Consider the following 50,287-nt stretch of genomic DNA (forward strand, 5'->3'; position numbering starts at 1 on the left):
AGTAAAATAATAGCCTTGTTGTATAACCTGCTCAAAACCCTGAAATTGCAAAAACACAAATAAAGCTCCTAGAGCCAAAGTTCCTAAAAGCAATCCTGTAACAGCGCTTCTATTGTCTTTTTTAATTGCTTTTTTTGCTAGATGAAAAGTTACACTACAGGCAATAATAACCGCCGTACTCCAATAAAATGCCGATGGCAGCTGAAAATCTTTCAACCAGTCTGCTCTTGATTTACTTACTACAAATGCACTTGTAAGTCCTGCAAACATCATGGTCATGCTTACCATTGCGAAAAGCAGAATCAGTTTTGCTGATTTTGATTTTCTTACTTGTTCTTCATTTGCTTTTAATGTCATTTCCATAACTATCTTAAAAATTTATCTACAATATACACAATCTGCAAAAGCGAAATATATGATACACTAACAAGCATCAAAGTTCGCGCTGCTTTTGCGGTTCTTAATTTATACAAACGAACTGCGTAAAAAAGCATCCAAATCCCTAGCAGAAATACTACTACTGCCGCAAGGGGAGAAATATACAATTGCCCAGTAAAGCCTAACATTGGCAATAAAGACGCTATCAGAAGCCAAATGGTGTATAAAATGACCTGCAATGCCGTCTTCCTGTCCTTTCTACCTGTTGGCAACATAAAGATTCCTGCTTTCTCATAGTCTTCATACAAAAACCAGCCTATTGACCAAAAGTGAGGAAACTGCCAGAAAAACTGAATCAAAAATAATGTTCCTGCTTCGATACCGAATTCTCCTGTAGCAGCAACCCATCCTAACATAAATGGAATTGCACCAGGAAAAGCGCCCACAAAAACAGATAATGATGTTACCGTTTTTAACGGTGTATAAACACTTGTGTAAAGAAAAATCGAAATTGCGGCAAACATAGCCGACTTAGCGTTTATCGTATAAAGCAAAGCAATACCAATAACTGTAAGCAGGCTGGCTACAAACAAAGCCATTTTTGGAGACATTCGGCCAGAAGGAACAGGACGATTTTTAGTACGGTCCATCAAGGCATCGATATCTTTTTCGATAACCTGATTAAAAGCATTTGACGCCCCAACCATACAATAACCTCCAATTGACAAAACCAGAAGAACACTCCACTTAAAGGGCTGTTCGTCATTAACCCCCAACAAGTACCCAGCTATAGAAGAAAAGAGAACACTAATAGCCAAACCAGCCTTAGTAATCTCTTTGAAATCTAGAAATATTGATTTTATTGAAAATGTATTTTTTGCAGCGTTCAATACCGTTGTATTTTGTATATTTTTTTTGAGTGCTGCAAATGTACAAATTAGATTGTAGAATTTAGACCTTTAAAAATGGTTTTTTTTCGATAAAACCTGCATAAAATAAGAACTTTGAAATCTTTAACACTATTGTTTCGAAAAATCTTATTAAATATTAATAGTCAAAATACCAATTGAAAATATCAGAACGAAGTCCGATACTGAACCAAGAAGTGTTTTGCTTAAAAGTTGCCGCAGTTTCTTGAGTAGGGTCAAAATTTCTATAAATAAAACTTCCGAACAGCTTTAAGTTGGTCATTGGATTTATTAGATAGCCTCCCTGAATATCTGCAATGAAAACGTTTGTTTTGTTTCCCTGTCCTATTTTAACTCCTGTATCATACGGACGGTTTTCATCATAACTTTTATAAATATTTCCTCCATAATTAAAAGAATTCTGCGCAGTATCAAAATCCAAACCTCTAGTACCAACAGTAACTTTTGCATCGGCAAACAAACGGCCTTTGTGGTAACGTGCAATTGCAATAAGCTCTTTAAAGTTGCCTCCCCACTGGTGCCCAACACTTTGATTATTGTGTCCGTAATTGGTAATAACAGCACTGTGCGAGTATACGTAAGGACGTACGCGGTTTAATTCGACCTGCAGCAACAGGTCTTTTACATTGAAAGCATTGAAATATTTTGCTCCCAATTGGAATCCGAATTTATTCTTCCAGCTTTTATTGCCAGCACCTACATCAGAAACAGAAAACTCATCAATTAGAAACTGAGTATAAAGGTTGATGCTGTTATTCCACTTATATTTTCCTGTTAGTCCCAAAAGCGCATTACCGCTTTTAGACGAAGAACCAAACTCAACAGCACGGTAAAAAATTATTGGATTTACAAAGTTCACATCAAAGCCACGGTTATTTGAATTGGTCCAAACTACAGATTCAAAAAAACCTAAATTAAGCCTGTTCGATACATTCCAGCTCAAATAGTGGTTTGCCATAAATTTAGTAGCATAGGTTCTATCTTCTGTTACATCTGGACGCACATCTTTTAGCCACATATAAGTATTGGTATATTTGATTTTCCAAAACTTTGTATTAAGCTTAAAATAGGGATACGGACTTGCTCCGTCTCCTTCTAGAAGAGACCGATAACCGTCTCCAATAAAATTTCGTCCGTAACCTAGCTGCAAATCAAAAATTTTACCTGGCGCAAAAGTGATGTTTGCATCTGCCAAAGGAAAATCGTATGCATCTGTTTTAAACCTTTTTGCAATTCCGATTCCCGGAACTATAGCAGGATTTCCTCCAGAAGGTCTTATCGATTCTGCATAATCATTAAAATAACCCGCAAATCTGCCTTGGCTTTCAAAAAAAGTGGTGGTGAAATTGATTTCTTTTCCTAGTCCCCCTCTAAAATTTAGGGCTCGTGTATTCACGTAAGTGTAAGATGCATCAAGATCTGAGGCTTTACCCATCTGTAAATCCACAATCGGATTTAGAGAAAACCAATAATCTTCTCCCTGAATCTGCACCATATTTTCGTTCCACCATTTTCGGCCAAGCCAGCTCGAAATATTTTTCTGCAAAGACTGATTTACGGCCTTCAAATTATAATATTTCGAAACCTCTGCATAGGTATAAGGTTTTGAAGCTGTGTGATTATTGCTTCCCACCTGATTCATTGCACCGTCAAACTGAGCATAATAACTGTGCGAAAAAGGGATGTTTAAATGACTTTCAAATTCTGGATTATTGTATTTTTTATAGACAAGACTGTCTAATTCTGTCATTGGTTTCTCAAGCGGTTTTAAAATCTGAGAAGCCGCCAATGCCTCATCTGCAAGCTGCTGAGAGCTTTTTAACGGAATGTCAATAGAAATAGTGTATTTTGAATAAGTCGGTCTCCCGTTGTAAGTCGAAGGTTTTATTTTTGGAAAACTGCCAAAAACGCGTTTGGCTTCATCAGACAATTCATCATGTACCGCCGAAACATAAATTACCTTAAACTCGCCCTCGGCATTTACTTCAAAGAGAACTTGAACAACTCCTTTATAATTGTTTTGTTTTAGGTTTTCAGGCACTTTAAAACTGGCAAACACAAGATCCTGCACTTCTGTATAGAAACATTTCTGAAGATCTTTTGCCTGTAGGTTTTCGCATTTTGGAAAAACAGGAAACATTTCTGAAGCAAAACCAGGCTGAATTGACGAGCTGCTATTTTCCTGAGAAAGTGCAATTAAGAACGAAAAAGTAAAAACAAAAGATAAAAAAAACTTATTCACTAAAATTTGGGTATTTATTTAATATTGATTTGAGGAAATTTCTCCATCTGCAATTGCTTTTGCGGCAGAAGTTCCGATACGCTTGACACCTAAACGAATCATTTCTGCTGCATCTTCATAGGAACGAACGCCTCCTGCTGCTTTTACTGGCAGTGGAGAAGCATTTTCCAGCATCATAATTATGACCGGAAAAGTGGCTCCGTTTGGAAGATTATTTTCTGTATTGTAAAAACCTGTTGATGATTTAACAAAAACAGAACCGTAATCGTCTTCCTCAAAATGCGAAACGACTACATTTTTTATCAATGCCGAGAGTTGTATTATTTCTTTATCGGTCAAAGCTGCAGTTTCAATAATCCATTTTACGGTCTTATTGTTTGCTAGACCAATCTGCGTACCGATTAAAACTTCTTGTTTGACCAGCTCAGAATCGCCATTTTTAAACGCTTCGTAATTGCATACAAAATCCAAATCATCTGCTCCGTTTTCTATTGCTTCGGTGGCTTCTTTGATTTTGATTTCTAAAGCCGAATCTCCTTTCGGAAAATCAATAACAGTTCCGACCAAAAGTGCGGAACTCGCTTTTGCAATCATTTCTTTAGCCATCGAAACATATTCTGGGCGAATCATGATTAGCTTAAAACCTTCTTGAATAGCTTCTTCAACAGAATTTTCTACCACAATACGATTTTCTTCCTCCGAAAGACCAGCTTGCGAGGCAGTTTTTAAGTAAGTAGAATCCAGATATTGCTTTACATTCATGGTTTTAATCTGCTTATGGAATTTTGACAAAAATACATTTAAAATTCAGAAAAACACACACTTACCAAAACTTGATTTTCTTGTAATAAAAAACCCACCGAAGTGGGATTTATTATATTCTGTCGATCTGCTTCTTGAATGCGATGGCAGAAAAAACTGCTGCTATTGCACCAAGCGCATTTGCCAGTACATCTGTTACATCTGATGCCCGTGAAACGGTAAAAATACTCTGCAGGATTTCGATTGTTATTCCGAAGAAAACAGAAAAGATAAACGAAACCAAATAAGCTTTGTAGTCGTCTGCCTCTTTTCCTTTAAGTTCTTTCTTGAAAAATAAAATCCATGAAATAGTAAATCCGAAATGAAAACAGAAATGTACAATTTTGTCAATACTGGGAAAATTTACCGCAGGAATGTTACTTGAATCTGTAAGACAAAAATAAGTAATGATTCCTGAGCAGATAATCGCCCAGATTAATAACAATTGTTTAGGCACCGATTAGTTCTTTATAAGCTTGGTCAGACAATAAGGCATCTATTTCTGAAGCATCAGAAATTTTCACTTTAATCATCCATCCTGCACCGTAAGGATCAGAATTTACAGTTTCAGGCGCACTTTCAAGTCCTTCATTAAATTCGATAATTTCACCTGATAATGGCAAAAATAAATCCGAAACTGTTTTTACAGCTTCTACCGTACCAAAAACCTCATCTTTTGCAAGTGTTTGATCTAAAGTTTCTACTTCAACATACACGATATCTCCTAACTCTTTTTGTGCAAAATGAGTAATTCCTACAGTTGCAATGTCTCCATCGATGCTAACCCATTCGTGATCTTTTGTGTACTTTAAATTTGCTGGTATACTCATAATAGTATGTTTGAAAATTGATTATTTAAAATTTATGCCACAAATGTAATAATCTTCTAATAAATTCTAGTTTAGAAACTAAAATTTAATTTCCGAAATTATAACGAAGCGTGAAGCCTGATCTGATATTCGTCAACGGAAAAGAAGTCGAAATAACTGCTTTTGAAAACGAATGATCGTAATAAAATATTGCGGTCAGATTTTTACTGAAAGAATAATCGGCAGTCACTTTTAAAGTCCAGATATTCTGTCCTGCCGCCAGCTGATTATTGTCGTAATCTAAATAACGCACCAAGGTTTCATTATTTCTAAATGAAAAATCTGCCTTGATATTGATGTCGCTTTTTATTATTCCAGTCGGATTATCTGCGAGTCTAGATGAGAAAATGACATCTTTAAATCGGTATCCTAAACCTACCACATATTCCATCCCTTTTACTTCTGTAAGCAGATTGTTGTCAAAACTCATAGATAAGGCACGGTCTTTCTTAATTTCAGTAAGCAGTCGAAGTGAACTTTTCAACTCAAAATCAACACGGATAAGCGGACTAAACTGCTCCACCAAATTGACATTTGACATTACCGTTTTGTTATAGAAATTGGTATTTACATCTTGTCCGTTTGGTGTCTCAAAATAATCAAAGTTAGATCTAAATTGATTAATCGTATAAGAAGACCTGTAATTATGCTGTAAAGAAAATCGTTTAAATTTATCCTTAAAGTATTTGTAGCGCATCAAACCGTTATACTTAACTGTCCAGTTCGGAATCGGGAAACTCCTAAAAATATCTGTCGACGCGCTAGAAGCATTTGAGCCTGTATAGGCAGCCAAAAACGAAGGCAATAAAACAGCTTGATTGCTTTTTGTAAAACCTATCGGATAACCAACATTAGAAACATATATTTTGTAATTCGGATCTGTTTCTGCCGGAATAGGATTATCAGCATCTCCATATCTCGGGATTGGCCCTCCTCCATAATGCGCTTCTGCCAGACGATTTGCAATAATCAAACGGTTATTTCTAAAATCGTCAAAAGCTGCAGATTGTGTCTCTGTACTGGTCGAAAAAGCTGTTTTAATCATTACGGTTGAAATAGAAAACATTCCATATGTATATGGCGACAACGGTGTATAATCTAATACACCCGTTTGTGGATTTTCGATAACACTATACTGCTCCGAGGTATTATCAGAATACGAACGATCCATTGCCAAATCTATTTTTAAATCTGGGAATAAGTCTACATTGGCAGTAATCTTTAAAAGTTTGTTTCTTACCTGCGTAAAGTTTTGGTTAAAATCCTGATAATCTGTAAGCCATCCATTTTTTGCCGCTTCATAACGAATATCATCCTGACTTCCGAATACAAACCCTAAACTTGGCTTAGAAGTTCCAAAGAAACCAACACCTGGCGTATAACCTGGCAAGACAGTTCCGTTGTTTTCGGTATAATTAACTTGAACGGTTTTAAGACTCGTGAGTACACCGATTAAACCGTCATAAAACGGACTGCTGCTTACGGTTGGTTTTGCATTGTTTACTACTTTTTCACCCGGTTTAGGTGGTCCTGCAGGCTTTGCTTTGGCCATTTTTTTAGCTCCAGGCACCAAACCTAAATATTTATACAGCGTATTCATATTCAAAGTAGTGGTAAAAACATTCGAATTGGCATTCTGAATCGTGTTTCCTAAATTCCAAACTTTTCCGTTTTCTTCAAACTCAGAAAATGCAGTCGAAGCTCTCTGCCAGTTGTAATCTGCCGTATAAGAATAATTAGCTTTTACAAAACCAAAAATCGGAATTTTATTAATCGGAATATCATAATTCAACACCAATTGCTGCGTGTGCTGATTTGGCGTACCAATATCAAAATAGTCATCCCAGATATTAAAATTCTCTTTAGGAGTATTATCATCATTAAGGAAGTTCCTAACAATATTGTTGGACGCGGCTGTATAATTTAGTTTTAAAGACTTTGTCAGGTTAAAACCAAAACCGTATTGGTAATTAAAAGCAAAATTTCTTCTATAAAGCGGGTCAATTTCCAGCCCAGGAACATCATCAACCTGTCTGTATTGCTGACGGTTGCTTTGTCTTAAGATATTTGAGTTGAATGAAATATTAGAAGGCAAATAATTGAAATTAAAATCGCTCAAAATTTTCCAATATTCACTGGCTTTCATGAATTTGGTTTTCTTAAAAGGCGTCACTTCTTTCGCCTGGAAAGTATAAGCATAATTTACAGCGGTATTAGATTGCTCGTCCTCATAATCTTCAACTTCATAATCGTGTCTTTCAACCTGATTGTAGGATTGTGAGAAAGTAAAGTTCTCTACATCATAAATATGAGGTTTCTGCTCAGGTGCTCTGTCTTTTCGCACCCCAATAAAATTAATGCTTTTACGCTTAGTATAATCTACGGCGCGAGTTCTGATGTTTTCTTTTTCTCTTTCGTTTGTAGTTTCTTTTAGCAACTGATCCAATTTAATATCCTGATTAAAAGGATCGTATTCTGGAGTAATTACTTCTTCGCCGATTGCATAATTAAAAGGCAGGTTGATTCCCCATTTTACAGGCATCAATTTTCCTAGATTAAAGTTGGTTACAATATTATATTGCTGAATATCTTCACGATCTCTTTCATTGGCTCCTTGTTCTAGCGAACCAAATCCGATTGTGCTCTTTTTACCTGAAGCCGAAAGTGTTGCAAAATCAGCCATATTGGTGTCAATATTCAATAAAGCGGCCATACCTCCTTTATTTTCCATGTCGGCAAGACGAAGTTCGTTAAACCAAACTTCTCCTTTAATATCTTTATGATCTGCCGCATTTTTTACTCCGACCATTAAATTTCGTACCAAACCAAAATTTGGATTTCCTTTAATACCTAGTCTTAACCTGCTATTACCATCACGCATTGAAATATCTCCTTCGATACTCGAATCATTATCTGGATAATAAATTCCGTTTACATCACGCAGATTCGAATTGGGATCGATACTCATCGCTTTGATTTTCATCCTTGTCAATAAATCTAAGGCCAGATCAATATTGTTGTCGTCCATCCAAACCTGATCTGGACTAATGGTGCATGAACCACCAGTTCGGGTTACTTTTAAAGGAATCTCGACTTGATAGAAATTTTGTGTGAAGTCATTACCAAAACGAATAAATCCAATCATTTCATCATCTGCCAGTGTGCTTTCATTTGGAAGTGATTCTGCGTGAAGGAACATTTTTAGTTTCTTGTATTGGCGCATATCAACACTTACATTCTTGAATACAGCTCTCGAATCTTGATACTGCAAACCTGAACCTCCAATACGAAGCGCCAAAGATTGCTCGTTCTGGTTGATGATAGTGTTGTTATTATAAAGTTGCTCTCTTTGCACTCCTGGAGGCATAACATAATTTACAGGACATTTTGTACCATTTTCCTGAATGTTAACTGCGGCTACATCAAATTCTACACCATCATCGTCTGGAGTCGGATCGTTTGCATCTAAAGTACCCGTGTATCTTCTCCACTCCCCACGAACCAAATCTAAAGCTCCAAAACGAACTGTTACTTGGTCATTAAATCCGGTCATGAACATACGCATGAAACGAATAGATCTAAAATCGGTTATATTTCCGATCGTATTTTGTGGCTGCGAAACCGGAATTTTAAACTGGATCCATCTTGCATTGGTGGTGCTTCCGTTTGGAAGATCGACAGTCGTTGGACGAACATCTGTAACATATTTATCACCTACATCCATTCCTGGTTTGATATCAATACTGTACTCATAGTAAGCATTGATTGTGTTCATTGTGTTATCTCGGTTAATATCCTCTACATCAGGCAAAGTAGTCGAACCTCGATTCGGATCATCAACACTTACGGCTGAGTTTCCTTCTACCCCATTGTATTTTTTATAACGGTTTAAGACACCTCCGTCTGTATTGAGATAATAGGTGTAATCGTCTGCCGCTGGATCGGCCTCATTTGCATAATTGGTATAAACAGCACCTTCTCGTGAGTTTGGAAGCCCATCTAGACCAACGTCTTGGTTTCTGCGATTTTCTGGATTTGTATCAAAAGCATAAATAAGCGACTGAGAAGCTGGAACATCTCCCCAAATCGGTTGCGGATTTACCATTATCTGATCTGGCCCCAAACCATTTTCGTACTGCTTTCTTCCGTCTTTTAAAACGTCTTCTGATACCTCTCCTAAATTGAAATAAATTTTACCAGTGTTGTTCGTTGCTGCTTGACCATTTCCAACATACGGGTCAAGTACCCAAAACTGAATGTACTCAACATTTCCCTGCTCAAAGTTGGTCGAATTTAAAGCACGCATGATTCCGCCGAAATTGCTCGCTGGATCACTGCTGCCAAAAGTTGGGTTATTATTATAAGGCCCCCTGTCTGAAGGATAATAAGTAAGATCCAAAGTATTGATAACCTGTATTTGTCCTTGGGCAATATCTGTATTCGGATAAAGTTCACGGCTGTAAACTCTTCTGGTACTGTTTAATGAAAGATCATCGTTTGAAATTCCTGAAGGCTTAGATGCATAGAAAACTGGATCAATAGTGTACCAAGCTAGTTTCGCACGTTTGTAACCGTATTCTAAAGTATTAGAATTAGCATTAAAAGTGTTGTCGTTTATTGAATTTATAAATGGCGTTGAAGATAAACTCCAAGCATAAGCAGATCTCATGTCTATTGTAGTCTGAGAACCTTCGAAGTCATCTACATAAATGGTAGCTTCTCCTTCAAAATCACTTGCTTTTGGTGCATCTGGTTTTAAGAAAGCAACCTCTCCCCTAATAGAAAGGTTCGAAGGAACATCTGTATCAACGTTTGGCAATTTGTTTGCTAATCTGGTTAAAAAAGGAACTTCTGTAGAATAGTTTCCGTTAAATCCAAAGATGGTATTGTTAACAGATTCCTGCCCATAACTTGATTTTTGGGTAAAAGGACGTTCCGTCATTTTCAAATATGTTCCTCCTAATACAAATTTATCCGAAATTTTATGTTCGACATTAACTCCCATAAATCTTCTGGTTTGCTGGCCGAAAATGGAATTATTTTCTAATGAAACCTCAATGGGAGTATTTGACGCCTGAAGAGAAGGATCTAGAATCTGGACTCTTCCTAATTGATAATCTACGCTGTAATCTATTCCTTCAACCAATCTTCTTCCTGCGGCCATAACCACAACAGATCCCTGCGGAACATTGAAAGCTCCAATCGGAATACCATTACTTCCTGAAGATTTGTATTTTCCTCTTAATAAGAACTTATTTTTATCACTGTCCTGCAAAGCTCCCGCCTGTGTGTTTCGGTACATATTCCTAAACACATATTTTCGCTGATTCGGGTTATAAGTAGTCGGGTCATTGTAATTCTCTCCGTTGCCATTATTTAATTTTCTAAATAAAAGCTCTCCGAAAGGCTCTTTTGTGGTAAAAATAATTCGGGCATTTTGAACGTCAACCGTAACTCCGGGAACGTAATCAAAAAAACCATCTCCACCGGTCTGTGGGTCGTTGTTATAATTTAGACGATCCAAATTGAATACATTCAATAATGGAGTTTCCTCAACTCTATCTTGAGGAGCCGGATTCGCTGGAAAAGGGCTTCCGATAACTGGCGAAATGTAATTTATTGGAGAAGGATCTGTATAAAGAATGTTTAGTCTGAAATCTTCCTGTTTGATTTGATAAGCTTGCGGAATCTGATAAACGTTTTTCATCATCAGGTTCCAAACCGGATTTTGAACGTTTGTCAAATTGCTCTTAAGCATTTTCAATACCAAACTTTGCGTAATAATAGCCTGATTTGCATTGTTGTTTCCCGTTACGACTGTTGCATCAACACCGTCACTTCCAAATTCTCCAACCTGATACACCTTGTCCCCAACTGTATATTCAAAAGCAACTGCCAAGATTTCATCATTTGCCAAACGCTGCTGCAACGAAATATATCCTAACTGTGGATTGAAAGTGTACTCGGTATTGACTGTTAATTTTCTGGCATTTTCGAGCACAGAGTAATCTCTTGCCTCGCTGACATTTGTATTGTTGAATCCAGACTTTGCAGTTACAATTTCTCGGATGTTAGTATTTAAGAAAGATCCTGGCTGGCCAATTGTCGCTGGATTATATTTATTGTTGGAGTTGTCGGTTGGAGAATCTATTGGTTGGCCATTAAAGAAACCTGCTGTAGAACTGATAACCACCAATTCATCGTCGGGAACATTCGTAAGCTGACCTTCTCCCAAATCCTGAAGCGCGATAATATTTCTTAAGTTATTATTGTTTGCCGCAATCCTATTCTGTTTGTTTGTAACCCATACTTCCAGACGTGTAATCTGTACACGGCTTTTTATTAAAGGATAATTTTCTAATGAAGCATCGTAGCGGTCTCTAAAATATTGAGATAAAAAGAAATGACGGTCATTATCATAATCTAATGCAAAAAGGTCAAAATTCTGAACCGTTCCGCCACCTTCTGCGACTATGCTTTTGGTTTGTGACTTCTGTTCCGAGAATACACCCGTCACAGTAGTTCGTCCGAACTGGAGTTGTGTTTTAACTCCAAAAAGACTTTGAGCACCACGAATTAATGTACTATTTAGTGGCATGCTCACATTACCTACCTCGACTTTCTGAATAATATCATCTTCTGAAGGGGTATAAGCCAATTTGAATAAATTCTGAAAAGCAAAAGTAGACTGGGTGTCGTAATTGGCATTTACTTCCAATCGCGTTCCCACTTTTCCCATAAGGCTCATACTGATTCTTTGGTCAAAGTCAAATGTTAGACTGGATCTGTTTCTAGGCGAAAAAGCCGGATTGTCCTGCTTTGTGTAACGCAACCCTAAGTCCATTTCTACTGACCCTGTGGGTTTTACATCAATAGTATTGCTCCCAAAAATAGTTTCAAAAAGACTGGAATTAATGTAATATCTAGGCAGCAAATCTTTCTTTGCCGCTTCGCTTCCTTGTTTTTTTCCGGTAATAGCATCGGCTTTTTTTCTGAAATAATCTCTTCTGGATTCTTTCAAAACCAAATCTTCGTATTCCTTTGGAGTTAAGATTAACGGGTAGTTGGCATTAAAACCATCAACAGTATTAGAATAGATGTAACGATCTGTTATTGGGTCGTATCTGTAAGCCTTAACTACGCTTGGAGGGTCCTCAATATCAATTTTCCCTACAGAAAACTGAGTCTTAGTTGTATCTTGAGCTGCGGGTGAGACCTGCGCATGCAAAAAATTACCGCACAATAAAATCAGCAACAAAATACAAATTTTACGCATAGAATTCTTTAATATAAAATGATTTTACAGGCTCTTTAAAGCTTTTTTGATAATAGTTTCGACAGTAGCTTCTGGATCTTCCCTAACAATTCGTTCTACCACTTTTTCAGAAGCTTTACGCACAAATCCTAGAACTTCTAGAGCAGATAACGCTTCATCTTTATTTCTATTGTTCTGAACCGCTAAAACTTCGTCTAAATCGTATAATTTAACAACTTTTTCTTTTAAATCCAAGATCACTCTTTGTGCTGTTTTGTTTCCAATTCCTTTTATAGACTGGATAACAGCGACATCCCCAGAAGCAATTGCATTAATAATATGCTTTGGCTCTATTGACGAAAGCATGGTTCTAGCTATACCAGCCCCGATTCCTGAAACTGATAATAACATTCTGAAAATTTCTCGTTCTGACTTTTCGGCAAAACCATACAAAGTATGCGCATCTTCTTTTATTTGAAGATGCGTATACAATTTTATGTAATCAGAATTTGGAATCAATGAGAAAGTATGAAGTGAAATATTCACCTGATAACCAACACCTCCACAATCAATTACAACTTCTGTTGGATTTTTTTCAACTAACTTTCCCTGCAAATGCGCTATCATAAGTATAATTTATCAGTTCCAAATATATAACAAAAATGTAATAATATTACGTCAATATTATTAACTGTTGCAGATTGATTTATTGAGCTTGTTTATTTTTTTTATTCTCTTTTTCCTGAGCGTCAATAACGGCAATTGCTGCCATATTAACCATCTCCTCTACGCTTGCTCCGAGTTGGAAAATGTGAACTGGTTTGCTCATTCCCATCATAATAGGTCCGATAGAATTTACTTTATACAACTCTTTAAGAAGCTTATAAGTAATATTCGCAGCTTCTAGATTTGAAAATATCAAAGTATTCACCTTTTTGCCTGCCAATTTAGAAAATGGAAATTTTTCCTGAAGCATTTCTGAATTTAGGGCAAAGTCAGCCTGAATTTCACCATCTACGACCATATCCGGATGATTTTTATGCAAATACGCTACCGCTTCTCTAACTTTGGCTGCATTTTGATGCGTTGATGAACCAAAGTTTGAGTACGAAACCATAGCGATTACTGGCTCGATTCCGAACATTTTAGCTGTTTTTGCCGTCATAAGTGCAATATTCACTAAATCTTCTGAAGACGGATTAATATTTATAGCTGTATCAGACAAGAACATCGGTCCACGTGAAGTGAGCATCATATTGGCAGTTGCAACCAATGAAGCTCCAGATGCTTTAGGAATCAGTTGAAGCATTGGCTTTACAACACTCGGATAACTTCTTGAATGACCTGTTACCAAAGCATCTGCTTCTCCTTCATTTACCATCATAGCTGCAAAGTAATTTCGTTCGCGCATGAATTTTTCAGCATCAAGCTTAGAAACTCCCCTGCGTTCTCTTGACTCCCAGAATGACTGAGCAAAACGGTTCCGTCTCGCTTCTTCCTCGTTTGTTTTCGGATCAATTATCTCCAAAACAGCATCAAAACCTAATTCTGTTTTTAATTCTAAGATAGTTTCTTTGTTTCCTAATAAAATTGGAAGACCAATTCCGTCTTCATAAACGATCTGCGCCGCTTTTAAAACATTCAACTGATCAGCCTCAGCAAAAACAACTTTTTTAGGGTCTAATTTAGCTCGGTTTGTAATCAAACGCACCATTTTATTATCGTTACCCATGCGTTCGCGAAGTGCATCTTCATAGGCTGTCCAGTCGGTAATAGGATTTTTTGCAACACCAGATTCCATTGCTGCTTTTGCAACTGCAGGTGCGACAACGGTAATCAATCGAGGATCGAACGGCTTAGGAATTATATATTCTTGCCCAAAACCAAGTTTTGTCGCTCCATAAGCTACGTTAACCTGTTCCGGAACGGGTTCTTTTGCCAAAATAGCTAATGCTTTTACAGCAGCCATTTTCATTTCTTCGTTAATTTTTCTAGCACGAACATCTAATGCTCCTCTAAAAATATAAGGGAAGCCTAAAACATTATTTACTTGATTAGGAAAATCTGAGCGTCCCGTAGCCATAATAACATCTTTACGAGTTTCAACAGCTAGATTATAATCGATTTCTGGATTAGGATTTGCCATCGCAAAAACAATCGGACTTTTCGCCATTGTAAGCAACATCTCTGGTGAAAGAATATTTCCAGAAGACAATCCGATAAAGACATCTGCACCTTTTACGGCTTCTGCCAATTCGATTTTTTCTCCATTAACTGCATATTTCAGTTGCAGTTCTGATAGCGAGGGATTATCTTTTGTTAAAAGCCCTTTACTGTTAAACATTAAGATGTTTTCAACTTTTACTCCTAAGGAGACATACAAATCTGTACAGGCTATTGCAGCAGATCCTGCTCCCGACACTACCATTTTTACATCTTCAGCTTTTTTTCCTGCCAATTCAAGCGCATTGATTAAGGCAGCTGAAGAAATAATTGCCGTTCCGTGCTGATCATCGTGCATTACGGGAATATCCAACTCTTCGATTAACCTTCTTTCGATTTCAAAAGATTCTGGTGCTTTAATGTCTTCAAGGTTAATACCTCCAAAGGTTGGAGCAATATTTTTTACAGTCTGAATAAATTCTTCAACATTTTTTGTATCTACTTCGATGTCAAAAACATCGATATCAGAGAATATTTTAAACAATAGACCTTTTCCTTCCATTACAGGTTTTCCTGCTTCTGGACCAATATCACCAAGACCTAATACGGCTGTACCATTTGAAATTACGGCAACTAAATTACCTTTTGCTGTATATTTATAGACGTCTTCGATGTTTTCTGCAATTGCTAAACAAGGTTCTGCAACTCCCGGCGAATAAGCCAGCGATAAGTCTCTCTGAGTTGCATATTTTTTTGTTGGAACTACCTGAATTTTTCCTGGAGTTGGCTCTGCGTGGTACAGTAATGCCTCTCTTTTTTTACTCTCTTTGTTCATTATTTTAGCTTTTATTCTAGCTTACAAAGATATAAGTCTTCGTTTAAAATGGCATCGTTTTGCAATTTTCTTTTCTTAAAATTATATTTAAAACTCCGCAAAAAAATAGTCCAGACAATCTGGACTATTCATAATAATGTATCTTTTGAGTTTTCTTATTGAGAAATATAAGAATTTAGATGATTTATAGTGTCTTTTTGTGATTCTATAATTGCTTTGACCACATCGCTGATAGAAATAATTCCAACCACGATTTCATTATCAATAACCGGCAAATGTCTTATTCTATTGGTGCTCATTAACTCCATGCAAGAATCTAGATTGTCTGACAAAGTTATTGTTATTACATTTTTTTCCATGATTTCATGAACAAAGGTCTCTTTGGATGATTTGTCTTTCAAAACAATTTTTCTGGCATAATCCCGTTCCGAAAGTATTCCTTTTAAATTGTTGTCGTCTATTACCAAAATTGCTCCTATGTTTTTTTCGCCCATCACTTTCAAAGCCTCGTAAACAGTATTTGTTGAAAGTACTGAATAAACATTTTTCCCTTTTGTGTTTAAAATTTGTTCTGCCGTCATATCTGAAAAATTTTGAATCCTATAAAGTTATAAAAAATTGATTACAATGTTTGGTTATTCTCTTTTTTATGATACGCAACTCATTCATTTTAAACATTATAAAACATAATTCAGCTTTTTGAATTTTTCTTGTAATGAAGCTGTTATTTTACGAAGCTTTTTTATCGAAAATACATCAATTTGATTTTTTTGAGATTTAATTCATAAAAAAACCTCTACTGTTTTTCAGAAGAGGTCTTTGATTCTTAATGTTATAAATAAATTACAAACTCACAATTATAAATTCGCTTCGTCTGTTCTGCATGTGTTCTTTTTCAGTGCATTGCACTCCGTCTGCACATTTGTTCACCAATTGCGTTTCTCCATATCCTTTGGCTGTTAAACGACTTGAATCTATCCCATTTTTTACCAACCAGTCTTTGGTTGACTGCGCTCTCTTGTCGGACAAAATCTGGTTGCTTGCAGCTGATGACCTACTGTCTGTATGAGAACGGATATCTAGTTTTATTGTTGAATATTCCTTTAAAACTGCGACTAGCTTATTTAACTGAGGTTCAGATGTCTTTTTGATTGTAGCTTTATTAAGATCAAAGAAATTCATCGGAAGCTTGAGTACTTTTGCTAAATCTGTACCCACTTTTATAGGTCCGATATTTACTGGTTTGGCACCATTTTTTTTTATTTCGATAGTTTTCGCTGCAATCGGCTTAAACATTTTATTCATGTTAATGACAATTGCTGTACTTCCGTTTTCTCTTTTTAGGCTTAGTTGCACTTCTTTTATACCGTATTCATTTTTAGAAGATCGGATGGAGTATTTTCTACCACATTTTATTTTTGGGAAAATAAAATTTCCTTTTTCGTCAGAAATGATAGACTGTAAGGCATTAAGCTTTTCATCAAACAAAATTAAAGCGGCGCCGTTAAGTGTTTCAGTAGATTCTGCATCTACAACTGTTCCGGTTATATCTTGTTCGCAGATTAATCGTTTAGTCTCTGTAAATCGATAAATGTCGTCTAGTCCTTGTCCGTTTTCTCTGTTTGAAGAGAAAAAACCATTTCTGTTTTTGCTGTCAATAATAAAAGCAAAATCATCTTGCCTGCTGTTGATCGGTTCACCAACATTCTGAATTTCATCCAGCGGTTCGTTATCTTTTATCTTTGCAACGAAAACATCCAATCCACCTAATCCTGGACGTCCGTCTGAAGCAAAATAAAGTTCATTATCTCCTGAGATGAATGGGAACGTTTCTCTTCCTTCTGTATTAATTGCATTACCAAGATTTTCGGGAGCTCCAAAAGTTCCGTCTGCATTTATTTTTACTTTATACAAGTCTGACTGCCCTATAGTTCCTGGCATGTCTGAAACAAAATAAAGTGTCTTTTCGTCTAAACTTAACGCCGGATGTGCAGTGCTGTACTGATTGCTGTTAAAGGGAAGTTCTTTTACATTTCCCCATTCACCATTAATCAGTTCAGCTTTATAAAGTTTCAGAAGAGTCACTTTTTTATCATTTCTTCCTCTTTTTCCGTTAATAAAGTTATTTCGCGTAAAATACATTACACGTCCATCTTTTGTAAAAACAGGAGTCGATTCATTAAATTTCCTGTTTTCATTTTTAAGAAAAAGAATTGGCTTTCCCACGCTTCCATCTGGCATGAGAGCGGCTGTGTATAATTTAGAGAACGATTTGTTTGTCCATCGAAAACTTGCTTTTGCAATTCCGCCAGTATCTCTCGCAGACGTAAATACAATTTTATTGTTTAAGACAATACTTCCGTATTCTGAATAAGGTGAATTGATTCCGGCATCGGCAATTTGAAAACGACCTGAATTCAACTTAATTTCGTCTAAATAATTTTTATCATTTTGAATTAAAGATGCTCGTTTTTCTGATGCCGCTTTCTGATTGAATCTTTCTAAAACCTCATTGGCTTTGTTATAATTTCCAGCAGATTTAAGACACTGCGCATATCGGTACAAACATTCAGATTCTTGATTTTCATTGATTTTAAACAACTCTTCGTACCATTTTAGTGCATTTGAAAAATCACCAATGAAATAATAGGAATTAGCCAATCTTTGAACCGACCTTTCGTCTTTTTCATTTTTACTCAACAGAGCTTCATATGCTTTTATGGCATCTGCATAAGCATAATCCTCGTATTTTTTATCAGCCGATTTTAGTCCTAAGCTCGAAAAAGCATTCTGAGCATTCAGAGTAGAAAAAACACCGACTAACAATAAAAAAAGCGTAATTATTTTGATTTTCATAGCTTATCGAATTAAAAAAATCTTGGGGAAATCATTTTATTATACTTATTGAAAAACTCAAATCTTAAGAAAATTTCATGTGAACCAGAATTGTATTTTCTTAACTGAGTTGTTTCATGATCGTAACCATAACCTAAATACAATCCGTTTGTAATTTGAAATCCGGCCATGGCACTTACAGAAGCACTCCAGCGGTAAGCTAGACCTAGAACAAATTTGTCGTTGAACATAAAGTTTCCTGAAACATCTACTTGCAAGGGGGCGCCTTCTACCATTTTAGTCATTAAGGCAGGCTTAAACTTAACATACTGCAATCGATCCAGATTGAATACATATCCTGCGATTAAGTAATAATTGATCTTTTCTTTAAAAATAGCTGTATCGTCATTGTTGTAACGATTGGTTTCTATAAAATTAGGTACCGACAAACCTACATAAGCACGATCGGAGTGCCAGTAAACTCCTGCTCCAATATTGGGCGTGATTTTATTGTCTAAGTTCTGAAACTGCGGATCGTCCTGATTCTCGAAACTTAGTTTGTTGACATCAAGATTGAACATATTTGCTGTTGCCTTAATCCCAAAAGACAAATCAAAACTTTCTGAAGTAGGAACTGTATAAGAGAAATCTGCAGACAAAGTATTTTCGTTTGTTGGTCCGATTTTATCATTTACCAACGAAACCCCCAGTCCTAATCTGTTATTATTAAGAGGAGTATTTACAGAAAATGTGCTGGTTTCTGGTGCACCGTCAAGACCTACCCATTGTGTACGATACAAACCAAAAACGCTCAAAGCTCCCCTTGAACCCGCATATGCAGGATTGATTTCGATTGTATTATACATGTATTGTGTAAACTGAGCGTCTTGCTGAGCGCTACACCAAACAGAAAAAAACATAAAAACTAAAACTAATTTTTTCATTTCGAAAGCTTTATAAGCGGTCCAGCATTAAACTGAACCGCATATTATTTTTATTTATTAATGTATAAGTAACCTGATTGTTCGTGCGGTTTTGAGCTGCTGTCTTTATATTTTAAAATGTAGAAATAAGTTCCTACCGGCAGACCGTCTGTTTGTTTGATTGTAGTTCTTCCTTCTGAAAATCCAACAAAGACGCGGTCTTCGTTGTTGTAGCGATTCATATTGAAAACCAAAACTCCCCAGCGGTTATAAATTTCAACTGTATTATCAGGATAACATTCAATGCCCTGGATGTAGAATCTTGCATTTTTAGCATCGCCGTTTGGAGAGAAAGCGTTAAACACTTTGATTACACATCCATTTAATTCAAGAACAGTTGGCTTATCTCCATTAATAGTCGAATCATCCGACAGGTCTTCAACCATTACTCCTCTAGCACTGTTTCCTGAAACACTCGCCTGATTGGTTATGCTTCCGCGATTAATATCCTCTTGTGTTATTTTGTAAACTGCAGTAAAATTGGAGTCGTTCGATTCGTTTACATCCAAATCGATTGGGCTTCCGCTTACTACTACACCTGTTAGCGGATCTTTTAATGTAATTCCTTTTAACGGAACATTTCCTGTATTGGTTACTGTAAATTTGTATGTAATAGTTTCTCCTGAATTTGCAAAGCCGCTTGCGTTTTCATCATTAAACAATGCAGTTTTTACGACGGCAATCGCTGGTACTTCAACAAAAACATTTACTACTGCCGTTGCACAGTTAAGTGAATTTACTTTATCGCACACCTCATAGGTAAGTGTATAATTTCCTCCCGGAGTATTTGGTTTAACATTTACGGTTCCATCTGTATTCCATTCAAAATATGCATTTGGAGTTAAGGTTGAAACTTTAACAGTGGCAGGATTTATCGGTTGTCCGTTGATTAAATCATTATCTAAAACATTTACAAACTCAAGCGCACCATTAATTCCGTCAACACTTATATTAGTATCGTTAACCAAAGTAATCTGGTTCGGTTTTGATGGTCCATTGCTAGTTATAACTACTACCTTAACTATAGCTTCTGTACAGTTCGAAGGATTCAGTTTCTCACAGATCGTATATTCCAGTTCATAAGTCCCGGCCGGAGGATTCGCTCCAAGCGTTACGGTTCCGTCTGCATTCAGCGTCAGGTATCCTTTCGCATCTGGCGTCGAAGTTGTCAGCGTTACGTCTGAGGGAACCAATGGAAGTCCGTTTTTCGTGTCATTGTCGAATACGTTAACGCTCAAAGTCTGTGGATTGTTTGTTCCGATGACAGACGGAATAGCATCTGTATTTGCTACAAGATTGCCAGCGCTCACCTGTACTACTGAAACCACCGTATCGCAGTTTGTCGGATTCGTGATTTCGCAGATGCTGTATTCCACATTGTAGTGTCCTGACGGAGTGTTCGGAGCAACCGTAACCGTTCCGTCCGCATTCAGCGTCAATCCTGGCGGAACCGTGATTCCGGTCAGTTTGACCTGTCCAGCAGAAGTTCCGATTACAACCGGATTTCCGTTCAAGGTGTCGTTTTCTGTCAATGAGCCTGTTGTGCCGCCTGTGTTTCCGTTGATTGAGACAGTTGTTTCTGTTACCGCATCAATAATTGGCATTCCTACCGTTACACTTACGGTATTCGAGCTGCAGTTCGAAGGATTCAGCTTCTCACAGATTGTATATGCCAGTTCATAAGTTCCGGCCGGAGGATTCGCTCCAAGCGTTACGGTTCCGTCTGGATTCAGCGTCAGGTATCCTTTCGCATCTGGCGTCGAAGTTGTCAGCGTTACATCTGAAGGAACCAGTGGAAGTCCGTTTTTCGTGTCATTGTCGAATACGTTAACGCCCAAAGTCTGTGGATTGCTTGTTCCGATGACAGACGGAATAGCATCTGTATTTGCCACTAGATTTCCTGCGCTCACCTGTACTACAGAAACTACCGTATCGCAGTTCGACGGATTCGTGATTTCGCAGATGCTGTATTCCACATTGTAGTTTCCTGACGGAGTGTTCGGAGCAACCGTCACAGTTCCGTCCGCATTCAGCGTCAATCCTGACGGAACATTGATTCCGGTCAGTTTGACCTGCCCGGCAGAAGTTCCGATTACCACCGGATTTCCGTTCAACGTATCATTTGCTGCCAATGAGGCTGTTGTTCCGCCTGTGTTTCCGTTGACTGAGGCAGTTGTTTCGGTTACAGCATCGATAATTGGCATTCCTACTATCACACTTACGGTATTCGAGCTGCAGTTCGAAGGATTCAGCTTCTCACAGATTGTATATGTCAATTCATAAGTTCCAGCCGGAGGATTCGCTCCAAGCGTTACGGTTCCGTCTGGATTCAGCGTCAGGTATCCTTTCGGGTCTGGCGTCGAAGTTGTCAGCGTTACATCTGAAGGAACCAGTGGAAGTCCGTTTTTCGTGTCATTGTCGAATACGTTAACGCCCAAAGTCTGTGGATTGCTTGTTCCGATGACAGACGGAATAGCATCTGTATTTGCCACAAGATTGCCCGCGCTCACCTGTACCACAGAAGTCGCCGTATCACAGTTTGTCGGATTGGTAATCTCGCAGATGCTGTATTCCACATTGTAGTTTCCTGACGGAGTGTTCGGAGCAACCGTAACCGTTCCGTCCGCATTCAGCGTCAATCCTGACGGAACATTGATTTCAGTCAGTTTGACCTGTCCAGCAGAAGTCCCGATTACCACCGGATTTCCGTTCAGCGTGTCATTAGTTGTCAATGGAGCAGTAGTTCCGCCTGTGTTTCCGTTGATTGAAACTGTCGTTTCTGTTACGGCGTCAATTGTCGGTGCGCCTACTGTTACGATAGAAACCACCGTATCACAGTTTGTCGAATTCGTGATTTCGCAGATGCTGTATTCCACATTGTAGTTTCCTGACGTAGTGTTCGGAGCAACCGTAACCGTTCCGTCCGCATTCAGCGTCAATCCTGACGGAACATTGATTTCAGTCAGTTTGACCTGTCCAGCAGAAGTTCCGATTACAACCGGATTTCCGTTCAAGGTGTCGTTTTCTGTCAATGAGCCTGTTGTGCCACCTGTGTTTCCGTTGATTGATGCTGTAGTTTCGGTTACGGCGTCAATTGTCGGTACGCCTACTGTTATGATAGAAGTCGCCGTATCACAGTTTGTCGGATTGGTAATCTCGCAGATGCTGTATTCCACATTGTAGTTTCCTGACGGAGTGTTCGGAGCAACCGTAACCGTTCCGTCCGCATTCAGCGTCAATCCTGACGGAACATTGATTTCAGTCAGTTTGACCTGTCCAGCAGAAGTCCCGATTACCACCGGATTTCCGTTCAGCGTGTCATTAGTTGTCAATGGAGCAGTAGTTCCGCCTGTGTTTCCGTTGATTGAAACTGTCGTTTCTGTTACGGCGTCAATTGTCGGTGCGCCTACTGTTACGATAGAAACCACCGTATCACAGTTTGTCGGATTCGTGATTTCGCAGATGCTGTATTCCACATTGTAGTTTCCTGACGGAGTGTTCGGCGCAACCGTAACCGTTCCGTCCGCATTCAGCGTCAATCCTGGCGGAACCGTGATTCCGGTCAGTTTGACCTGTCCAGCAGAAGTCCCGATTACCACCGGATTTCCGTTCAGGGTATCGTTTGCTGTCAATGAGGCTGTGTTTCCGCCTGTGTTGCCGTTGATTGAGGCAGTTGTTTCGGTTACGGCGTCAATAGCTGGAGCAACGACTGTCACAACAGAAATAGTTGTATCGCAGTTCGCAGGAACACTTCCAACTTCACAAATTGTATATTCTACATTATAGTTTCCTGTTGGAGTATTTGGAGCGATTGTTACAGTACCATTGGCATTTAAAGTCAAACCTATTGGCAAGGAACCTGTACTATTGAGAGTAACTTCACCTGGATTAGCACCTATTACAACTATATTTCCATTTAAAGTATCATTTGCTGTTAAGGAGACTGTTGTGCCACCAGTATTCCCATTGATTGAGGCTGTAGTTTCGGTTACTGCATCGATAGCTCGTTTAACCGTAACAGTTGCTTGAGCCGTGTCACAATTTCCAGAATTTAAACCTGTTTCACATAATTGATAAGTAATACTATAAGTCCCTGAAACAGTATTAGGAGCAAGAGTTAACACTCCATCAGAATCTATGCTTAAAGGACCATTGGTTACGGGTGTAACATCTGTATTTGATGATGTAACCGCAATACCATCTAAAGTATCATTTGTAGTAATATTTCCAACAGTTGTTGAGCTTATTGTTCCAGGTGTTTGAACAGCAAAAGTATTATCATCATTAGCACAAATTTCAGAATTAATTGTAACTGCTGCTGAGCTGGAAGATGTACATCCATTAAATGTTGAACTTACTGTATAAGTACCTTTTTGTGCTGTTATTACTCCTGTTGACGTATTTAATGACGCGCCAGAAGGAGTTATGTTATACGTATATGAAGAATTGTAATTTGTTATAGCAAAACTTCCTGTTGATGTCCCGCAAATTGGTTGTGTAATGATACTCAATAATGGCGTTGCAGGTGTGGCCTTGGGAGCGGCAGTTCCTGAACCTGCAGCGCTCGTGCATCCGTTTACAGTCGCAGTAACCGTATAAGTTCCCGCTGTAGAAACCGTGATGCTTGACGTTGATGCTCCCGTGCTCCATAAAAGAGTTCCTGAAGCCGTAGTCGACAAGGTAGAGGTGCCGTCACAGTTGTCCACTACCGTCACAATAGGTGTTGCAGGTGTGGCATTTACTGCAACATTTACTACGTTACTAGTAGAAAAACACCCTGTAGTGGCGTTAGTTCCTATCACATAATAGCCATTAGCTCCTGCTAATCCGGTCCAAGATAAAGAAGCTCCTGTACCCGCTTTTGCAGATTGAACCGCTGTATTACTGGAATTATATAATTGATAATTAATTCCTGTCACCGAAGTGCCGGATGTTATAGCACCGTTATTTCCTGGAGAAGCACAAATTGTACTTCCGGTTAAAGATAATGCTGTCGGATTTGATACTGTTAAAGTAGCACTGTTTGAACTTACATTTCCACAAATAAAATCTGATTGCGTAATTAAAGCTCTATATCTATAATTGTTCATTGAACATGTTATAGCGGTCAGACTTAAATTTGCTGTATTAACATTAGAATAAGTACTTCCATTTGTAATCGCATTCCAAGAAGCTCCATTATCTGTACTAACCTGCCATTGATATTGTGTAGTTCCTGAGCCACCAGAGACAGCAACCGAAAAAGATGCCGTACCTGTAGCAGAAGCTGTCTGATTTGACGGATGTGTACCAACTGTACTTGCTGTTCCTGGAGAAAGCGGATTTACATAAGATCCAGAATAAGTTGCCGCCTGAACTGTCCCGTTTGAATTGACTACTGGTGTACCAGTACCATAAACCCCTCCATCGTTTCCATCAGCAGTTCTTGAGTTGTAATATTCGTTTGCATCTGAACAAGAATCTCCATCAGAATCCAAGTCGAGCTGATTTGGAATTCCGTCCCCATCGCGATCACAAGCATATTCAGAGCGAAGTGATAAAACCTGTTTTCTACTAACCGTTCCTGTCCTAGATCCTGTAATTCCAAACACAAATTCACCTGTAGTATAAGAAGTGAAAGATGCTTGATATGCATAAGTAAGGTCGGTTTCTGAAGCATTTATACCTGGTATTAAGGTTGGCCTAAAGCTATTAAATCCAGTAGGCCCCCCAGACATAAAGCCAAGGTTGCTTAGATTAGATCCAACAATCAAATATTCAGGATTTAAAGAAGAAGAATATCCTCCAACATCGCCCAATTCATTACCCGAACCTGTTCCGTTTCCATCAAGATCTGCTACTGTTACCCATAATTTCCCTATTGGAGCTGGCGCACCAAGAGGGTTTCCTGCTGTAGCAGACCCAGATCTCACCATAGTCATCGAGTAAGTAACATACGGATTTTCATTCGGTATAGCATCACTTAATTGTAAAGTCCCTGCTGGTGATGCAGTAGTAATATCCAACTTTCCTGTGGGAACCTGCATTGAAAGAATTTTGATAACCATATCATAAGTAACTCCCAAATAATTCACGGCATTGCTCTTCAACAGATAATCCCCGACATTTATATTTGATGCAGAGCCTGAGCCCGATAAAAATGTAAGGCCGTCAATAGCAATATTTGTTGTAGAGGCAGGACATTCTACGGTATCCAAAATCCCATCATTATCATCATCTAAATCAGCTACATCAGCGACTCCATCATTATCACTATCAACATTAACCGTAAAAGAAACATCGGAAGTTGTCGCTCCACAGGCACCATTTCCTGCAAGAGTGTATCTTACAGTTACTCTCGTATCAATTGAAACATTTGCAGGTGTATATGTATTTCCTGAAATGGAACCTCCACCCGAGACAATACTCCAGGTCCCTCCTGAAATATTTGCCGTTAATGATTTAGTTGTACATTCACAGATTGATGTTGTTGATGTCGTATTTTGGACATCGCGAACATAATTTACTAAAAATGTTGCGTCGGCAGAACTGGCAGTGCCACAGCTTCCTGCCGATCGGGTGTATCTAACCGTTACATTTGTGTCTGCGGCAATATTAGCCGGTGTGTAAACATTTCCAGAAATAGTTCCTCCTCCCGCAACAATGCTCCAAGTTCCTCCTATAGGTGAGCCAACTAAAGTTTTAGTCCCAGTTTCACAGATGGCTGCTGTTGATGTTGTGTTTGATGACGGTGAATCAATAGTAATCTTCACTACATTACTAATATCCTGACAACCAGAAGAAATTGCCACACGTCTATAATAAGTTGTCGCAGTAATTGCAGGTGGATCATAACTTTCTGTTGTTACTCCGATCGAATTAAAAGCTATATTATCTAAACTGCTTTGCCACTGATACGTTATCACACCAGTTCCTCCTCCAGCCGTAGAACCAACAATGTTTGCCGCATTGCCAGACGTTCCACAAAAAGCTGTTGTCCCCGGTGCTGTAATGGTATTATTCGTTATTGGTGTATACACATTGTAAGTAATAGTAGAACTATTAGATGTTTTACCATAGGTATCATTGAATGTATAGTTTATGGCTATTGGTCCTACGATTGAAGCATCTATCGGATTAAAAGTAACTCTTCCTGTTGCAGCATCATAGGTAAATGTACCTTTATTAGCCACAGTAAATGAATTTTGGATACCTGTTGTTGATGGATCTAAATCTACAGATGCCTTATTTGTTGTTCCAAGAGTATTTACTGTTCCGTTATCATTCGATGTAATATCTCCAGATGTAGCCGATGCGCCTTTACAGCCAACAAAAGTATCTGCATTTGCGACAGGCGTCAGTAAGGTAGACGAATCGACACTTATATCTAAATTCCTTATTTCATGATAATTGTTTGAACCTCCTGTAGATGAGGTCAAAGCAAATTTAAGATTTGGCGGACTCGCTGTTGTGTAAGCGTAATTGTTTATAATGGTCGTTGAAGTGCTTCCATTAGTGACACTTACCGTAATAAAAAATCCTCCCATCGAGCGCGGACTAAGTTTTATATTTACTTTTCTAAATCCGGCACTGGCCGAAGTTGTCGCAGCACGGTTACCACCAGCAACATTAAAACCTGGTGACAAAGATGTGGTCTGCGAATGTGTTAAATAAGGATAACCTGTAGTTCCAGATCCTTGTCCTCGTAAAGTTATATTGCTTGGCAGCATTCCAGCACCATTAAGCTTACCTTCATTATTAGCCGAAAAATTTCCGTATTCATCTATACCAATTCCCAGATAACCGCCTGGAAATCCTGTTTCAGTATTACGTTGCGCGTATCCAAGAGAACCTCCAAAAGCTCCAGGAACAACGGAGGCAACGGTAGCATCAAACAATACAAAAGCAATTCCGTCAGCGCCATTTCCTCCATAAGTATAATATTCAAATGAAATATTTAAACCGTAAGCTGATGGAAAAGCATATGAATCTGACCATATTATGCCTTTTTGATTACCGTTATTATTGGTAAGCCTTAAATATCCATTGCCATTTACATCAATACTCGGTGCCGTTAAAAAAGCTGTTGGAGTACCCCCAAAAGAAATACCCGGAGCCGTCGTATTTTTAAATGATTCAGAGTAAGGAAATTGTGCCCTAGTCTGTGTAGAGATAAAAAATAATGAAAGAAGAAAGATTAGTCTAAATAAATTAATCTTTTCGAAAGTAGAGTTAAGCATAGACAACTTGAGTTTGTGGAACAATTATAGTTGAGGCAAAAAAAACGTTACGATTTATCTGCTTAAAGTTGAAATACGAAAAAAGAAAATGATTGGATTTTGCTAATGCAGAAAAAATCTTAAAAAGATTTTTAGATAAAGAGATAAGCGTTTGGACCATGGTCATGTCAGGTTCAAGACTCAATGCTGCGTCTAGGTTAAATTAATGTAGTTTTGGAGCAGCGAAAATATACAAAGCCCTAATTACTAGCTACATTACTCGATAAACGACATGGAAAAACGTCAAAGTGCAGTTTTCTTTGCGTAAAATTAATTCAGTAATAGCCTACTTTTAAGAATATTACAATAAAACAACAGAAAATTCTTAAAAAATTATGCAATCCTTATTAAATTAAAGAAAATATGTAAAAAGAAAAAATAATCTTACACGCAACCATTCAGATTTATTTATTTGGAATGTATTTGAAAGATATTATTTACGGAAGAAACATTTCGATAAGCGAAACTTAATTATAATAAAAAATCTATTCCAAAAATTTAATATTTCGCTTTAAACCATCAAATTTGGTTCTTTTAATTGGAGAATTTTTAAATACAGCCCGAAAAGTTTCCTCTGTAATTTCTGTCCAGTCTTTTTTTGTAAAAGATAACAGTTCAGGATTAGGATTAAATAAAGGCTCAGAATGTGCTTTAGAAAACCTGTTCCAAGGACAAACGTCTTGACACGTATCGCAGCCAAACATCCATTCATCAAATTTTCCTTTCATTTCATAAGGAATGTTTTCTTTTAACTCGATTGTGTAATATGAAATACATTTACTTCCGTCAACAACATAGGGCGCAACAATCGCTTGAGTTGGACACGCATCTATACAAGCTGTACAGGTGCCACAATGATCTGTAACTGCATGGTCATGTTCTAATTCTAAATCAAGAATTAATTCTGCAATAAAGTAGAAAGAGCCAACTTTCTGGGTCAGTAGATTACTGTTTTTCCCAATCCAGCCCAAACCGCTTTTTGCAGCCCAAGCTTTATCTAGAACTGGAGCCGAATCGACAAAAGCGCGCCCAGAAACTTCGCCAATATTCTCTTGAATCGAATGAAGAAACTCCTTAAGTTTTTCTTTTATTACAAAATGATAATCCTGCCCGTAAGCATATTTAGAAATCTTAAAACTCTCTTCGTTTTGAGAGACCGAAGGATAGTAATTAAGGAGAAGAGAAACCACACTTTTGGCATCGTCGACCAGCAAGGTAGGATCAAGCCTCTTGTCAAAATGGTTCTCCATATACGACATCTGTCCGTTATAATTTTGATTCAACCACTTTTCTAAACGAGGAGCTTCAGCTTCTAAAAATCCTGCCTTAGAAATACCACAAGAAATAAAACCAAGTCGCTTAGCTTCTTCTTTTATAAATTTTGAATATATTTCTTTTGAATTAATACTCATCTTTTAGAAAATGAAACTTCAACGTTGACTGGTTTTAAAGTCACCAGCGGATTAAATTCTACAGAAGAGTTCTTAGATTTAATTGTATATTTTTTTACAATCTGTGAAATTGCCAAGCACATTTCATAGATTGCAAATCCGCTGCCAATACACATTCTTGGTCCAGCTCCAAAAGGATAAAAATAAGACATTGATTTCTTCCTCTGCTCTCCAAGAAATCTTTCTGGTATAAATTCATCTGGTCTTTCCCAGTACTTCGGATTTCGATGTAATTCATAAAAAGAAACACCAATCAAAGTATCTTTTTTGATATTATAATGAATAAGAGAATCATCATCAACATTTTGTCGATCTGTTATCCATGCTGGAGGATATAAACGCATAGATTCATTTAGTACCGCATTGGTATACACCATTTTTTGAAGCTGTTCAATTATATCAGCAGTTTCTGCCTCGATTCCTGTTATCTCCTCAAAAATTTTCTGCTGCACTTCGGGATTGTTTCCTAAAAAATGCAGCGTAAAAGTCAAGGCATTAGCAGTTGTTTCATGTCCAGCAATAAAAAGCACCTTAATTTCATCTATCAACTGTTTCATCGACATTGCTTCACCCGTATCCTCGTAACGGGTTTCCATAAGCATATTCAATAAATCATTGAATTCTTCATTAGAACCGTTTCTTCCTTCAATAATTTCTTGAATAATAGCATTGTTTTCCTCCGCTAGTTTTAAATGTTTTCGGACTTGTCCGCTTAACGAAAACCAAAATGCTTTATGGGGAAGCCGGATTTCCTTAACTAAAAATTTTTGAACCTCCTCAATTATAAATTTTATTCTGTGAAGTTTCTCTTCGGAGATAGAAAACTCAAATAATGATTTAGCTACGACATTAAATGCTAACTCACTCATTGCTGGAAAAACATCGAAAAATTGATTTTCTTTTAAATTACTGATTTCCGAAGTAATTGTTTTGTTCATATTATCAACCAGTATATTCATTTTTTGTCTATGAAATGCTGGCTGAATAAGTCTTCTTTGTTTTAACCAAAAATCTCCGTCACTGGTCAAAAGACCTTTTCCTAAATATTTGGAAAGATATACAGACTGAAATTTAGATTTGTTGTAGTTTCTTTGATTTTTAACCAAAATGTATTGTGCTACTTCATTATCTCTTGATAAAATGATATATCTTGATAAGCCAATCCTAATAGAAAACGAATCTCCCAACTTATCAAAGTACCTCTTATGAAAAGGAATAGGATTTTTTCGCACTCCTTCTGCATCCAAAAAAAATCTGATTATGGATAATTTAGAAGGATAATTATATTTTTTATCTCTTGGCATAAAAAATAAGATTTAGAACAAACCGCCTTGTATAATATTGGTGTTTACCTTGCCAAGATGTTTGTACGCCTTATCCGTTACTTCACGACCACGTGGAGTCCGCATGATAAAACCTTCCTGAATTAGAAAAGGCTCGTAGACTTCTTCAATAGTCTCACTACTTTCAGAAACAGCAGTAGCCAATGTTGATAATCCAACCGGACCACCTTTAAACTTATTGATAATCGTCAACAAAATTTTATTATCCATCTCATCCAATCCGTGAGCATCCACATTTAAGGCTTTTAAGGCATAACGAGCAATTTCTAAATCTATAGTTCCATTTCCTTTTATTTGAGCAAAATCTCTTACTCGTCGCAATAAGGCATTCGCTATACGAGGGGTTCCTCTACTACGGCCAGCGATTTCAATTGCTGCATCCAAATCAATTGGCATTTTCAAAATAGAGCTGCTTCGCTCAACTATAGTAGTTAGAAGCTCAGTTGTATAATATTGCAAACGAGAAGATATTCCGAAACGAGCACGCATTGGGGCGGTTAACAATCCTGAACGGGTCGTTGCGCCGATTAAAGTAAACGGATTTAAATTAATCTGAACAGTTCTTGCATTCGGACCCGATTCAATCATGATGTCGATCTTGAAATCCTCCATTGCAGAATATAAATATTCTTCAACAACAGGGCTTAGTCTATGAATCTCATCAATAAACAAAACATCTCTTTCGTCTAGATTTGTAAGAAGTCCAGCCAAATCACCTGGCTTATCCAACACGGGACCTGATGTAATTTTGATTCCTACCTGAAGTTCATTTGCCAAAATATTAGCCAATGTAGTTTTTCCAAGACCTGGAGGGCCATGAAATAAAGCGTGGTCAAGTGCTTCTCCACGTTGATTTGCCGCTGCGACAAACACTTTTAAATTTTCTAAAACCTGATCTTGCCCGGCAAAATCATCAAATGACAGCGGACGCAGTCTTTTCTCAAGATCTAATTCTTCAGAATTATAACCTTTTGTAGTGGGATCTAGATTCTCATTCATCCTGCAAAGATATATAAACTTATCAGTTAGAAAAAGAGTAATACCATCAGATACATTAATTTTAACGTAACAAAAAAGGCTGCCAAAAACTGACAGCCTTAAATATTTTTAGTGGTGTAAAACCTGTTCTCCCTCTTTCATTGGTACATTTTGCGGTACAAAATCTACATCATGATTTGGGTTACTGTAGTCATACGGCCAACGGTATACATGAGGAATTTCACCTGGCCAGTTACCATGAATATGTTCTACTGGAGTAGTCCACTCTAAAGTAGTAGATCTCCATGGGTTTTGAACTGCTTTCTTACCGTAGAAAATACTAACAAAGAAATTATACAAGAATACTAATTGGAACGCACCTCCTACAAGAGCAAATGTTGTAATTAATACGTTAACATTTTGTAAATCGTCAAATAACGGGAAGTTAGTGTTTGTATAGTAACGTCTTGGAAGACCAGCTAATCCGATAAAGTGCATTGGGAAGAAAACTCCATAAGCACAAACTGCTGTTATCCAGAAGTGAATGTAACCTAAGTTTTTATTCAACATTCTTCCGTACATTTTAGGGAACCAGTGGTAGATACCAGCAAACATTCCGTAAAGAGCAGAGATACCCATTACTAAGTGGAAGTGAGCAATTACGAAGTATGTATCGTGAACGTTGATATCTAAAGTACTATCTCCCAAAATGATTCCTGTTAAACCTCCAGTGATGAAAGTTGAAACCATTCCGATTGAGAACAACATTGCAGGGTTGAACTGTAAGTTACCTTTCCATAAAGTTGTAATCCAGTTGAACGCTTTTACAGCAGACGGAATCGCAATCAATAAAGTTGTAAATGTAAATACAGATCCTAAGAAAGGATTCATACCTGAAATAAACATGTGGTGACCCCAAACGATAGTAGACAAAAATGCAATTGCAAGAACTGACATAATCATCGCTCTATAACCAAAAATCGGTTTACGAGAGTTTGTAGCCATAATTTCAGATACAAGACCCATCGCTGGCAAAATTACGATATAAACCTCTGGGTGTCCTAAGAACCAGAATAAGTGCTCAAACAATACTGGAGACCCTCCTTGGTAGTGTAAAACCTCTCCTGCGATATAAATATCTGACAAGAAGAATGAAGTACCGAAGCTTCTATCAAAAATTAATAATAAAGCCGCTGACAATAATACTGGGAATGAAATAACACCAATAATAGCTGTTACGAAAAATGTCCAGATTGTAAGAGGAAGTCTTGTCATAGACATTCCTTTAGTTCTTAAGTTAAGAACCGTAACAATGTAATTTAAAGATCCCATCAAAGAAGATGCAATGAAAATAGCCATAGATACCAACCATAAAGTCATACCCGTTCCAGAACCTGGAATTGCTTGTGGTAAAGCACTTAATGGAGGATAGATTGTCCAACCTGCAGAAGCTGGTCCAGCTTCAACAAATAAAGAACATAACATTACTACTGCTGATAAGAAAAACAACCAGTACGAAATCATATTCATGAATCCAGAAGCCATATCTCGGGCTCCAATCTGAAGTGGAATAAGTAAATTACTAAATGTTCCACTCAATCCAGCAGTCAGTACGAAGAATACCATGATGGTACCGTGAATTGTAACTAAAGCCAGATAAATATCATTTGCCATTACACCGTCTGGTGCAAATTTATCTCCTAATAAAACATTAAATATCTTGAAAGACTCTTCCGGCCACGCTAATTGCATTCTAAATAACAAAGACATCGCAATACCGATTACTCCCATTACAATACCTGTAATCAAATATTGTTTAGCAATCATTTTGTGGTCTATACTAAAAATGTATTTAGTAATAAACGTGTCTTTATGATGATGTTCGTGCTCGTGATCGTGTCCGTGATCGTGATCGTGCGCTTCTGCTGACATATATGTGTACTTTAAATTTTCTAAATTAATTATTTCATAGCAACTTTAGCTACTGCAGCTTTTACAGTATCAACAACTGCTTTTACTGTATCTTCTACTTTTTTAGCCGTACTGTCACCAGTTGGAGCAGCACCTTCTGCTGGTTTTTCAGCTGCTGCAGCTGCTTTAATATCCTGAGCTAAAGTAGTTTTTTCGCTTAACCATTTTTTATAATCCTCTGGAGTATCAACCACAACTTTCATTTGCATATTGTAGTGAGAAGCTCCACAGATTTTATTACATAATAATAAATAATCAAATGTGTAAGGATCTAAAGCTGTACCGCCTTTCGCAACTAATTCCACACTTTTTTCTGCTCTCAATTTATTAATTTTCGCTACTTTTTCAACCATAAATGGAAGCTCTCTGTACTCAGCAGTAGTGTAAGTAGGAACAAAAGCAAATTCAGTAACCATACCAGGAACACAGTTCATCTGTGCTCTAAAGTGAGGAAAGTAAGCAGAGTGCAAAACATCCTGAGAACGCATTTTGAAGTGAACTTTTTTACCTTTAGGAATGTGTAACTCAGAAACTACAATATCATCTTCAGAGTTTTTATCAGACATATCAACTCCTAAAGTATTTACACCTTCAATTAATCTTACGTTAGCTTTTCCTAAAGTATTATCTGCTCCAGCATATCTTGCTGTCCATTTAAATTGCTGAGCGTATAACTCAATTTCGATAACATCTTCATCTTTGTCAACAAACATAATATTGTTCCAAGCGTATAATCCATAAAGAATTAAACAAGCTAAAACAACAGATGGAATAATACTCCAAATAGCTTCTAATTTATTACTATCAGCAAAAAATAGTGCTTTTCTGTCTTTATGTCCTCTGTTTTTAAAAGAAAACCAATATAATAATCCTTGTGTGATAACTTGAACTGTAAAAATTAACACCCAAGTAATATTCATCAAATTATCTACTAACAATCCATGCTCCGAAGCTGGAGTATGAAGAGCAAGATTTCCCCATTTTAGTAAACCATATATTGTGAAGATATAGATGAAAGCTAAAAAGCCAAATAAAATATATCCCTGAATATTATTATCATTATCAGATGCTATCTGAGAGTCGTCCGTAGTAGATCCCACCTGAGTAAGATCAAATATCTTGGTCAACTGCCATAAAGCAATCGCTAATAAAACTAAAACTATAATTACCAACAAACTTGTCATCTGTTTACTTCTTTAAATATTAATAATGAAAATGTTTACTTTCTTCAATGAAAGGATTTCTTTTTGCCAACAAAGGAGCTTTAGTCAATGCAGTAAATACTACAAAAATAAATAAACCTAAGAAGAAAAGGATAGAAGCAATTTCTGGAACCCCAATAAACCATCTCTCTCCAACAGTACCAGGCATAATCATATTAAAGAAATCTACATAATGTCCTAGTAAAATAACGATACCAGCCATTACAACAACCCAGTTAAGACGTTTGAAATCTGAATTGATTAAAATTAACAATGGGAAAACAAAATTCATAACAACCGCTCCAAAGAAAGGCAAGTTGTACAATTGGATTCTTGTTACGAAATAAGTAACCTCCTCTGGAATATTAGCGTACCAAATCAACATGAATTGTGAGAACCATAAATAAGTCCAGAATACACTGATACCAAACATGAATTTTGCCAAATCGTGAATGTGACTGTTATTTACATATTCTAAATAACCTTTAGATTTTAAATAAATAGTTACTAATGCAATTGTTGTAATACCGCTTACAAAGAAAGAAGCAAAAACATACCAAGCAAATAAAGTACTAAACCAGTGAGGATCAAAAGACATAATCCAATCCCAAGCCATGATAGATTCAGAAACTATAAAGAAAACTAAGAATCCAGCAGATGCTTTGAAGTTCTTTTTGTAGAACAAATCGTCATTAGCCTCGTCTTGAGCTAAACAGTTCTTTCTAGAGAAATGACGGTAAATATTCCATCCTAATAAAAAGATAAAAGCTCTAATAATCCAAAATGGGAAATTTAAATATCCAGATTTACCAGCGATAATTGCATCATAATTAGGGTGTCCTTGTTTTGTTACACCTTCACCTAACCAAACAAAAATGTGGTTAGCATGTAATCCGCATAATACCAAGATGATAAAGAAAATTACAGAACCAGCCGGTAAATAAGCTGTAATACCTTGCATCACTCTAAACAAAACTGGAGACCAACCTGCCTGAGCAACTTGTTGAATAGCATAAAATGCTAAAACTCCCATTGAAAGTAGCAAGAAGAAAATACAAGCTACATATAAAGCAGACCAAGGCTTATTCTGCAACTGGTGCAATACATGCTCTAAATGTTTTTCGTGTTCATTTGCACCCGAAACTTCATCATGTGCAGCTTTTTTGTGTGAATCATGAGCGCTCTCAGCAGTTTCATGATGCCCTTCAGCTTTATGAGAACCTTCAGCTGCAGCTTCATGAGAACTTCCATGAGCTCCATGAGCGTCTGCTTCTAGTATTTTTTCAACTTCTTTTATATCTTTTGGTGCACTTAAAAAACCATACCCAATTCCTAATATACCAACGGCCATTAAGATGATAGAAAAAGTTTTTAATTTACTTGAAAATGTATACATATCTATTACGATCAGTTTGTTCAACAATTATAATTGGCTTTTTAGTTTCAGAACATAGTCAGCAACTAACCAACGTTCGTGAGCACTTAATTGATTTGCATGTGAACCCATTGCATTTAAACCATAAGTTTCAACATGAAAGATACTTCCTTCAGTGATTTCTCTGTCTTTATAGCTAGGTACTCCAAGAAATTTTTCTCTTTCAACCAATTTACCTTTACCATTACCAGTCGCTCCATGGCAACTGATACAGTAAATTTCGAAAAGTTCTTTTCCTTTTCCAGAATTTCTCTCAATAGAATCCAAAGGTGATTTTAAATTAGCTTTTGCTAACTCGTAACCAGCTGTTGAATTTTCATATTCATAAGGTTCATAACCTCTATTAATAGTTCCTTCTACAGGAAGCTGTCCTTCTTTTCCTCCTTTAAATACTTTTGCTTCTGCATAAGGCTCGTAAGCAACAGATTCATACATATTTGGGAAATACTGATAGTTTGGTGCCGAATTATTGTGGCAAGATGAAACTAAAATAGTTATACCAACTAGAAGTGTTATTTTATATATCCTTTTCATAGCTACAATTAATTCTTTTCAATTACTTTAACTTCAACAGCTCCAGTTCCTTCAAAGAAAGACACTAATTCTGCTTCGTTATTATTTACGGCAACCTCCATTAAAAAATGGTCATCAGTTGTTCTTACATCTGGATTTTCAGCTTCTTTAAATGGCCATAATCTACTTCTCATATAAAAAGTGATTACCATTAAGTGCGCTGCAAAAAATACAGTCATCTCAAACATAATCGGCACAAAAGACGGCATATTCTGGATGAAACTGAAACTTGGTTTACCACCAATGTCTTGAGGCCAATCATGAATCATGATGTATCCCATCATTGTCGTAGCAACAGAAATACCAACACATCCGTATAAGAAAGCACATATTGCTAATCTTGTTGGCGCTAATCCCATAGCTTTATCCAATCCGTGAACTGGGAATGGAGTAAAAACCTCTTCAATATAATGATGAGCAGCTCTGGTTTTCTTTACTGCATCCATCAAAACGTCATCGTCATTATAAATGGCGTGTATAACTTTATTACTCATGATGTGAATCTTTATTTGCTCTTTCTCTAATGTAATTATCTCCTGTTCCTTTCAAAATTGTTTTAACCTCCGCCTGAGCAATTACAGGGAATGTTCTAGAGTATAATAAAAACAATACGAAGAAGAAACCAATTGTTCCGATGAAAATTCCAATATCTACAAATGTTGGTGAGAACATTGTCCAAGAAGATGGAAGGTAATCTCTATGTAAAGAAGTAACAATAATTACGAATCTTTCAAACCACATACCGATGTTTACTACAATCGAAATGATGAATGAGAACATGATACTAGTTCTTAATTTTTTGAACCACATAAACTGAGGAGAGAATACGTTACAAGTCATCATAGACCAGTAAGCCCACCAGTAAGGTCCAGTTGCTCTGTTCAAGAAGGCATACTGCTCATACTCTACACCTGAATACCAAGCTACGAATAACTCAGTGATGTAAGCTACACCAACAATAGAACCTGTAATCATGATAATGATGTTCATTAATTCAATATGTTGCAATGTAATGTATGCTTCTAAGTTAGAAACTTTTCTCATAACAATAAGCAAGGTATTTACCATTGCGAATCCAGAGAATACCGCTCCAGCAACGAAGTATGGAGGGAAGATTGTGGTATGCCATCCAGGAATTACAGAAGTAGCAAAGTCCATAGATACAATTGTGTGTACCGAAAGTACAAGAGGAGTTGCCAAACCAGCAAGTACTAAAGATACCTCTTCAAAACGCTGCCAGTCTTTTGCTCTACCGCTCCATCCAAAACTTAAGATAGAATAAACTCTTTTGTTAAATGGCGTTATAGCTCTATCACGAAGCATTGCAAAGTCAGGTAATAGACCAGTCCACCAGAAAACTAATGAAACTGAAAGATAAGTTGAAATCGCGAATACGTCCCAAAGTAATGGTGAGTTAAAGTTTACCCATAAAGACCCAAATTGGTTTGGAATAGGTAAAACCCAGTATGCTAACCATGGGCGTCCCATGTGAATGATTGGAAATAGACCTGCTTGAACTACAGAGAAAATGGTCATAGCTTCCGCAGAACGGTTAATAGCCATTCTCCAACGTTGACGGAAAAGTAATAATACCGCAGAAATTAATGTTCCAGCGTGACCAATACCTACCCACCAAACGAAGTTAGTGATATCCCAAGCCCAACCAACTGTTTTATTTAATCCCCATGTTCCGATACCGGTAGATACGGTGTAAATTATACAACCTAACCCCCAAAGGAAGGCTACTAATGCGATTGTAAATACAATCCACCATTGTTTATTTGCAGGTCCTTCAACAGGCGCAGCTACATCTACAGTTACATCGTGATATGATTTATCACCTATAACTAAAGGTTTTCTAATGGGTGCTTCGTAATGAGACGACATAATCCTTTATATTGTTTCTTAATTAATAATTTTACTAAGTATTTCTAACTTTTACATGATAGAAAACGTTTGGTTTTGTACCAACATGTTCTAATAAGTGATAAGCTCTTTCGCTTTCAGCTAATTTAGCAACTGCGCTTTCTTTATCATTTACATCCCCAAATACCATTGCTCCAGAAGAACAAGCAGCAGAACAAGCACAAGCATTGTTGAACTCATCTTTAGCAACCACTCTACCTTCGCGTTTAGCTTGAAGGATTACAGCTTGAGTACTTTGGATACAGAAAGAACATTTTTCCATAACCCCACGAGAACGTACGTTTACGTCTGGATTTAATACCATACGACCTAAATCGTCATTCATATGATAATCGAATTCACTGTTTTTGTTATACAAGAACCAGTTGAAACGACGCACTTTATAAGGACAGTTGTTAGCACAGTAACGAGTACCAACACATCTGTTGTAAGCCATGTGATTTTGACCTTGACGACCATGAGATGTAGCAGCAACAGGGCAAACAGTCTCACAAGGAGCGTGGTTACAGTGCTGACACATTACTGGTTGGAATGCAACTTGTGGATTCTCGCCTGGGTTCTCCATTTCATTGAATGTAGACAATGAGCTAGATAATCCTGCGATTCCTTCTTTTCTCTTATTGTCCCCTTCAAAAGTACTTTCAGAAGAATAGTATCTGTCGATACGTAACCAGTGCATATCACGGCTTCTTCTTACCTCTGCTTTACCAACAACTGGTACGTTGTTCTCAGCGTGACAAGCGATAACACAAGCCCCACATCCAGTACAAGCATTTAAGTCGATAGAAAGGTTGAAGTGGTGCCCAGTAGTACGATCAAATGATTCCCATAAATCTACAGTTGAAGCTTGTACTTCTTGGTGATCTAGAGATACCATTGGTTTCTCGTTCCAATGTTCAGCACTTTCTTTATTAAATATATCTAAAGTAGTTTCTTTGATGATATCACCTCTTCCCATTAAGGTTTTCTGACCTTGAACACAAGCAAACTCATGCTCACCTGCAGCTTTCACAATAGAAACAGACTGAATTCCGTTGAAACCTTTATATAAAGCGTAAGCGTTTAAACCTACTTGCATTTCTTCTTTTAGAGAAGCTTTACGTCCGTAACCAAGAGCAAGACCTAAAGTTCCAACAGCTTGACCTGGTTGAACAATTACAGGAACATTCTCTAACTTAATTCCGTCAGCAGTTGTAATAGTAGCATAACTACCATTTAAACCTCCATTTGCAACAATTTCGTTAGATAAACCAAGTTTTTTTGCATCAGAATTTGAAACAGTAACATAGTTATCCCAAGAAACTCTTGTAATTGGATCTGGAAACTCCTGCAACCAAGGGTTGTTTGCATGTTGCCCGTCACCCAAACCTGTTTTAGTGTATAATACTAATTCGTATTCACCAGCAGCTTTAGATTTTGAAAGAGCATTTGCTGCTGCAGAAGCATCAATTGCTCCACCAGCTAAAGCAACAGATTCTGTTACATAAACTCCATCATGCAATACTTTATTCCAAGATGATCCCGCTGTAAATGCAGCTGAATTAGCTTTTAAATAATCATAGAAAGTACCAGCAGTGCCGTTTAATGACAATAATACATCCTGAAATTGTTTTGTATTAAAGATAGGACGGATAGTTGGTTGTGTTAAACTATATGTTCCTTTTGTTATCTCAACATCACCCCAAGACTCCAAATAGTGAGGAGCTGGAGCTGCAATTTTAACTAGAGATGCTGTTTCGTCTTCTTTTAATGAAAAGGCTACCGAATTCTGAACTTTTTTCAATCCTGATACGAAAGCTTCTGAGTCAGCCAGAGTATAAACTGGATTTACACCGCTCATGATTAAAGTATGAACACTTCCAGCATTCAAATCTTTAATTAATTGCGCAACAGCAGCATTAGAACCTTTTCTAATTTGTCTTGCACCAGCAGTAGTAAAAGCTTCGCTAGCCAATATTTGGTTAATAGCTAAAACTAATAACTGAGCATTCTTATCTTCAATTCCAGATACCAAAACTCCTTTTGATCCAGCAGCTTTAAGCTGTTGTGCAGCTTTTACTACTTCAGCTTTAGCATTTCCTTCTAAAGCTACGGGTATAGAAGCACCTGCAATAATATTATAAATTTGAACTAAAGCTTGCTTTTGAGCAACTGTAGTCATTGGAACACGCTTATCAGCAGCAGCTCCAGATAATGTCATGTTTGATTCAAACTGGAAGTGACGAGACATTTTTCCGTTTTGAGGAATACGTCCTTTTGCATATCCAGAATCATATCCTCCACCTTGCCAGTCTCCTAAGAAATCAGCGCCAACAGATACAATTAAAGAAGCTTTTGAAAAATCATAATCCACTAAAGCTCTTTGTCCGTATACAGTTTCAAAAGCATCTAAAGCTTCAGATGAAGAAACCGCATCATATACAACGTGCTTAGCATTTGGATTTTTAGCAATAAACTCAGCAATTAATTTCTCTGTAGATGGACTTGCTAAAGTATTAGTTAACAATACAACCTGGCCTCCTTTAGCTTTTGCTTCTGCTAAGCTAGATTTGATCTCTAAATCTACAGCTGACCAAGTAGAAGGTTTTCCTTTTACTTTAGGCTCTTTCAAACGAGTGCTGTCATACAATCCTAAGATTGATGCATGAATTCTAGCATTTGCAGCAAATTTAGCTCCAGCAATTGTATTGTTTTCAATTTTAATTGGACGACCCTCACGAGTTTTAACCAAAAGGTTTGCAAAATCAAAACCATCAAAAACGGTAGTTGCATAATAATCTGCAACACCAGGAATGATTTGCTCTGGTTGTAATACATAAGGGATAGACTTGTGAACTGGACCTTCGCAAGCAGCCAATGTAACAGCTGCAGTACTAAACCCTACGTACTTTAAAAAGTCACGACGTGAAGTTCCAGATGAAGATAAAGCTTCAGCATTACCTAAAAACTCATCAGTTGGAATTTCTTCAACGAATTCGTTATTTCTAAGCGCCTCAACAATAGAGCTATTTTCTAGCTCCTCAACACTTTTCCAGTATTTTTTGTTTGATGACATTGTATATATATATTAAAATCTTAATAAATCGATTAATAGTGGCATTTACCGCATTCTAAACCTCCCATTTGCGCTGCAGTTAATTTCTCTACACCGTATTTTTTAGAAAGTTCAGCATGAATCTTATCATAGTAAGCATTGCCTTCCATCTTAACATCTGTTTTTCTGTGACAGTCAACACACCATCCCATTGTTAATTTAGAGTATTGCTTCATGATTTCGAATTCTTGTACTGGACCGTGACAAGTTTGACATTCAATTCCAGCAACAGAAACGTGTTGTGAGTGATTGAAGTAAACAAAATCAGGAAGATTATGAATACGAACCCATTTTACTGGCATCGTTTTACCAGTATAAGCCTGTTTAGTCTTATCCCATCCAACAGCATCATATAATTTTTGGATTTGAGCATCGTAAAATGCTTTGCTGTATTCAGCTGTAGCAGTAGTTTCTGCAACTTCTGAAATGTTTTTATGACAGTTCATACAAACATTCAATGAAGGAATACCAGCTGTCTTACTTACACGTGCAGCAGAGTGGCAATATTTACAATTGATTTCATTATCACCAGCGTGAATTTTGTGAGAGTAGTGAATTGGCTGAATAGGCTCATAATCTTGATCCACACCTACCTGCATTAGGTATCCGTATACAAAATAACCACTTGCCAAAAGTAAAAAGATTGAAGTAACCAAAACCAAGAACTGATTTCGAACAAAAGCTTTCCAGATTGGAGTTCTAGCCTCTTTTGGAGCAACCTCAATACCGTTTCTATTTGCTACTTTAGTAAGCACTTTGTTCACCATGAACAACATAACCACCAAGATAGCCATTACAAGAGCAAGAGCCCCTAAAATAATATTATTTGAAATCCCACCACCTTGCACATCTGTATTAGGAGGCGTTGTAGGACCTGCGGTAGCAGGTTCAGCTTTAGGCTGAGAAGTATAAGCAAGAATGTTATCAATATCCCCTTCAGAAAGCTGAGGAAAAGATGTCATTACTGCTTTATTGTTTTCTTCAAAAAGTTTAACAGCAACAGGATCACCTGACTTAATCATGTCAGAACTGTTATGCACCCACTTGTAAAGCCAAGCTTTATCATGTTTCTCGGCAACTCCCCTTAAAGCAGGTCCAGTTGACTTAGCATCTAATTTGTGACATGCAGCGCAATTTGCATTAAAAAGTTCCTTCCCTTTTACTGGATCACCGCCTTCTGCAGCAGGCGCAGCCGCCGCAGCTTCAGGCGCTGCAGCAGCTGCAGGCTCTTGAGCGAATGACGTTAGGGAGAAAATCAAAGTCAGCGATAAGCTAAGCAATAATTTTCTTGAGATCGAATTATGGTTACCCACCTTTTTCATATAGTATAAATAATTGTCTACTAATTTTTGGTATGATTTTTTCTGTTCTAAATAGAGCTAAATCGATACCGTCTTTTAAAACCTGCACAAAAATACGACTTATGAACTATTCTCAAAACCTTAAAATACTCTTAAATATCAATTTATATCAATTCTAAATAATATTAAAATTTTACATCCGAACTTTAAATAGTATTTTTGCATAAAAACCATCACATTATGAGAATTTTAAGCCCTTCAAAAAGCCTTATGCTGGCAATTACAACGATTGCTTTTGCACATAATATTAACGCACAAGACCAAAATTTAACACTGAATCAAGACAGCAAATTTGAGCAGCTTCTTAACGAGAAACGTAAAATTAACACGTCATTAAGCACAAACGACACCTATAGAATTCAAATCTTTAGCGGAAAAAGCGATGAAGCAAAAAAAACACTCTCTGATTTTAAAAGAGAAAATTCTGCTATTGACGGCACCATAATTTTCAGCACACCAAATTACAAAGTAATTGTTGGAAATTTTAAAACGAGGATTGAGGCCGAAAGAAATCTAATTGAAATCAAAAAAAGGTACAAAAGCGTTTTTCTTCTTAAGCCAGGAAAATAAAAAACAACAAAAAAGCGAGATATAAATCTCGCTTTTTTTATAGAATTAAAATCTTATTTCAAGTATTGCAACTTCTTTTACAACAGAAGATAGCTTATTAAAATCATTATTTCAACTCTGTTTTCAGAGCAGCACAAGGCTAAAAGAAGGAATTAATTAACCACTTTAATTCCACTTGCTAAAAAACGAATTTCTTCTTTTGGAGTCTTAATTGCATCAATTTCAGCTCTGGATTTCTTAGCATCTTTAGCATAATGTTTCAACTCCTCAACAGAGGTGATTTTCTTCTCTGCCACACCCTCTAAAACCACATTTTTACCTTTTAATGCGGTCGGAACAAAAAACGCATAATCTTTCATTTTAACAAAAAACGAAGTCCCCTCCTCTGTCTTGATAGTTACCCAACAACCTCTTTTTGGACAAACACCCGTAACTTCTCCTTTAACAGCAACATTTTCGGCTTTATTTTTGCCTTGTAGCTCACCGTCGAGCTCTTTAACAGAAACAGCTCTATCGACCACTACATTAGGAATATCAGCTCCATAAAAATCTCCTACAAGTGCATTTCCGTGAGGCGGCGCCGGTTTCTCTACCGCTTCTTGAGCAAAAGATAGAGTTGAAAAACTTATAAATAAAACGAATGAGCAGAGTGCTAATTTCATATTTCAATAGTATTAAAAATTAATTACTCCAAAAATACTATTAAATCTTGAGATAACTCAAAACATATTTTTATTAACAAATCCTAAAAAATCAAAAATCAATTTCAAAAAAGTACTGGCAAAAAAAAGTCCCAATTTTCATTGGGACTCTTCATATGTTTTCGAAATATTATTTCAATTTCTTTTTAATTGCCACTTCGTGGTAAGCTTCAATCACATCATTAATCTCGATATCATTAAATCCTTTGATCTGAATACCGCAGTCGTAACCTTTTGTTACTTCTTTAACATCGTCTTTGAATCGTTTTAAAGCAACGAGTTCACCAGTATGAACCACGACACCTTCTCTAATAACTCTGATTTTAGATGTTCTCAAAATTTTACCATCTGTTACCATACATCCTGCAATTGAACCAACTTTAGAAATCTTGAAAATCTCACGAATCTCTGCAGTTCCCAGAACTTCCTCTTTCATTTCTGGAGCCAACATTCCTTCCATCGCATCTTTCAAGTCATCGATAGCGGCATAAATGATAGAGTAGTAACGGATATCAATTTCTTCTTTATCTGCTAGCTGTCTTGCATTTCCAGCAGGACGCACATTAAATCCGATAATAATTGCATCAGAAGCAGAAGCCAACATAACATCGGTCTCTGTAATTGCCCCTACCCCTTTATGAATAATATTAATCTGAATCTCGTCTGTAGAAAGTTTAGAGAACGAATCAGACAATGCTTCAACAGAACCGTCAACGTCCCCTTTAAGGATTACATTCAATTCTTTAAACTGACCAAGCGCAATACGACGGCCAATTTCGTCAAGTGTAATATGTCTTTGTGTACGAACTGATTGTTCACGCATTAATTGAGAACGTTTTGATGCAATTTGTTTTGCTTCTTTTTCGTCTTCAAAAACGTTAAACTTATCACCCGCAGTTGCAGCACCATCTAAACCTAAGACCGAAACTGGGGTCGAAGGACCTGCTTCTAAAACAGTATGCCCTCTTTCATCATGCATCGCTTTAACTTTACCATGATGTTTTCCGGCAAGCATATAGTCTCCAATTTTTAAAGTTCCTTGCTGCACCAAGATTGTAGATACATATCCTTTTCCTTTATCTAAATAAGCTTCTACAACAGTACCTTGCGCCGCTTTGTTTGGATTAGCTTTTAAATCTAGAATCTCTGCTTCTAATAAAACCTTTTCTAGTAATTCTTTTACTCCTGTTCCGATTTTTGCAGAAATATCATGAGACTGAATTTTTCCACCCCAATCTTCTACAAGTAAATTCATACCCGCCAAACGTTCTTTGATCTTTTCAACATTTGCATTTGGCTTATCAATTTTATTGATTGCAAATATAATCGGAACTCCCGCAGCTTGTGCGTGAGAAATCGCTTCTTTTGTCTGTGGCATAATATCATCATCCGCCGCCACTACAATAATCGCAATATCGGTAACTTGAGCTCCACGTGCACGCATCGCAGTAAACGCCTCGTGACCTGGAGTATCTAAGAATGCAATTTTTTGCCCGTTGTCTAAAGTAACTCCATAAGCTCCAATGTGCTGCGTAATACCTCCAGATTCACCAGCAATAACATTTTCTTTACGAATATAATCCAGTAAAGATGTTTTACCGTGGTCAACGTGACCCATTACCGTCACAATTGGTGCTCTTGTAACTAAATCTTCTTCTTTATCTTCAACAACTTCAATTGCTTCTTCGATATCTACCGTAATAAATTCAACATCGTAACCGAATTCGTCGGCAACAATCGTCAAGGTTTCAGCATCTAGACGCTGGTTCATGGTTACCATGATACCAAGAGACATACAAGTTCCAATTACTTTTGTAATCGGCACATCCATCATGATAGCGATTTCACCTACTGTAACGAATTCTGTAACCTTAATTGTTTTACTTCCTTCGTCAAGAGCTCTTTGTTCGTCATCAGATTTCTGACGATGCGTTTCTCTTTTATCTCTTCTGTATTTTGCCGCTTTAGATTTACCGCCTTTACCTTGAAGTTTTTCAAGCGTTTCTCTAATTTGGTTTTTCACTTCTTCTTCAGTAGGCTCAACTTTAGCAGCAACCGCAGGACGGTTTCCTTTTACAAAACCAGGTCTTGCGCTTCTATTAGCATTAAATCCGCCTCCAGAATTTTGATTGTTCTTATTTTGATTTGGAGTACCACCCTGCTGCTGGTTTCCAGTTGCTGGTTTTACAGCACCTGGTGTACCTGGCTTAGGAGCAATTCTTTTACGCTTATTTTTGTTTGCGTTGTTTCCTGCTCCTGGAACTCCTGGTTTATTTTGTGCAGCTTTTGGATCCTCTTTCTTTTTCTTAGGCTTATTGAATTGAGATAAATCAATTGTCTGACCCGTAAGAGTTGTTCCTGTCAGCTTTTGATATTGAGTAGTAATTGTCTCCTCAGATGTTGTAGGATCCAGAGATATTATTGGCTCCTGAGCTGTTTTTGAAACATCCGGCTTAACTTCATTCTTTTCGGTAATAACTTTTTCAGGTCTTTTTTCTTCAGAAGTTTCTTTTACAGGACTTTCCGGCTGTACATTTACAGGCTGAACCGGCTTCTCTGCTGGAGTCTGAACCGTTTTTGGCTCTTCAGCCTTAACAGGCTCTTCAGACTGAGCTGTCGCCGTGACAGGTTTTTTCGGATTTAAATCAATTTTTCCAACTTGTACAGGACCACTTACAACTGCTCTAGCCTTTATAACTTCCTGCTGTTTTTGGCGCTCTTCTTCCTGTCTGCGTTTGTCTTCAATTTCTTTTTCACGCTCAACACGCAGCGCTTCTTTTTCTTTTCTTTTTTCTTCTCCAACCTCTTTAGAAGCTTCCTTATTACCCTTATCGCCCGCAAATTGGCTTTGTAGGATATTAAATTCCGCATCAGAAATTTTAGCGTTCGGATTTGCATCAATAGCAATACCCTTATCTTTCAGATAATCAACAGCTCTTTCTAATGAAATATTTAATTCCCTTAAAACCTTGTTTATTCTTATTACTCTCTCTTCAGACATATAACCTTTTTATTATTACCTTTTTCGTTGTGTTGTTGAGCCGATGTAAAGCATGAGCTTAGTTATCAAACTCTTCTTTTAGTATTTTCATCACATCTAGAATTGTTTCTTCTTCTAAATCTGTCCTTCTTACTAAATCTTCTACTTCTTGTCTTAAAATACTTTTTGCCGTATCAAGACCAATTTTAGCAAACTCTTCAATTACCCATTCTTCAATCTCATCTGAGAACTCTGTTAATTCAACATCATCTTCATCTGCAACTGTACCGGCAATATCTCCTTCACGAATAACATCTAATTCGTAACCTGTAAGCTGGCCTGCTAACTTAATATTATGACCTCCTCTACCAATTGCTTTAGAAACTTCTTCTAACTTCAAGAAAACCTCGGCTCTCTTAGTGTCTTCATCGATTTTGATTGAAGATACTTTTGCAGGGCTTAATGCTCTTGTAATAAACAATTGAATATTGTTTGTATAATTAATAACATCGATATTTTCGTTTCCTAATTCACGAACAATTCCGTGGATACGAGACCCTTTCATACCAACACATGCTCCTACTGGATCAATTCTGTCATCATAAGAATCTACGGCTACTTTTGCTTTTTCACCTGGAATACGAACTACATTTTTAACTGTAATCAATCCGTCAAAAACTTCCGGAATTTCCTGTTCAAATAATTTCTCCAAAAACTTCTCTGAAGTTCTAGACATTATAATCTGAGGTTTGTTTCCTTTTAATTCAACGCTTTCAATGATTCCGCGAACATTATCTCCTTTACGGAAAAAGTCGGACGGAATTTGTTTTTCTTTCGGAAGCACAATCTCATTTCCTTCATCATCAACCAAGATAACTACTCTAGGACGCACGTGGTGCACTTCTGCCGTATAAATATCACCGATAATATCTTTAAATTGTTTATAAAGATTAGTATTATCGTGTTCATGAATTTTAGATATAAGATTCTGGCGAAGCGCTAAGATAGCTCTTCTTCCTAAATCAATCAACTTTACTTCTTCAGAAACCTCTTCACCAATTTCAAAATCCGCTTCAATTTTTCTTGCTTCAGTCAATGTAATTTCTTCATTTTCAAAATCAAGATCTTCATCGGCAACAATTACTCTTCTTCTCCAAATTTCCATATCTCCTTTATCAGGATTGATAATGATATCGAAATTTTCATCTGAACCGTATTTTTTCTTTAATGCATTTCTAAATACGTCCTCTAAAATTGCCATAAGCGTTACACGATCAATAAGTTTATTATCTTTAAACTCTGAGAATGAATCGATTAATGCTAAATTTTCCATGCGAATTTTTTAATTAAAATTAAAATGTTACCGTAACAACTGCCTCTTTTATCTCTGTGTAAGGTATTTGTTGCTCTTTTTGAACTGTTTCTTTTCCTTTTCCTACTTTTTTAGGTTCTCTTGCTTTCCAAGACAAAATTATGAAAACATCGTTAGCTTCAACCAATTCTGCTTCGATTTTTTCTGTATTTGTGGTAACAATCAGCGTTCTACCAATATTTTTCTTGTATTGTCTTATCATTTTTAAGGGCGAACCCACTCCAACCGAAGCCACTTCAAGCGAAAAATCCTGTTCTTCACGATCCAAGTTGTTTTCTATTGCACGACTTATGTCAATACAATCCTGAAGTTGCACTCCATTATCTCCATCCAAGCCCACACTAATCTTAAAAGAATCCGAAACAGCCAAGTCAACCAAAAATATTGATGGTTTTTCCAGAAGAGCCTCTGCAATTAATCCGTTTACTTTTTCTTTAAATGTCATAATTTTATAAAAAGAGGGGACACTTAGTCCCCTCATTATTTAGATTTTATTAAATAACTGTGCAAATATAGTGATTTTTTTATAAATCAAATAAATAGATTGCTCTAAAAATATTTCTTACCTTTATATTACACCTAAATTACGTATTAACCCAACCAACTTAACCTTAAAACAATGAAAAGAATTTTAGTCCCTACTGATTTTTCAGCCGATGCCGAAAACGCATTGAAAGTGGCAGCTCAAATTGCAAAAAAGAGCAATTCTGAAATCATTCTGCTGCATATGCTCGAACTTCCTCACCAGATGAACGACGCCATTACAAACGGCGCCAGCATTCCCGAAACCATGCTTTTTATAAAAAAGGCAAACGAAACATTAGATGAAATCTCCAACAGAACTTATCTTGACGGAATCGAAATTACCGAAATCGTTAAAATGGACAAACCCATTCATGGAATCACTCAAGTGAGTACAGAATACCAAATCGACCTAATTGTAATGGGCTCACACGGAGCTTCAGGCATTGAAGAATTACTAATTGGCTCCAATACCGAAAAAGTAGTACGGAATTCTGAAATTCCTGTTTTGGTAATTAAAAAAGAACGACCAGATTTTACCGCTTCCGAAATTGTTTTTGCTTCTGACTTTTCTGAAGAAACCTACAAACCTTTTGAAAAATTATTAAAATTCGCAAAAGTATTTGATTCAAAACTACATTTAGTAACCATTTGCACACCAAACAGCTTTAAGCCTACGCATGAAGTCGAAAAAATAATGAAATCATTTATTTCAAAATTTGATTCTCCAAATCTCGAAACACATATTTATAACGATACAAATATCGAAAACGGAATTATAAACTTTTCCAACAGCATTAATGCAGATGTTATTTCGATGTGCACTCACGGAAGAACCGGTTTTGCCCACTTTTTTAACGGAAGCATAAGTGAAGGATTAGTAAATCACGCCGTAAGGCCAGTACTTACTTTTAAAATCTAAACTTTTTCTACTTCAACATCCTCTTAAAAAAAGGAGAAACAACCTAAAAACAAAAAAGCTTCTCGATTGAGAAGCTTTTTTCGTTGGTCTACTAGGACTCGAACCTAGAAAGACGGCACCAAAAACCGTAGTGTTACCATTACACCATAGACCAGCAGTGCGGTTAAGCGGGTGCAAAATTAAAACTTTATTTAGTTTATGCAAATTTTAAAACAACTTTTTTGCATAAAAAAAGTCTCTCATTTCTGAGAGACTTTTTATGTTGGTCTACTAGGACTCGAACCTAGAAAGACGGCACCAAAAACCGTAGTGTTACCATTACACCATAGACCAGCAGT

The 50,287-nt window shown here is 37.1% G+C and carries 30 protein-coding genes and 2 tRNA genes (1 of these 32 running past the window's edge); 2 read left to right on the plus strand and 30 right to left on the minus strand.

The genetic code is table 11. The annotated features are described in order from the left end of the window. The 24 genes from E0W73_RS16590 to E0W73_RS16705 form a co-directional block, all read right to left on the minus strand. Nucleotides 1–363, minus strand: the 5' portion of a protein-coding gene (locus E0W73_RS16590) for a cytochrome c oxidase subunit 3 (RefSeq protein WP_135223163.1). Its footprint begins 225 nt before the window's first position; only the first 363 of its 588 coding nucleotides appear in the window; the start codon lies at nucleotides 361–363; the stop codon falls past the left edge of the window. Nucleotides 364–365: 2 nt separating this feature from the next. Continuing rightward, the gene (cyoE, locus tag E0W73_RS16595; RefSeq protein WP_135223164.1) at nucleotides 366–1,268 is read right to left on the minus strand and encodes a heme o synthase; all 903 of its coding nucleotides are present in this window, start codon (nucleotides 1,266–1,268) and stop codon (nucleotides 366–368) included. A gap of 157 nt (nucleotides 1,269–1,425) precedes the next feature. Further along, entirely contained in the window at nucleotides 1,426–3,549 is a 2,124-nt protein-coding gene (locus E0W73_RS16600) for an energy transducer TonB (protein WP_135223165.1), read from the minus strand. Between the two features lie 18 nt (nucleotides 3,550–3,567). Further along, entirely contained in the window at nucleotides 3,568–4,311 is a 744-nt protein-coding gene (gene deoC, locus E0W73_RS16605; protein WP_135223166.1) for a deoxyribose-phosphate aldolase, read from the minus strand. A gap of 112 nt (nucleotides 4,312–4,423) precedes the next feature. Further along, complete coding sequence (locus tag E0W73_RS16610; protein ID WP_244248499.1) at nucleotides 4,424–4,795, minus strand: VanZ family protein; 372 nt, start codon at nucleotides 4,793–4,795, stop codon at nucleotides 4,424–4,426. 4 nt (nucleotides 4,796–4,799) lie between these two features. After that, nucleotides 4,800–5,180, minus strand: a complete 381-nt coding sequence (gcvH, locus tag E0W73_RS16615; protein ID WP_135223168.1) for a glycine cleavage system protein GcvH — start codon at nucleotides 5,178–5,180, stop codon at nucleotides 4,800–4,802. 85 nt (nucleotides 5,181–5,265) lie between these two features. Next, the gene (gene sov, locus E0W73_RS16620) at nucleotides 5,266–12,495 is read right to left on the minus strand and encodes a T9SS outer membrane translocon Sov/SprA (protein WP_135223169.1); all 7,230 of its coding nucleotides are present in this window, start codon (nucleotides 12,493–12,495) and stop codon (nucleotides 5,266–5,268) included. A gap of 24 nt (nucleotides 12,496–12,519) precedes the next feature. Beyond that, on the minus strand, nucleotides 12,520–13,101 hold the full coding sequence (ruvA, locus tag E0W73_RS16625; RefSeq protein WP_135223170.1) for a Holliday junction branch migration protein RuvA: 582 nt from the start codon (nucleotides 13,099–13,101) through the stop codon (nucleotides 12,520–12,522). Between the two features lie 79 nt (nucleotides 13,102–13,180). Then, the gene (locus E0W73_RS16630) at nucleotides 13,181–15,472 is read right to left on the minus strand and encodes an NADP-dependent malic enzyme (protein WP_135223171.1); all 2,292 of its coding nucleotides are present in this window, start codon (nucleotides 15,470–15,472) and stop codon (nucleotides 13,181–13,183) included. 155 nt (nucleotides 15,473–15,627) lie between these two features. Beyond that, nucleotides 15,628–16,053 (minus strand): CBS domain-containing protein, encoded by a 426-nt coding sequence (locus E0W73_RS16635; RefSeq protein ID WP_135223172.1) that lies wholly within the window; start codon nucleotides 16,051–16,053, stop codon nucleotides 15,628–15,630. 262 nt (nucleotides 16,054–16,315) lie between these two features. Beyond that, entirely contained in the window at nucleotides 16,316–18,328 is a 2,013-nt protein-coding gene (locus E0W73_RS16640; RefSeq protein ID WP_135223173.1) for an OmpA family protein, read from the minus strand. Nucleotides 18,329–18,339: 11 nt separating this feature from the next. Beyond that, on the minus strand, nucleotides 18,340–19,251 hold the full coding sequence (locus tag E0W73_RS16645; RefSeq protein ID WP_135223174.1) for a PorP/SprF family type IX secretion system membrane protein: 912 nt from the start codon (nucleotides 19,249–19,251) through the stop codon (nucleotides 18,340–18,342). Nucleotides 19,252–19,301: 50 nt separating this feature from the next. Continuing rightward, nucleotides 19,302–27,509, minus strand: coding sequence for a T9SS type B sorting domain-containing protein (locus E0W73_RS16650; protein ID WP_135223175.1), 8,208 nt, complete (start codon nucleotides 27,507–27,509; stop codon nucleotides 19,302–19,304). A gap of 524 nt (nucleotides 27,510–28,033) precedes the next feature. Then, nucleotides 28,034–28,960 (minus strand): tRNA epoxyqueuosine(34) reductase QueG, encoded by a 927-nt coding sequence (gene queG, locus E0W73_RS16655; protein ID WP_135223176.1) that lies wholly within the window; start codon nucleotides 28,958–28,960, stop codon nucleotides 28,034–28,036. Continuing rightward, a complete protein-coding gene (locus E0W73_RS16660) occupies nucleotides 28,957–30,303 on the minus strand; it encodes a cytochrome P450 (protein WP_135223177.1) in 1,347 nt (448 codons plus the stop codon). Before E0W73_RS16660 ends, queG begins: the two co-directional genes overlap by 4 nt. Nucleotides 30,304–30,315: 12 nt before the next feature. Further along, on the minus strand, nucleotides 30,316–31,341 hold the full coding sequence (gene ruvB, locus E0W73_RS16665; protein WP_135223178.1) for a Holliday junction branch migration DNA helicase RuvB: 1,026 nt from the start codon (nucleotides 31,339–31,341) through the stop codon (nucleotides 30,316–30,318). Between the two features lie 108 nt (nucleotides 31,342–31,449). Next, nucleotides 31,450–33,252, minus strand: a complete 1,803-nt coding sequence (locus tag E0W73_RS16670) for a cytochrome c oxidase subunit I (RefSeq protein ID WP_135223179.1) — start codon at nucleotides 33,250–33,252, stop codon at nucleotides 31,450–31,452. 29 nt (nucleotides 33,253–33,281) lie between these two features. Continuing rightward, the gene (locus E0W73_RS16675) at nucleotides 33,282–34,475 is read right to left on the minus strand and encodes a cytochrome c oxidase subunit II (RefSeq protein WP_135223180.1); all 1,194 of its coding nucleotides are present in this window, start codon (nucleotides 34,473–34,475) and stop codon (nucleotides 33,282–33,284) included. 19 nt (nucleotides 34,476–34,494) lie between these two features. Beyond that, nucleotides 34,495–35,889 (minus strand): cation-translocating P-type ATPase, encoded by a 1,395-nt coding sequence (locus E0W73_RS16680; RefSeq protein ID WP_135223181.1) that lies wholly within the window; start codon nucleotides 35,887–35,889, stop codon nucleotides 34,495–34,497. Nucleotides 35,890–35,916: 27 nt separating this feature from the next. Next, nucleotides 35,917–36,462: a c-type cytochrome gene (locus E0W73_RS16685; protein ID WP_135223182.1), complete on the minus strand. Its 546-nt coding sequence runs from the start codon at nucleotides 36,460–36,462 to the stop codon at nucleotides 35,917–35,919. A gap of 8 nt (nucleotides 36,463–36,470) precedes the next feature. Then, complete coding sequence (locus tag E0W73_RS16690) at nucleotides 36,471–36,995, minus strand: DUF3341 domain-containing protein (protein ID WP_135223183.1); 525 nt, start codon at nucleotides 36,993–36,995, stop codon at nucleotides 36,471–36,473. Next, nucleotides 36,988–38,388 (minus strand): NrfD/PsrC family molybdoenzyme membrane anchor subunit, encoded by a 1,401-nt coding sequence (gene nrfD / locus E0W73_RS16695; RefSeq protein ID WP_012023712.1) that lies wholly within the window; start codon nucleotides 38,386–38,388, stop codon nucleotides 36,988–36,990. The genes E0W73_RS16690 and nrfD overlap by 8 nt, the downstream gene beginning before the upstream one ends. A 34-nt stretch (nucleotides 38,389–38,422) precedes the next feature. Then, nucleotides 38,423–41,482 (minus strand): TAT-variant-translocated molybdopterin oxidoreductase, encoded by a 3,060-nt coding sequence (locus E0W73_RS16700; protein WP_135223184.1) that lies wholly within the window; start codon nucleotides 41,480–41,482, stop codon nucleotides 38,423–38,425. A gap of 32 nt (nucleotides 41,483–41,514) precedes the next feature. Then, a complete protein-coding gene (locus E0W73_RS16705) occupies nucleotides 41,515–42,843 on the minus strand; it encodes a c-type cytochrome (protein WP_135223185.1) in 1,329 nt (442 codons plus the stop codon). 219 nt (nucleotides 42,844–43,062) lie between these two features. Between E0W73_RS16705 and E0W73_RS16710 the strand changes: the two genes are divergently transcribed. Continuing rightward, nucleotides 43,063–43,452, plus strand: a complete 390-nt coding sequence (locus tag E0W73_RS16710) for an SPOR domain-containing protein (protein ID WP_135223186.1) — start codon at nucleotides 43,063–43,065, stop codon at nucleotides 43,450–43,452. A gap of 152 nt (nucleotides 43,453–43,604) precedes the next feature. On the opposite strand, the gene E0W73_RS16715 is transcribed toward E0W73_RS16710, so the two are convergent. The 4 genes from E0W73_RS16715 to rimP form a co-directional block, all read right to left on the minus strand. Beyond that, a complete protein-coding gene (locus E0W73_RS16715; protein ID WP_135223187.1) occupies nucleotides 43,605–44,114 on the minus strand; it encodes a DUF4920 domain-containing protein in 510 nt (169 codons plus the stop codon). Nucleotides 44,115–44,283: 169 nt separating this feature from the next. Then, complete coding sequence (infB, locus tag E0W73_RS16720) at nucleotides 44,284–47,154, minus strand: translation initiation factor IF-2 (RefSeq protein ID WP_135223188.1); 2,871 nt, start codon at nucleotides 47,152–47,154, stop codon at nucleotides 44,284–44,286. Nucleotides 47,155–47,212: 58 nt separating this feature from the next. After that, complete coding sequence (gene nusA, locus E0W73_RS16725) at nucleotides 47,213–48,466, minus strand: transcription termination factor NusA (RefSeq protein ID WP_135223189.1); 1,254 nt, start codon at nucleotides 48,464–48,466, stop codon at nucleotides 47,213–47,215. A 19-nt stretch (nucleotides 48,467–48,485) separates the two neighbouring features. After that, nucleotides 48,486–48,950 (minus strand): ribosome assembly cofactor RimP, encoded by a 465-nt coding sequence (gene rimP / locus E0W73_RS16730; protein ID WP_162847719.1) that lies wholly within the window; start codon nucleotides 48,948–48,950, stop codon nucleotides 48,486–48,488. Between the two features lie 174 nt (nucleotides 48,951–49,124). On the opposite strand from rimP, the gene E0W73_RS16735 reads away from it, so the two are divergent. Then, complete coding sequence (locus E0W73_RS16735) at nucleotides 49,125–49,949, plus strand: universal stress protein (protein WP_135223191.1); 825 nt, start codon at nucleotides 49,125–49,127, stop codon at nucleotides 49,947–49,949. An 83-nt stretch (nucleotides 49,950–50,032) separates the two neighbouring features. Here the strand turns inward: E0W73_RS16735 and E0W73_RS16740 are convergent. Both E0W73_RS16740 and E0W73_RS16745 read right to left on the minus strand, forming a co-directional pair. Further along, nucleotides 50,033–50,103, minus strand: a tRNA-Gln gene (locus E0W73_RS16740). A 108-nt stretch (nucleotides 50,104–50,211) separates the two neighbouring features. Next, a tRNA-Gln gene (locus E0W73_RS16745) sits at nucleotides 50,212–50,282 on the minus strand. Between the last annotated feature and the right edge of the window lie 5 nt (nucleotides 50,283–50,287).

Source organism: Flavobacterium foetidum, from assembly GCF_004634245.1.
Lineage (GTDB): Bacteria > Bacteroidota > Bacteroidia > Flavobacteriales > Flavobacteriaceae > Flavobacterium > Flavobacterium foetidum.

Bases quoted from the DNA above. Each gene is read 5' to 3' on its own strand.
- E0W73_RS16640 (WP_135223173.1), bottom strand. From the start codon at position 18,328: ATGAAAATCAAAATAATTACGCTTTTTTTATTGTTAGTCGGTGTTTTT.
- ruvA (WP_135223170.1), bottom strand. From the start codon at position 13,101: ATGATAGCGCATTTGCAGGGAAAGTTAGTTGAAAAAAATCCAACAGAA.
- E0W73_RS16705 (WP_135223185.1), bottom strand. From the start codon at position 42,843: ATGAAAAAGGTGGGTAACCATAATTCGATCTCAAGAAAATTATTGCTT.
- gcvH (WP_135223168.1), bottom strand. From the start codon at position 5,180: ATGAGTATACCAGCAAATTTAAAGTACACAAAAGATCACGAATGGGTT.
- E0W73_RS16670 (WP_135223179.1), bottom strand. From the start codon at position 33,252: ATGTCAGCAGAAGCGCACGATCACGATCACGGACACGATCACGAGCAC.
- E0W73_RS16675 (WP_135223180.1), bottom strand. From the start codon at position 34,475: ATGACAAGTTTGTTGGTAATTATAGTTTTAGTTTTATTAGCGATTGCT.
- queG (WP_135223176.1), bottom strand. From the start codon at position 28,960: ATGAGTATTAATTCAAAAGAAATATATTCAAAATTTATAAAAGAAGAA.
- E0W73_RS16680 (WP_135223181.1), bottom strand. From the start codon at position 35,889: ATGTATACATTTTCAAGTAAATTAAAAACTTTTTCTATCATCTTAATG.
- E0W73_RS16735 (WP_135223191.1), top strand. From the start codon at position 49,125: ATGAAAAGAATTTTAGTCCCTACTGATTTTTCAGCCGATGCCGAAAAC.
- ruvB (WP_135223178.1), bottom strand. From the start codon at position 31,341: ATGAATGAGAATCTAGATCCCACTACAAAAGGTTATAATTCTGAAGAA.
- nrfD (WP_012023712.1), bottom strand. From the start codon at position 38,388: ATGTCGTCTCATTACGAAGCACCCATTAGAAAACCTTTAGTTATAGGT.
- E0W73_RS16710 (WP_135223186.1), top strand. From the start codon at position 43,063: ATGAGAATTTTAAGCCCTTCAAAAAGCCTTATGCTGGCAATTACAACG.
- E0W73_RS16650 (WP_135223175.1), bottom strand. From the start codon at position 27,509: ATGCTTAACTCTACTTTCGAAAAGATTAATTTATTTAGACTAATCTTT.
- E0W73_RS16645 (WP_135223174.1), bottom strand. From the start codon at position 19,251: ATGAAAAAATTAGTTTTAGTTTTTATGTTTTTTTCTGTTTGGTGTAGC.
- E0W73_RS16685 (WP_135223182.1), bottom strand. From the start codon at position 36,462: ATGAAAAGGATATATAAAATAACACTTCTAGTTGGTATAACTATTTTA.
- infB (WP_135223188.1), bottom strand. From the start codon at position 47,154: ATGTCTGAAGAGAGAGTAATAAGAATAAACAAGGTTTTAAGGGAATTA.
- E0W73_RS16690 (WP_135223183.1), bottom strand. From the start codon at position 36,995: ATGAGTAATAAAGTTATACACGCCATTTATAATGACGATGACGTTTTG.
- E0W73_RS16715 (WP_135223187.1), bottom strand. From the start codon at position 44,114: ATGAAATTAGCACTCTGCTCATTCGTTTTATTTATAAGTTTTTCAACT.
- E0W73_RS16660 (WP_135223177.1), bottom strand. From the start codon at position 30,303: ATGCCAAGAGATAAAAAATATAATTATCCTTCTAAATTATCCATAATC.
- nusA (WP_135223189.1), bottom strand. From the start codon at position 48,466: ATGGAAAATTTAGCATTAATCGATTCATTCTCAGAGTTTAAAGATAAT.
- E0W73_RS16635 (WP_135223172.1), bottom strand. From the start codon at position 16,053: ATGACGGCAGAACAAATTTTAAACACAAAAGGGAAAAATGTTTATTCA.
- rimP (WP_162847719.1), bottom strand. From the start codon at position 48,950: ATGACATTTAAAGAAAAAGTAAACGGATTAATTGCAGAGGCTCTTCTG.
- E0W73_RS16700 (WP_135223184.1), bottom strand. From the start codon at position 41,482: ATGTCATCAAACAAAAAATACTGGAAAAGTGTTGAGGAGCTAGAAAAT.
- sov (WP_135223169.1), bottom strand. From the start codon at position 12,495: ATGCGTAAAATTTGTATTTTGTTGCTGATTTTATTGTGCGGTAATTTT.
- deoC (WP_135223166.1), bottom strand. From the start codon at position 4,311: ATGAATGTAAAGCAATATCTGGATTCTACTTACTTAAAAACTGCCTCG.
- E0W73_RS16630 (WP_135223171.1), bottom strand. From the start codon at position 15,472: ATGAACAAAGAGAGTAAAAAAAGAGAGGCATTACTGTACCACGCAGAG.